This window comes from Bacteroides sp. 4_1_36 (assembly GCF_003466325.1).
Classification (GTDB): Bacteria; Bacteroidota; Bacteroidia; order Bacteroidales; family Bacteroidaceae; genus Bacteroides; species Bacteroides uniformis.
The window spans coordinates 35,470-93,140 of sequence record NZ_QSOX01000007.1 but is presented as its reverse complement, the minus strand read 5'-3'; the positions used below and the strand labels follow the sequence as shown (position 1 = coordinate 93,140).

The 57,671-nt window shown below is 48.2% G+C and carries 33 protein-coding genes (1 of these 33 running past the window's edge); 5 read left to right on the top strand and 28 right to left on the bottom strand.

The features are described from left to right. The 7 genes from DXD65_RS09015 to DXD65_RS08985 all read right to left on the bottom strand — a co-directional run. Positions 1–2,529: the 5' portion of a glycoside hydrolase family 2 TIM barrel-domain containing protein gene (locus DXD65_RS09015; RefSeq protein WP_229031903.1), read on the bottom strand. 1,197 nt of this gene lie to the left of the window's left edge; only the first 2,529 of its 3,726 coding nucleotides appear in the window; its start codon is at positions 2,527–2,529; the stop codon falls past the left edge of the window. Continuing rightward, positions 2,526–4,598, bottom strand: a complete 2,073-nt coding sequence (locus tag DXD65_RS09010) for a glycoside hydrolase family 97 protein (protein WP_005830289.1) — start codon at positions 4,596–4,598, stop codon at positions 2,526–2,528. Before DXD65_RS09010 ends, DXD65_RS09015 begins: the two co-directional genes overlap by 4 nt. A gap of 31 nt (positions 4,599–4,629) precedes the next feature. After that, positions 4,630–6,063: a cellulase family glycosylhydrolase gene (locus tag DXD65_RS09005; RefSeq protein ID WP_005830286.1), complete on the bottom strand. Its 1,434-nt coding sequence runs from the start codon at positions 6,061–6,063 to the stop codon at positions 4,630–4,632. Between the two features lie 130 nt (positions 6,064–6,193). Next, the gene (locus tag DXD65_RS09000) at positions 6,194–7,651 is read right to left on the bottom strand and encodes a glycan-binding surface protein (RefSeq protein ID WP_034525954.1); all 1,458 of its coding nucleotides are present in this window, start codon (positions 7,649–7,651) and stop codon (positions 6,194–6,196) included. A 40-nt stretch (positions 7,652–7,691) separates the two neighbouring features. After that, the gene (locus DXD65_RS08995; RefSeq protein ID WP_005830278.1) at positions 7,692–9,314 is read right to left on the bottom strand and encodes a RagB/SusD family nutrient uptake outer membrane protein; all 1,623 of its coding nucleotides are present in this window, start codon (positions 9,312–9,314) and stop codon (positions 7,692–7,694) included. A 43-nt stretch (positions 9,315–9,357) separates the two neighbouring features. Continuing rightward, positions 9,358–12,534: a SusC/RagA family TonB-linked outer membrane protein gene (locus DXD65_RS08990; protein ID WP_005830275.1), complete on the bottom strand. Its 3,177-nt coding sequence runs from the start codon at positions 12,532–12,534 to the stop codon at positions 9,358–9,360. Positions 12,535–12,653: 119 nt separating this feature from the next. After that, the gene (locus DXD65_RS08985; RefSeq protein WP_034532675.1) at positions 12,654–16,664 is read right to left on the bottom strand and encodes a hybrid sensor histidine kinase/response regulator transcription factor; all 4,011 of its coding nucleotides are present in this window, start codon (positions 16,662–16,664) and stop codon (positions 12,654–12,656) included. A gap of 244 nt (positions 16,665–16,908) precedes the next feature. On the opposite strand from DXD65_RS08985, the gene DXD65_RS08980 reads away from it, so the two are divergent. After that, positions 16,909–18,906, top strand: a complete 1,998-nt coding sequence (locus DXD65_RS08980) for a glycoside hydrolase family 2 protein (RefSeq protein WP_117887567.1) — start codon at positions 16,909–16,911, stop codon at positions 18,904–18,906. Positions 18,907–18,987: 81 nt separating this feature from the next. Here DXD65_RS08980 and DXD65_RS08975 read toward each other — a convergent pair whose 3' ends face one another. Beyond that, entirely contained in the window at positions 18,988–20,088 is a 1,101-nt protein-coding gene (locus DXD65_RS08975) for a glycoside hydrolase family 43 protein (protein ID WP_008662759.1), read from the bottom strand. A 138-nt stretch (positions 20,089–20,226) separates the two neighbouring features. Between DXD65_RS08975 and DXD65_RS08970 the strand changes: the two genes are divergently transcribed. The 3 genes from DXD65_RS08970 to DXD65_RS08960 all read left to right on the top strand — a co-directional run bounded on the left by DXD65_RS08970 (position 20,227) and on the right by DXD65_RS08960 (position 24,253). Further along, positions 20,227–21,753 (top strand): MutS-related protein, encoded by a 1,527-nt coding sequence (locus DXD65_RS08970; protein WP_008662761.1) that lies wholly within the window; start codon positions 20,227–20,229, stop codon positions 21,751–21,753. Between the two features lie 246 nt (positions 21,754–21,999). Next, entirely contained in the window at positions 22,000–23,541 is a 1,542-nt protein-coding gene (locus tag DXD65_RS08965; RefSeq protein ID WP_057253822.1) for a glycine--tRNA ligase, read from the top strand. Between the two features lie 67 nt (positions 23,542–23,608). Beyond that, complete coding sequence (locus tag DXD65_RS08960) at positions 23,609–24,253, top strand: FKBP-type peptidyl-prolyl cis-trans isomerase (protein ID WP_008662765.1); 645 nt, start codon at positions 23,609–23,611, stop codon at positions 24,251–24,253. Positions 24,254–24,406: 153 nt separating this feature from the next. Here the strand turns inward: DXD65_RS08960 and DXD65_RS08955 are convergent, their stop codons facing one another. From DXD65_RS08955 to DXD65_RS08880, 15 genes are all read right to left on the bottom strand, one after another. Further along, positions 24,407–26,263, bottom strand: coding sequence for a serine hydrolase (locus tag DXD65_RS08955; RefSeq protein WP_034532758.1), 1,857 nt, complete (start codon positions 26,261–26,263; stop codon positions 24,407–24,409). 28 nt (positions 26,264–26,291) lie between these two features. Continuing rightward, on the bottom strand, positions 26,292–27,101 hold the full coding sequence (gene murQ / locus DXD65_RS08950; RefSeq protein ID WP_005824981.1) for an N-acetylmuramic acid 6-phosphate etherase: 810 nt from the start codon (positions 27,099–27,101) through the stop codon (positions 26,292–26,294). A gap of 53 nt (positions 27,102–27,154) precedes the next feature. Continuing rightward, positions 27,155–27,994, bottom strand: coding sequence for a BadF/BadG/BcrA/BcrD ATPase family protein (locus DXD65_RS08945; protein ID WP_005824980.1), 840 nt, complete (start codon positions 27,992–27,994; stop codon positions 27,155–27,157). Positions 27,995–28,107: 113 nt separating this feature from the next. Beyond that, positions 28,108–29,292 carry an acyltransferase family protein gene (locus DXD65_RS08940; protein WP_117749223.1) on the bottom strand — a complete coding sequence of 395 codons (1,185 nt, stop codon included), beginning with the start codon at positions 29,290–29,292 and terminating at the stop codon, positions 28,108–28,110. Positions 29,293–29,325: 33 nt separating this feature from the next. Continuing rightward, complete coding sequence (locus DXD65_RS08935; protein ID WP_117887566.1) at positions 29,326–32,286, bottom strand: FAD-binding and (Fe-S)-binding domain-containing protein; 2,961 nt, start codon at positions 32,284–32,286, stop codon at positions 29,326–29,328. 176 nt (positions 32,287–32,462) lie between these two features. Continuing rightward, positions 32,463–33,704, bottom strand: a complete 1,242-nt coding sequence (locus tag DXD65_RS08930) for an exo-beta-N-acetylmuramidase NamZ domain-containing protein (RefSeq protein WP_005834674.1) — start codon at positions 33,702–33,704, stop codon at positions 32,463–32,465. A 48-nt stretch (positions 33,705–33,752) separates the two neighbouring features. Next, positions 33,753–35,075 carry an MFS transporter gene (locus tag DXD65_RS08925; RefSeq protein ID WP_005824972.1) on the bottom strand — a complete coding sequence of 441 codons (1,323 nt, stop codon included), beginning with the start codon at positions 35,073–35,075 and terminating at the stop codon, positions 33,753–33,755. 27 nt (positions 35,076–35,102) lie between these two features. Continuing rightward, positions 35,103–36,422, bottom strand: a complete 1,320-nt coding sequence (locus DXD65_RS08920; protein ID WP_005834675.1) for a SpoIID/LytB domain-containing protein — start codon at positions 36,420–36,422, stop codon at positions 35,103–35,105. Positions 36,423–36,463: 41 nt separating this feature from the next. Continuing rightward, complete coding sequence (locus DXD65_RS08915; RefSeq protein WP_005824968.1) at positions 36,464–37,396, bottom strand: DUF4922 domain-containing protein; 933 nt, start codon at positions 37,394–37,396, stop codon at positions 36,464–36,466. Position 37,397: 1 nt separating this feature from the next. After that, positions 37,398–38,858: a glycosyltransferase family 2 protein gene (locus DXD65_RS08910; RefSeq protein ID WP_009037755.1), complete on the bottom strand. Its 1,461-nt coding sequence runs from the start codon at positions 38,856–38,858 to the stop codon at positions 37,398–37,400. 24 nt (positions 38,859–38,882) lie between these two features. Next, positions 38,883–40,742 carry a PQQ-binding-like beta-propeller repeat protein gene (locus DXD65_RS08905; protein ID WP_117887565.1) on the bottom strand — a complete coding sequence of 620 codons (1,860 nt, stop codon included), beginning with the start codon at positions 40,740–40,742 and terminating at the stop codon, positions 38,883–38,885. A gap of 19 nt (positions 40,743–40,761) precedes the next feature. Continuing rightward, complete coding sequence (locus DXD65_RS08900; protein WP_117887564.1) at positions 40,762–43,752, bottom strand: xanthan lyase; 2,991 nt, start codon at positions 43,750–43,752, stop codon at positions 40,762–40,764. A gap of 15 nt (positions 43,753–43,767) precedes the next feature. Continuing rightward, complete coding sequence (locus DXD65_RS08895; protein ID WP_009037758.1) at positions 43,768–45,222, bottom strand: sodium:solute symporter; 1,455 nt, start codon at positions 45,220–45,222, stop codon at positions 43,768–43,770. Positions 45,223–45,366: 144 nt separating this feature from the next. Then, positions 45,367–46,533 (bottom strand): exo-beta-N-acetylmuramidase NamZ domain-containing protein, encoded by a 1,167-nt coding sequence (locus DXD65_RS08890; protein WP_034523026.1) that lies wholly within the window; start codon positions 46,531–46,533, stop codon positions 45,367–45,369. 230 nt (positions 46,534–46,763) lie between these two features. Continuing rightward, positions 46,764–48,857 (bottom strand): BT4734/BF3469 family protein, encoded by a 2,094-nt coding sequence (locus DXD65_RS08880; protein WP_117887563.1) that lies wholly within the window; start codon positions 48,855–48,857, stop codon positions 46,764–46,766. A gap of 371 nt (positions 48,858–49,228) precedes the next feature. Here DXD65_RS08880 and DXD65_RS08875 point away from each other — a divergent pair, with 371 nt between their 5' ends. Continuing rightward, a complete protein-coding gene (locus tag DXD65_RS08875; RefSeq protein WP_005834690.1) occupies positions 49,229–49,852 on the top strand; it encodes an HU family DNA-binding protein in 624 nt (207 codons plus the stop codon). Positions 49,853–50,000: 148 nt separating this feature from the next. On the opposite strand, the gene DXD65_RS08870 is transcribed toward DXD65_RS08875, so the two are convergent. The 5 genes from DXD65_RS08870 to DXD65_RS08850 form a co-directional block, all read right to left on the bottom strand. Next, positions 50,001–50,309 carry a nucleotidyltransferase domain-containing protein gene (locus DXD65_RS08870; RefSeq protein WP_117887562.1) on the bottom strand — a complete coding sequence of 103 codons (309 nt, stop codon included), beginning with the start codon at positions 50,307–50,309 and terminating at the stop codon, positions 50,001–50,003. 3 nt (positions 50,310–50,312) lie between these two features. Continuing rightward, on the bottom strand, positions 50,313–50,585 hold the full coding sequence (locus tag DXD65_RS08865) for an HI0074 family nucleotidyltransferase substrate-binding subunit (RefSeq protein ID WP_005824947.1): 273 nt from the start codon (positions 50,583–50,585) through the stop codon (positions 50,313–50,315). 90 nt (positions 50,586–50,675) lie between these two features. Further along, on the bottom strand, positions 50,676–52,229 hold the full coding sequence (locus DXD65_RS08860; protein ID WP_005824945.1) for a hypothetical protein: 1,554 nt from the start codon (positions 52,227–52,229) through the stop codon (positions 50,676–50,678). 208 nt (positions 52,230–52,437) lie between these two features. Then, positions 52,438–54,123, bottom strand: coding sequence for a RagB/SusD family nutrient uptake outer membrane protein (locus tag DXD65_RS08855; protein WP_005824940.1), 1,686 nt, complete (start codon positions 54,121–54,123; stop codon positions 52,438–52,440). Positions 54,124–54,145: 22 nt separating this feature from the next. Next, the gene (locus DXD65_RS08850; RefSeq protein WP_008662808.1) at positions 54,146–57,541 is read right to left on the bottom strand and encodes a SusC/RagA family TonB-linked outer membrane protein; all 3,396 of its coding nucleotides are present in this window, start codon (positions 57,539–57,541) and stop codon (positions 54,146–54,148) included. Between the last annotated feature and the right edge of the window lie 130 nt (positions 57,542–57,671).

Sequence of the window (57,671 nt, the reverse complement as noted above, 5' to 3'; positions counted from 1 at the left end):
TTCCCATCGTATGGCATATCGGGAAGCATTTGTATAATGATTGCGATTCCATAACTCAACGACTCCCTCTGTCACATCCGACATGGAAAAAGAGAGAGGTTGTCCGGTTTTCTTCATTTGCCACATTTCGGGCTGTACGCTACGGTCGGGCCAGATGCTGCCGTACGTACGTGCACCGATGCCGTAACTGTAGAATGTACCATTTTCCGTCTCTTGCTCAAAATCTAGCCACAGAGCGGCTTCTTCCGGGTGAAAAGAGGAAGTCAGTGCCTTGGCGAAAATGCCGACTTCGTCCATTTGAGCATCGCAGATGTAGACCGAAGTCTCTTGGCCGTGTGTTTCTGCATTCCGACCGATGTTGACGGGGTAGGGGAAGTTCCGGATATTGCCCGATGCTTGTGTGGAGGCCTTTTCTGCTCCGTCTATATAGATGGACATTTTCTGTCCGTCGTAGACGCACGTCACTTGATGCCAGTTGTATTCCCAGTCAGTAGGCAAGGAGGCGCATACGGAATGCTTTTTATCAGTATAGATATAAAATTCCAGTTTGTCTTTACCGCGTTGTTGCAGCCCGAACTGATAATTGCCTTTTGTGATGAATGAGCCGCAACTGCTTACCAGTTTCCGGGGGTAGATTCTGCAAGTGAGTGTCAGTTCATTACTGTTCAACTCCACATTGTCTGCACGATAGACCTCTACCCATTGGTCGTGACCGTTCAAGTCCAGCACCGTGTTCTTTCCTTCCTTCACCAAGCGGGCATTTCCCATCAGATGGGCGGGAGTATGGAAGGGCGAAAGGTCGTCCACTTGCCTTATCCGTTCGGTCAGTCCCGGACTTACAAAATCCCAGATGGCCCCTCCTATCAGGCGGGGATGTCGGTAGATGGCTTCCCAATAATCGTCCAGGGCACCGCCGGCATTGCCTGCAACCGATAAGTATTCATCCATAAACGATGGTCGGGAATCCTCTCCTATGCCTACCTGCATTTCCAGTTCCATAGGAGTAGGGTAACGGGGTCCGATAATATCTTCTGCCGGATGGGAGAATGCATTTCCGCCATACATCCAGAAGCGGGTGGGGTCCAGCGATTTCCCTTCTTCAATGGTGTGGGTAATGTTGATACCTTCACCGCTTTCGTTTCCTGCGCTCCAGAACAAGACGCAGGGATGGTTTCTGTCCCGTAACACCATTCTGCGGCATCGCTCGCGATACATCTCTTCGTATTCCGGGAGACTTGAAATCCATTCCGAGGCATGGGCTTCATCGCCCACCTCGTCTATGATATAAAGCCCGTATTCATTGGCCAGTTCCAAATACTTATTCACCGGAGGATAGTGAGAGGTACGTACGGCATTGAAATTAAACTGTTTCAACAATTCAAAATCCTTGCGTATGGTGGCTTCGTCCATGACATGTCCCTCTTCGGGATGCTGCATGTGCGAATTTTGTGCATTGACTTTCAGTGGGATACCGTTAAGATAAAAAACACCGTCTTTGATTTCCGTCTTTTTGAATCCGATGACCGTTTCTATCTTGTCTTTCTGCAGACCGGCCGGATTGGATAATTCCAGACCGAGCGTATAAAGCTCGGGTGTCTCGGCTGTCCATTTCCGGGGTTCTTGTACCAAGGTATGCAACTGTATTGTCTTTTCCGCAGCGTCCATTTCAAATGGAGCTGCGGAAAAGTTACAGATAATCTTGCCGTTTTTATCCTTTAAGTAAGCTTTCAATCCATAATTCTCATTTGGCTTCTTTTGGTAGTCCTTGATTTTTACCTGAATACTTAACTGCGAATCGGTATACGTATTATCAAACTCTGTGATTACTTGCCAGTCGAATATCCTGACAGCAGGTGTGGCGTACAACCATACGTCGTCAAAGATTCCGGCCAGTCGCCAATAATCTTGTCCTTCCAGGTAATAGCCGTCCGAATACTTTAGTACACAGACAGCCAGCGTGTTTTCGCCCGGCTTCAAATAAGGAGTGATGTTGTATTCGGCAGGTTCTTGTGCTCCTTCATTGTAGCCCACTTCATGACCGTTGACCCATACAAAAGAAGCGGATGCCACTTTCTCGAACCTTAAAAATATCTGGTCTTTTGCTGCCCAACTTGCAGGTACCTTGAATGTTCGCCGGTATAGTCCGGTAGGGTTATACTCTTTGGGAGCATGTGGTGGATTCACCCCGAAGGGAGCAGATACATTTCTGAACAGCTTGTCACCATAACCTTGCATTTCCCAGTTTGAGGGAACTTTGATGTCGCCCCATTGCTTATCCGGGAATTCGGGGTTAAAAAAGTGTGCAGGTATCCCTTCCGGTGTATCGCACCAGAAAAACTTCCATGTCCCATTCAGTAGCATGCTCTTTTCGGGCATATGCCAAGCGTGTCCTTCCTCTTGTCCTTTTTCAAATACAGAAGGGTTGTCTATATACCAGAGCATATCCTTAAGGAAGGATTTGTCTTGTGCATAGGATTGCAGGCACAAGGCTACTGAACACAATGGCAGAAACAGTTTTCTCAGATTCATTTTTTTGTAATTCGTGCTGTCCATCCACCGCCGGGTGCCAGTTGTACATTGAGTTTGTCTTTGGCAGTGACGATGCGTACTTCTTTTTTATAGTCGGTAGCTTCACGGTCGGCATTGATGCCGTCGGCAAAGATTTCGGCTTCGTAGTTGCCTTCGCTGAGGAAGGAGAGGTCGATGGTGCAGCTACGCGGAGTCCAGTTGGTCATGCTGCCTACAAACCAAGTGTTTCCTTTGCGGCGTGCTATCGTGATGTATTCGGCTATTTTACCATCAAGAGCAATGGTTTCGTCAAAGGTAGTGGGAACCTTGGCGATGAAGTCGGTGCATTCCTGTTCCTTCATGTATTTGCTAGGACTGTCGGCAAGCATCTGCAAGGGTGCTTCGAAGACGGTGTACATAGCCATCTGGTGTACACGTGTACCTTGACTCATGGGGTGGTCGTTGACGGAGCGGAACAGGGAACGGGTGGCATTTACCATAGCTCCCGGCGTATAGTCCATCGGACCGGCGAGTTGGCGCAGATAGGGGGCGGTAACGTCGTAGCGCGGGAAGTCATGCAAGGGTGCACCGTTCACGATGGGCTCCCACTTGCTGTTTTCCAGTCCTTTCACACCTTCAAAGTTGAGGATGTTGGGATAGGCGCGCTGGATGCCGAAGGGTTTCAGTCCGTGTAGGTCAAGCAACATGTGATGCTTGGCGGCACATGCTGCGAGTTGTTCGGTAGAAGAGATGGCGAGTTGGTCGTCGCGGTCGAAGAAATCAATTTTGAAACCTTTGATTCCCATTTGTGCATAGTGGCTGATAACTTGTTCCACGGCAGGGGAGATGTCGCCTCCTCCCGTAAGATTGCGCCAGCTTGCCCAGAGGATGATACCTACGCCTTTTTTGTTGCCATATGCCACCAGTTCTTCGAGATTGATTTCGGGACTGATGTCTTCCATTAATGATTCCTTTCCGCTCCAACCTTCGTCGATGATGATATACTCCAGCTGGTTTTCGGCGGCAAAGTCGATGTATTTCTTATAGGTGGGCGTATTCATGCCTGCCTTGAAGTCCACGCCGGTCAGGTTACAAGTATTCCACCAGTCCCATGCCACTTTTCCGGGTTTAATCCAGGATGTGTCAGCGATGCGGCATTCGGGTGCGAGGCGTTGCATCATGTCGTTGTTGGCGAGTTGTGTGTCGTGGGTAACAACAAGCACGGCACGCCAAGGATAGGTCTGTTTCCCTGTGGGACGCCCGTTGGGGCAGAAGTAGGGGGCATTGTTGGGCTTGCTGATAACGTCGGCACGTTTGGTAGGGACGAGGTTCAAGCGGTCATAGCCTCCGATGACTGTTTCCTGTGGATAGGGGGCGAATTCTGCCTTCACTCCGTGGGGCATCTGTGGGTTGGCAGTGAGGAACATGCCGGGATAGTTGGACAATCCGGCTTCCATAATGACGGCTTTCTTTCCGTTCTCCAGTTCTACCATCAGCGGAGTAATGGCAAGCGAGTCTTTGTACATGCGAGAGAGGGGGGCCTCATCGTAGTAGGACTCGAAGGAGTAGCAGTAACGCTCGCCGGCGCGATTGTCGTTAATATAGGGCACGAAAGCGTGGTAATCGCGGTCGAAGTTGAACTCGGCAATCTCGTTCTTCACGCAGAAAGGCTTGCGCAGTTCGGAAACAAAACGATAGGCGGCTCCGTCGTCGTAGGCACGGAACTGTATGCTGTAGCCGTTACGGCATTTCAGCGTGAGTTGGTTATAAGTGTCCTTCACACTCGCCTTTTTGTAGAAAGGAGTGGGGAAGGAAGTGTCGACGGAAGTACGGGTAGCTTTGGTCACCTTCACATCTTTGCCGAAGGTGAAAGCAATGGGCTTTCCCTCAGCTTCGGTGCATTGCATGGCAATGTCCGAAGGCAAAAGAACGCTGGTACCGTCGTGGGCAATCGCCCAGTTGAGGTTTTTCCCGGCTTCGATGTTGACAATTAGTTTTCCGTCCGGTGAATTCAGTTGATATTGCTGTGCTTGTGCCGTCAATGCACAAGAAAGCAATAGGCTGGCGAAACAAGTGCTGATTCTGTTCATTTTTATTTGATTATTGATTATGAATATTTGTTTAATTCCGTGGATATTTAACCGGAATAGCCATCATTTCTTCTAAGAAGAGAGGGTCGTCGAACTGGCAAGTCTGTCGGTTGTATTGTCCCCCCGGAGTGTCCCATAGCATTGGGCACATGCCGCGCGAGTAGATGGCTTCGGTTACGGAAACACAGAAGAGTCTTATCACTTCCTTTGTTCTGTTTCTGGAGTCGGCGCAATATTCGCCTATGATGACGGGGATTCCTTTGTCTACGCAATTCTTCTTCAGTAGGTCCATATTGTCGTTCAGTTCCTTGAAGTCAGCTTCCGTTCCCCAGCTTTCCCGGCCTACACCCCAATCGACAACCTCGCCTCCACCCAGTATGGCAAAGTTTGCGGGAGTATAGTAATGCACTGTAAGAGCAAGTCGGTTTGCGGGATCATTCGGCATCTTGAACAAGGGGTCGTAAGCATACTCCAAGTTGGTGTTGTAGATTTCCACCAACAGATGACGTTTGGCGTTGTTGCCGCCACTGTTTCTTACTATGTCGACAAAGAGCTGGTTGAGGTCGTTCACGTATCCCAGTGCCTTTGCCTTGTCGGCTTCACTACCGCCCCACGGAGTCCAAATCTCATCGTATCCGATTTCATTCATTGGCTCGAACAGTAAGTGGTCACCGTACTTTTCGAAGCGTTCACATATCTGTTTCCAGATGGAAGTGAATTTTTCTTTTGCTTTGCTGTCGGTGGGTACTTGTTTAATCCATTCGTTTTCGTGGTGGATATTGATGATAGCCACCATGCCACAGTCGAGGGTCCAGTTTAGGATTTTCTCTACGCGGTCCATCAGGTCAGGATGCACTTTGAAGTCGTCGGACAGCAGATTGCCCCAGCTGACCGGTATGCGCAGAGATGAGTAGCCCGCTTTGGCATATCCTTCAATGATTTCTTGTGTGATAATAGGGCTTCCCCATGCTTGTTCGTAATTGAGAATGTTGCTTGGGTCTATCCAGTCGCCCACGGCATCCAGCGTGTTGCCTAGGTTGATGCCCAGTCCCATTTCGTTAATCAGTTGGTGGGTTGTGAGATTCTCGCGTACAGTGTATTTTTCCGGTTCATCGCTTTGGATATAGGCCGCCTGCTCCACGTTGATTTCTTGTATATGCTCCTTTACGCTGACGGTGATGATGGCGTTGCGCACGTCGGGCGTAGTGTTGGGTTCTACGGTTATGTTATAGATTGCCTGTACGGGAGTGCTGCTTTCCGAGGTTACTTTGCACCATGCTTCCGAACTTTGGAAAGTGGCTGGTTCATTGGGGGTGATACCGAATTTCTTGCTACCACCCGTTTGTTCAAAATGGAAAGAAGTAGGCTCTACGATGATTTTCAGCTCCTTTTTATCGTCAGAGCAAGCTGTCATCAGAAATAGAACCAGGCTGGTTAATAAGGTTTTCTTGAAGATTTGTGTCATGGTATCGGTAAAATTTCGTTTTAATAATTTCGGTGTATTTATTTTTAGACGCTGATTCAATTGAATCAGCGTCTAAGAGTTTAAAAGAAGGTGTCACTTTGTGTAATCCTGTGCCAGAATTTAATTCAAATTATTGTATCTTGACAACTCGGAAATTATCAAAATACATTTCGATGTTGTATGGACCGTTTTCGCTGGGGTTTGTCATCTGGAGTGCCAACTCGTCACCGTCACGTTTTTGGAACTCGCCCCAAGTGGTTTCGTCTACCAGTTCGGAGAGCGGAATGCTGCACTGCATCCATTGGCCTACTTCGGTTTTTCCGGTGAAGTCGCTCACCGGACGATAGTTCGTGTAGTTGTGAGCCTCATTCCCTTTGAGGTAGATGCGGAATACAGGACCTTCGCCATATTCCACTGCCACGAAGCATTCGAACTGCAAAGCCAGTTCGGAAGTCGGTGTATCGGTAGGCAGGAAGGCTGTGTCAATGCCCCATACGGCACCGTTCTGCAATTGGCCCCACCAGTAATTCCATGCTGAAAGTTCCCCTGATATGCTGTAGCATTTACCATCCGAGAAGAAAGGAGCTGCTGTACCGTCGGCAGTGACGGGTACAGCTTGCCCGCCCCAGGAGAACCAACCGATGTTGTCATAGTTCAATACTATATTCTCCAAAGGATAGAAGCCCGGAACTTCGGCAGTACCGCCCATTGTGGTAATGGCGAGTGAGCAAGTGCCTTGCGGTGCACGCGGCATGGTAAAGGTAAGCATATCGTTAGCTTCGCTTACGGTAACAGTAGAGAGATCTACCGAGCGATTGCCCATTGTGATGGAGACGATATCCATAAAATTCTGTCCCAGTACGGTAACTGTGGTACCCGTGATAGGCATCATGGAGCTTACCTTGCTGATACTTGGTGGGAGGGCTGTGCGACGGAAGGGAGTAAATGCGGATGCGGTATAGCACTCCACTACCAGACTGCCTTCATCAATCAGGCCTGCGGGAGCATTGAATGATATTTCGTCAAAGTTCTTGTTTACCGTGTAGTCCGTTACTTCTACCGAAACAGGTGCATTGGTGATGTCGTCCACGGCAGTGGTGAAATAAACGCGCTGAATTTCGTAGAAGTTACCGCCCACGATGCGCAGAGGCGTGCCCGTCTCCACGGGGAAGGTTGTGGCTACACGGGTGATGTAGGGTGCGGGCGAGAGTACATGCATGGAGTACGTGGCAATGCCGTGCGAGGTCTCGATACGCAGTTCGCCTTTCAGTTCGGGGTTGGCACCCGTCAGTTGCAATTCGCCGGGGATAGTGAGGATGAGACTGGTGGAAGTGCCGTAGTTGCTATTGAACGAAACTTCTTGTTCGTTGATGAACACTTTCCGCACATCATTCAGATTTTCGCCGATGACTACAATCATGGTGCCCGGATTTACATCGGTGAACGTACTGTCGGCCTTCTCTGGGTCGACAAGACGGATGTGGTGGATTACGGGAACACCGCCGCCCTCGTCATCGTTGCAGGCGGTGAAAAGGTTGCATGCCAACAGGATGGTGAGCAACACAAAAGGAAAATGTATATATTTCATATTAAAGTCGTTATTTGAGATAATGAATGTATAACTTGGTTTATTCACTGAATTCGTATGCTACCGGTTCTTCGTTCAGTAGCGGATTCTGGATGACATCGCTTTCCGGATAAGGCATCAGGATGTTGCCGTGGTGGATTTCGATGTTCTCGCCCGGTTCCTGCCAATTTTCTATGCCTTCGAGGAAAGTGTCGCCTTCTTTCTTGCCGAAGTGGAGGTAACCGTCTTCGTCTTTCACGATGAGGTCTACTGTGTAGCCGCGGTGTTGGTTCTGGAAGTAATTCAGCATGTAGTCGGGTTTCCAGTGATACCACGATACCATGTCATACCAGTTACAATACTCCATCGAGAACTCTACGCGGCGTTCGCGAATGATGTCTTCGAAGGTTACGCGTTCCTTGCGGGGGATACGTGCACGGTCGCGCACTTGGTTCAATGCTTCCAGGCCGGGACCACCGGCCAGTTCTTCGCTGTTGCCCAGACAAGCTTCGGCATAGGTCAGGTAAACATCGGCAAGGCGTAGGATGTAGGTGTTGAGCGGAGAGTTCATGGACTGGATATAACCGTCGTTGTCGTCGTCCGGACCGCCCGGTACACCTTTTTTAATGCAAGAGGTGGCGCCGTCGTAAGTATAACCACCGTCGGCAATGCAGATGTATGAATAGTATGTACCCGGTGTGCAGAAGGTGGCGTTGCGGCGGATAGTGTCGCCCAACTCATATTGCTGGAGCATATCTATACTTGCCTGATAGCTGCTCCATACGTTTACACCGCCGGTCATCTTGCTGTTGCCGGCGAGGTCGGCAAGCAGAGTGTTGCATACGCCCCAATCACCCAGTGGCACCCACTGCATGGCAATGAGCGATTCGGGATTGTTGTTGTGCTTATACTTGAAGAGGTCTTCATAGTTTTCGTAAAGGCTGATGCCGCTGTTGTTTATCACGTCAGCGGCCAGTTCCTTGGCTTTCTCCAGGTCGGCGTTGTCGCGTGTGCCTCCTTTCCAGCCTGAGCGGGCGAGGTAGACTTTGGCAAGCATGCCTTTTGCACCCCATGCGTTGACACGTCCTTTGGCGGTTGCCACTTCAGGAAGATTCTCGACTGCATAAGTGAGGTCACGAATAACGAGTTCCAGCACATCTTCTTCGCGGTGGAGCGGTTGCATGGGATTGGCAACCACTTTGTCGTTGTCTTCGATGATGATAACCGGTCCCCAGAGGCGAACCATGTAGAAGTAGGCACAAGCACGCATCAGGCGGGCTTCGGCAATGGCTGTGCGCTTGGCACGTTCGCTTACGCTGTTGCTACATTTGGTCTGCACATCACTGATAACTGCATTGGCCATTGTAATGACCGAGTAGAAACCTGTCCATGCATTGGCAAGGTTTTCGCTCAGGGCTGTCACCTTGAAGTTGGTGAACTCGGGAGCTCCCCAGCGACTGAAGTTATCGTTGGCACGGTTACTGCCCAGCGGCACGATGGCGCGGGAGTTGAGGTCGAACCATGCACGGTTGTAAAGCGGTGCAGTGGCTTGTTCGAGTGCATCGTCGGAAGTGTAGTATGTCACATCTACGTAGTTTCCTTCGGGAGCACGTTCCAAAAATGAGTCGCTGCATGCCGTAAGCAGAAGGAGCGATGATATAAGGGTTAGAAATCTGTGTTTCATAACTATATTGAGATTTTAAATGATAAATGATTTGTCTGGCTCATTAGAAATTGAAGTTAAGGCCAAATGTATAGATACGTTGCGAAGGATAGCGCGCATCGTCCACACCACGTAGCAATACATTGTAGTTCAAAGCGCCTATTTCGGGATCGTAGCCTTTGTAGCCTGTGATGGTACAGAGGTTCTGGATGTTGACGTAGAGGCGCAGATGGTCTATCTGCAAACGGCGCAACCATTTCTGTGGGAAGGTGTACCCCAGCGAGATGTTTTTTATGCGGAGGTAGGAAGCGTCTTCAACAAAGCGGTCGGAGATACGGTTGTTGTCGTTGGCGCTACTGGTAGTGATGCGTTGTACTTTGGCTGCATCGGCGTTGGCCACGTAAACATTGGAAAGTACCTCGTCGCCCACTTCGGGGTCGTGCATGGCGATTTGGGCAATGCCGGTAGCTTCTTTCAGCAGGTTGCTGTTACGCATGGGATCGGTGAAGGTGCGGCGAATCAGGTTGATAGCCTTGTTGCCCACCGAGCCGTTCAGGAAGATGTTGAGGTCAAATCCTTTATAAGAAAGGTAGTTGTTGAAGCCGAACGTGAATTTGGGTGCCGGATTGCCGAGGAACGTGCGGTCTTTCTCATCAATTACACCGTTGTTGTCGCGGTCTTCATAGATGTAGTCACCTACCCAGATGCCCGATTTGCCGATGGTCTGGTCTTTCGGGATGGCTACTTGGATGCGGTTGCCCGTTTCGTCGAGCAGGAAGTTGCCGTCGGCACCTTTCTTGTAGAAATCTCCTTCTTCCTTGAACATACCGATTACTTTATAGCCGTAGAACTGCCCGACCGGTTCGCCCACCATGGTGTAGGTCAGTGTTTCCGAACCGTTGATTCCCGAAATAGCGGATGATTCGGAGTAGAGCTTCGTCACTTCGTTGTGGTTGATGGAGAAGGTGAGTCCTGAGGTCCAGGTGAAATCACGTGTCTGGATGTTGTGCGTGTTCAGGGTAAATTCTACACCTTTGTTGGTCATGGCACCGGCATTGACCCACGGTGCACGAATCAGACCGCTTACGTAGGTAGGAAGAGAAGCTTGCATCAGCAGATTGTCCGTTTTCTTGTAATAAGCATCGGCGATGAACTCTATGCGATTGTTGAAGAGGGCGAGGTCGAGTCCTACATTGAAGGAGTTTGTTTCTTCCCACTTCAGTTCACGATTAGGATAGTTGCCTGCATAGAAACCAGTACCCCAGATGGAGGCTGCCGAAGCCATGGTGACGCCGTAGGCATAGGAACCCGCCCATTGGTTACCTACTACACCCCAACCCAGGCGGAGTTTCAGTGAGTTGATGGCTTCCACATCTTTGAGGAAAGCTTCGTTGTTGACTTTCCAAGCCAATGCTACCGAAGGGAACCAACCCCAACGACTTTCTTTGGCAAACGAAGACGAACCGTCGGCACGGAGCGTAGCGGTCAGCAAGTAGCGGTCGTTGTAGTTGTAGTTCAGACGGCCGAAGTATGATTCGATGGCGGATGAACCACGGGAACTGTTGGCTTTTGCTGTTGTGGCATCACCCGCATCCAGTTCGTGTACGGAGTTGAAGAGGAAGTTGGTACGGCTGCCGCTCAGCGACTCGTACTTGTTTTCTTGCGCTTCGTGTCCCAGCATGGCAGAGAGGCCGTGTTTGCCGAAGGTATTATTATAAGTAAAGTAAGTTTTCAATGTCCAGTTGCTTCCGTTGCCGGCTCCACGGCTTGCTGACGACTGCTGCTTGAAGTGCTCGTAGTCGTAGGAGGGGGTAAACTTATAGTCGTTGCTGTAATTGAAGTTGGCGGCATATTCCGTGCGGAATACGAGTCCTTTCCACAGCTTGATGTCGGCAAAGGCGTTGACATAGACTTGTGTGTTGCGACTATAGTTTTCGTTTTGGATAAGGTCGGAGAGGGGGTTGGAGAAGTAAGTTCCATACATGTTCTCCGTCTGCATGCCGAAACTGCCGTCCGGGTTGCGGGCAGGCACTTCGGGGAGCTGGTTTAGGGCATTGTAGATGGCACCCGAACCGTCTACGTTGTTGGTCTGCTGTGTACGGGCTACGGAGGCGCGCAAGCCGGTGGTGAGCCACTTGTTGATGTCGTTGTCCATGTTGACGCGGAAAGAGAAACGCTCAAAGTCCGAACCGAATACAATACCGTCTTGCTGCATGTAGCCGCCGGAGAGCGAGTATTTCATGCTCTTCGAACCTCCGGAGATGTTTATCTGATGGTTGTGCATCGGGGCAGTGCGGAAGATTTCATTCTGCCAGTCGGTACCGCGGCTGAGGAGTGAGGGGTCTTTGAACTCTTCGCGTGCACCGAAGCCGATGGTGGCGGCGCGGAGGTTCTGGTAAACTGCATATTCGGGGAGTGTCAGTGTTTCCAGTTTCTTGGGAAGCTGTTGCAAGGCATAGTAACCTTCGTAGGAGACCTTCGTTTTGCCCTCTTCGCCCTGACGGGTGGTGATGAGTACTACACCGTTGGAGGCGCGGCTACCATAGATGGCTGTGGCCGATGCATCTTTCAATACTTCCATGGAAACGATGTCTGCAGGGTTGATGGAACTGAGCACGCTGCTGTTGCTGGTGTTGTTGCCTGAGATGGCTACACCGTCGATAACGTAGAGCGGTTCGTTGCCGTTCAAGGAGTTGATACCACGGATGCTGACCGAGATACCGCCACCCGGAGTTCCGGAATTCTGGGTCACCTGCACACCGGCGGCACGTCCTTGCAAAGCTTGGTCGAGCGAGGTGACTACGGACTTTTTCAGTTCGTCACCCGTCACGCTGACTACGGAACCGGTCAGGTCACTGCGTTTCATCGTACCGTATCCCACTACTACTACTTCGTCCAGCATCTCATTGTCTTCTTGCAGCAGTATGTCGATGCGGATGGTGCGCTCTACTTTCACCTCTTTGGTGCGGTAGCCGATGTAAGAGACTATCAATGTTTGTCCCAGATTTGCCTGGATGGTGTAACGGCCGTCGATGTCGGTAATGCCGCCCGTATTGGTTTCTTTCACTTTGACGGTGGCTCCTACAAGTGGCTCACCGCCCGATTCTGATTTAACGATACCGGATACTGTTTTGGTTTGTCCATACGTGGAAACAATACCCAAACCTAGTAACACGATAACAAGCAATTGTCTCAATTTTGTCCATTCCCATTGAGAGCATACATTTGCGTGTAACTTCATAATACTTTAATTTAAGATTTAAAAATAACTGTTATTAAAAGCTACTGCAAATATGGAAAGTTATCATAATAGCATAGGTCTATCATGTCTCAAATAACATACCTTTATGTTTCAAGTTATCATTTTAGACTGCGGATGTAATCAGATGGTGATATTCCAAATTCATTCTTGAAGTTTACAGTGAACCTTTTTGGAGAACTGAATCCCACCTCATAGGCAATTTCTGCAATTTGTTTCTGGCTTTCCTTTAGAAGTTGCTTACTGCGCTTCAAACGGATAATCCGGATGAATTCTGCCGGACCTTTACCGGTGATACACATCAGCTTTTTGTAGAGATGGCTACGACTCAACCCCAATTCTGCTCCTAACATTTCCACAGAGAAGTCGGAATCACTCATGCGCTCTTCTACTATTTTGATAGCTTTTTCAATAAATTGTTCGTCTAGTGGAGTGATTGTTATTTCATTAGGTGTCACTTCTATTTTCTGACTGAATTTACGATGGCTTTTTTCTGTCCATTCAATAAATTTCCTGATGCGCAGCTTTAGTAATTTGAAGTCAAAAGGCTTTACGATATAGTCATCGGCTCCTTGCTCAAATCCTTCACTTTTGTATTCTTCTGCCATACGGGCTGTAAGCAATATAACGGGAATGTGGGACCATTGCATGTTTGTTTTGATTTGCCGACATAGCTCTGTTCCATTCATCACTGGCATCATGATGTCGCTTATTACAATATTGACACTGTTTTTTTCTAATATCTTCAATGCCTCTGCTCCATTGTAGGCAACCTGTATGGCGTATTCATCGGACAGGTATTCAGACATGAAACTACAGAAATCCTTGTTGTCGTCCACCAACAAGATGGTATACCGCAATTCTTCCGCATTTGGAACGGGAAGTTCATTCGGAGCTTTGTCATTGTTTAGCAGTTCCGGAAGTAATTCCTCCTTTTCACTGGCATATGTGACGATAGGCAATTTAACGGTAAATACGGAACCTTTAGGAAAATTGTCTGTAACGGAGATTGTTCCTTTGTGTAGATGTACATATTCGTTTGCAATATGCAGGCCGATTCCACTGCCGGTTTTTTCCGAAGTTTGTTGCACCTGATAAAAACGTTCGAAGATATGTTTCTTGTCTTTGTCTATGATACCTTGTCCGTTGTCTGCCACACAGATGCATACATTGTCATCTTCGCGATAAAGATGTACATTGATTTCTCCTTTATCAGGAGTGTATTTGAAGGCATTGGACAACAAGTTGTTCATTACTTTTTTTATTTTAACCGGATCGAAGGACATGTTCAGGTTTTCTACTTCGCACATGAAACAGAAGCTGATGGTATGGTCAAGAGCATACTCTTGAAAAGTACTGCAAATCTCGCGGATAAAGTTGACAATATCTCCCGATTTGTAATGAGCTGTCTCGGCTCCTACATCCAGTTTCCGGAAATCAAGCAGAGAGTTTATCGATGTAAGTAATTGTTGTGCATTTTTATTGATTGTATTTAGTTTTTTGCGTATTCCGTCATCCAGGGTTTCTGACAATAACATTTGTAACGGGCTAATGATAAGCGTCAGTGGTGTACGTAAATCATGGCTTATATTTGTAAAGAACTTTAGCTTCATCTCATTCAGGAGCAACTTTTGTTCTTGCTCCAGTTTTGCTCGTTGTTGCTCCAGTCTTATGTTGTGATGCTTTTTGAATCGGTATATTACATAGGATATTATACCAATGGCAAACAATATGTATAAGATGATAGCAACATTACATAAATATATTGGAGATGAAACGGTTATATTCAACTCACTAGCTTCGTCATTCCATATACCGTCACTGTTACAAGCTTTAATCAATAGTTTGTAATTGCCAGGAGGAAGGGTGGTGAAAGCTATTTTGTTCTCGTTTGTATAGTACCATTGGGTATTTAATCCTTCCAGTTTATAGGCATATCTTATTTTATCAGCATTCAGCAAATCGCCTGCGGCAAATTCGATGGAGATTAAATAATCGTCATATCTGACAGACAATGATGGGGTTCTGCCAAGTACAGTTGTTAATAGTTTACGCCCTTCATATATTGAGTCTACTTCTATATGTTGATTGCCAATGGTCAGATTTGTAAAATACACCTTTGCCAGCGGTCGGCTCTTTTCGGTCAGCTTGTTCGGATTTATAGATGTATAGCCACTGGTGCCTCCCAGCAGTAAATCTCCGCTGGACAATTTACAAGCGGAATGGGAGTTGAAATGATTTTCTGGCAATCCGTCTCTGGTAGAAAGATTCTTGAAAGAAAAGTCTACTCCTTCCTGGGTGTCTGGGGTTACTTCCAATATAGACAATCCGTTACTTGTTGCAAGCCACATGTTACCATGATTGTCTTGGGTTATACTGTTAATGAGATTGTCACACAATCCGTTGTTTACGTCGAACCAGTGTAGTGAATCATTTTTTAAGTCCCAGGCAGTCAATCCTTGTTTATGGGCTAACCACAATATATCTCTGTCGTCCTTGAATACAGTGGAAATGAAGAGCTGCTTGAATGGCTGTGTCTCTTTTCGATTGGCATAAATCATTTCGGGTTTTCTCGTCACGATGTCCATTACACAGAGTCCGTATGTAGTCCCAATATACATTTTGTCTCCATAGTCATAACAGATATTGAGTACATTGATATTATTCCCATCAGGTAGTAGATAACTTGTCGCAGTATTTGCGTCCGGATTAAAACAAACCAAAGTTTCCAGTACATAACCTATCCATAAGTTTCCATATCGGTCTTCCTTCATACTCCATACGCCACTGTATGGCAGTTGGCTGTTCTCTGGAGTAAAATGGCGAATACTGTTGTTCTCATAGCAGAACAATCCGTCTTGATAACTTCCTGCCCAAATCCGTCCTTTATGGTCTTCGAGAAGACTGATGATGGCTATGTCGGGGATGGATAGTTTGCGAATGGCAAATCCTTTTTGCTTTTCTTTTACATAAAGTCCGTTCCCATCTGTTCCCAGCCAAATGTTTCCGGCCTTATCCTCTAAAATGGAGGCTATATCACCACATTCTTTATGCTGGGTATCAATAAATTCATGGAAGCTTTCGTGATAATAAGAAACTCCTTTTTTGAAATTTCCTAACCAAATGACGCCTGAATCATCACGGTAGATTGTATTTATTCTGTTGGAAGCAAGGGATGTGGAAGACATAGGGGTATTCAGGAGGTTGACAAGGTTATCATTTACGTAGTCATAAATGAATACTCCTTTATGGTCCGTTCCTATCCAGACATGTCCGTTCGAGTCATCCAGTATGCTCCTTACCGCATTACTTTTTGTCTCTATTTTAGAATGGAGATTGATTTGGTTCCATTCCGATTTTATGTTTTTCTTATAGAATATTTGTTCATCGGTATATGAATATAGCCAGATGCCTCCATGATAATCAATGTATATGTGCTTTTCGATAATAGAGTTGGAGGGTAAGCTGATGTTATCTACCCGTTTACATTTCTTTGCGTTGTTCTCTAGTTTCAATAAGGTCGAATTCCAAAGAAGATATAGGTTTTCACCATCATCGCTGATACTCAGTTCCGGAGTTTCTTCTGGAAAGTTTTCTATTTTGAATGTTTTAAGGGTTTTATGAGAAAAATTGAAGTAAAAAGCATTTTGGCCTTGCAGTACCCATAAATTGTGTCTTTTGTCAACATGTACTTTGTAGGTACCATTTATCTGGATGCCTATTTTAAGGAGGTATGAGGGAATATCGGTAATGAAGTTGTCTTTGTCTCGGTCGTATATACAATATCTTGCCTCGCTTCCAATCCACAAATTGCCCAAACCGTCTTCCTGTAAGTTCCAGATGTCGTTAGACAATAAAGAATGGATGTCTTTTTCTTTGGGTTGATACACTTTAAAGCTATATCCGTCGTATCGGTTCAATCCATTGGCGGTCCCTATCCATAAAAAGCCTTCACAGTCTTTCAATATGGTTTTTACGTTATTGTTTGAAAGCCCGTTTTCTACTTTCAGATGGCGAAATACATACGGAGTTTGTCCTGCTAACGGCAGATAAGCCAGTAACAGAATAATGAGGGGGAACACTAATTTGTGTAAATAGTTTGTAAAAGACATACTATATAATCTGAAATTGAATTCTCAAAGATAGCAATATCTTATTTAAATAAACGTAAATATGTTGCATTAATAGGTCTGTAATGTTGCATCGCGGTCGTATAAGTCTTAAACATGTCATCCGTTTGTTGTCTTGCGTGTCTTGAAGTGTTTTTCTCATTTATTATTCAACATTTATTTCATACCTTTGCAGGGAAGGACTGGTTCCTGCCAATATGATTAACCTTCTAATACTTTATCGAAAATGAACAGATTCATCATTTTATTTTTATTCTCTTTGGGAATATTGTCAACATGTGTATTTGCCGTAGAGGTGATTCCACTGAATGAAGGATGGAATTTCCACCGGGGTTTTCAGGCACCTGCTTCGGAAATAGTGAAGGTTACTTTGCCTCACACTTGGAATGCGGGCGATGGCATGTTTGGCAATGCCGATTATTATAGGGGATTATGCAATTACAGTCGTAAGTTGTCTGTTCCTGCCCATTATCGGGGCAAACGTTTTTTCTTGAAAGTGATGGCTGCACAGACGGTTGCCGACATTTTTATCGACCATTATTTTGTGATGCAACATAAAGGTGGTTATACGGCATTTGTAGCAGAACTGACTGATTTCTTGGTTCCGGGAAAAGAAAGTGTATTGGAAATTCGTGTCAGCAATGCTCAGACTATGGATATCGCTCCCATTTGCGGTGACTTCAATATGTTTGGCGGGTTGTATCGGGGAGTGGAGCTGCTGGTAACGGAGGATGTCTGCATAGAACCTGCTTATTATGCCTCTTCAGGTGTATTCTTCACTCAGTCCGATGTATCGGAGAAAAAGGCCCATTTGAAAATTGAAGCACTGCTTTCGGCAAGGGAAACTACTGTGACCGGTTGCGAGGTGGAGTTTCAACTATATGACAAGGAAAAGTTGCTTTGCCGTGTTGCCAGTGCAGAGGTGGGTGAGGATAAAAAGGTGGTGATGGACATGGTGCTTGAAAGGCCTCATTTGTGGGATGGAGTGAAGGACCCCTATTTATATAAAGGAGTGGTGATATTGCGTAAGGATGGGAAAGAGATAGACCGCCGCGAAGAAGAGATAGGTTTCCGCTACTTTCATGCCGATGCGGAAAAAGGTTTCTTTCTGAATGGAAAGCCTTATCGTTTGAATGGCGTGAACCGGCATCAGGACAGGGCGGAACGCGCTTCGGCATTTTATCCGCAAGACCATGACGAAGATTTGGACTTGATGCAGGAAATGGGATGCAATGCCGTGCGTCTTTGCCACTATCCGCAAGCCAAATACATGCATCAACAGATGGACAAGCGGGGACTGGTGGCATGGGTTGAGATTCCTTTTGTCAATGTTTATGTGAATAATCCTGCTTATGATGAAAACTTGCGCCTGCAATTGAAGGAACTGATTTTACAGAACTACAATCACCCCTGCATTTTGTTCTGGGGGCTGTTCAATGAGATAAATTCCGGTTGGCTGGACCGTCCTTCGCGTATGGCGGCAGAGCTTCATGCTTTGGCCCGTCAGTTGGACCCGAGCCGTCCCACTATGGGAGCCAGTAATCAGGATGACGACTTCAACGGATTCACCGACCTGATTGCTTTCAACAAGTATTTCGGCTGGTATGGCGACAACATGGATGACATGGGGCGCTGGATAGACCGCGAGCATGCAGCACATCCGGAGCGGAAGATGGGCATCAGCGAGTATGGTGCCGGGGCATGCGTATTCCAGCAGGAGGACTCGCTGAGGCATCCGGAACCGTGGGGGCAATGGCATCCCGAAAACTGGCAGACTTATTATCATGTGGAGAATTGGAAACAGCTTCAGGAACGCGAATTCTTGTGGTGCAACTTCATCTGGTGCATGTTCGACTTTTCGGCGGCAGGCCGTAGGGAGGGATCCATTATGGGACGCAACGATAAGGGGCTGGTGACTTACGACCGGAAAATAAAGAAAGATGCCTTTTACTTTTATAAGGCAAACTGGAATCAAGAAGATAAGTTTGTATATATCGCAGGAAAACGATTGGTAAACAGAACCCGCAAAATCGTTGATGTGCAAGTATTCAGCAATAGCGGAGCTGCCAAATTGTATATCAATGGCAAAGCATATGGGACTGCAAAACCTGATTCCGTAAATGTACTGGAATGGAAAGGCATTGTATTGGATACCGGTGAAAATAGAATTGAAGTCAGGAACAAATATGGAGCGGATTGTTGTGTATGGATATGTCCTTTTTAATTTTCATCAGGCGCGGAATGTATAGGAGAGCCACAGGGAATAATGAACCGTGAAATGCTGTACAGTCTGCGCCTGATAGCTTTAATATGTGATTTTCTGTAAATCCGTATTCGGTCCGTAGACCACCAGTTTCCCGTCTGGTTGGATGTCTATGAGGTCGATGAATACCATTCGTTCGTCACCAGTGGTTTCGGTGCGTCCATGATAGACACAGTAGAGGCGGTTGTGAATATCGATGAGCATACAATGTCCGGTTCCGGTCACGATGCCGCCTTGCTCTGTATCCTTTTGCAGCACTGGATTGTTGGCAGCTTTTGTGAATGGTCCTAAGGGGTTCTGGGAGGTAGCATAACCCACCGCATAATTTTTCCCTCCGAAAAAGTTTGCAGAGTACAGCATATAGTAAAGATTTTTGTGCTTCACGATATACGAACCTTCTGTCCAGCGTCTGTTGACTTCATGTGAAGTCACCGAGCGGTTCTCCCATTCCGCTTGAGGGTCGTCCATTGTCTGGGGCGGGCAAAGCAGTGCTACCGGTTCTCCGATGATACCAGAGAAATCTGGTTTCAGTTCCACGCCGTAAATCCAACTTTCCTCAATCTCGTCAAACCAGCCCTTTTCTTTAGCCCATGCTGAAACTTCGCTTTCAACGGCATGTTTGTAGCAGCAGCGGGAGTAGTAGAGGTAGGTCTTTCCGGAAGCATCGTCAAAGAGTATGTTTGCGTCGATGATAGGATAGCCGGGGTCGAATACCGGTTGGTTGAACAGGTCTTTGAAAGGGCCGGTAGGCTTATCGGCTACGGCTACACCGATACGGAAGTTCTCTTGCTCCTTAGTGGGATTTTCCTTCCAGTTGGCGCTGAACCATAGGTAGTATTTGCCGTCCCGTTCATACACTTCGGGTGCCCAGAAACAGTCGGTGGTCCATGAGTCGGAGGTGCCGCCTTGATAGATGGGACCCTCGTCTGTCCATGTCACCAGGTCATCGGAGGAGTATACTTTAAAACCGTTCGATACTCCGCCCGTTCCGTACATATAGTATTTGCCGTCGGAGGCTTTCAGTAGGAACGGGTCTCCGAAGGCCATGGGCAGGGGATTCTGATATGCTACTTTCTTGTTTCCGCATGATGTTGACAGTAAGGCCAGTAAAAACAGTGTCAATGTGAAAAAAGTGTGTTTCATCTTGTTATAATTTTAATGGTGAAGTAATGAAAAGTGTTTGTATTCGCAAAGTAAACATAATATAGGGAAAGCAGCAAGGAAATTAGATAGAATGCAATCTTTTCATTATTTTTGTGCATCATTCCAAATAATTCTTTGATGGAACAGTCATTTTCGGATATATCGCTATACCACGAGTACCGGTCGGCGAGGGAGACAGAACATTTGGTGTCGCAGAAAACCTGGGATGACCTCAATCTGGATGATTTTTTCGAATGGGCTGACCGTACCTCTTCTTGTGTGGGCCGACAGTACCTCTACGACGTGTTGCATTACAACCGTCTTTCGGAGATTTCGGAACAAGAGGAAGTGATTCGTAAGCTTTCTGCTGACAAGGAGTTGCGTGCAGAAATCCGGTCGGAGTTGCGGAAACTGGATACGCCGGATGCTTATACCATTGCATCGCTATTCTCCATTTCCCATCCCGTGTATTCCCGCCGCTTTTACCGTTTGCTGACTATCTTGCAATTCGCGCCTTTTGTTTTGTTGGGAATAGTTTACATTACGTCTTCGCTTTATGTTCTGGGGATTTTGTGCACATCGGTATTGGTGAACATGGTACTGCACTATCGCAGCAAGGCGCGGATTCAGGGCTATTTCTTTTCCATTCCTCAGTTATGGCAGTTGCTCAGGCAAGCGGAGAAGTTGGCACAGATTCCGTTGTGTGCATCCGTGCATCGGGATATCCAAAAGACTTTGCAGGCATTGCATCCGTTGCGAAAGAAACTTTCCACTTTCCGTTTCAGTATCAGACTGGAGAGCGACATCGCCATTTTCGCTTATTTCTTCACCGAGATAGTGAATGTGTTTTTTCTGCGGGAAGTTATTCCGGTTTCCAAGGCTTTCTTTCTATTGCGGGGTAGACAGGAACAGATTGAAGAGGTTTTCCGCTATTTCGGATTGGTGGATGTGCTTTGCTCTGTTTCCGAACTCCGGGATGGGCTGCCTTATTATGTTTTACCGGAAGCTTGCAGCGAGGGTGAAACGTTTCATGCAGAAGGGCTTTATCATCCGCTTATAGAACGTTGTATCCCTAATGACATTACACTCTGTGGCAAATCTGTCCTTGTTGCCGGCTCCAATATGTCCGGTAAGACAACTTTTATCCGTGCCATCGGACTTAACCTGCTTTCCGCACAAGTGCTCCATACTTGTTTTGCCCGCAGTTTCCGTTTTCCTATGGATACTGCATTATATTCTGCTATCCATCTGGAGGATAGTCTGATGGAAGGAAAAAGTTTCTTTCTGCAGGAGGTGCAAATTGTTCGAGAGATGCTGGAAGCCGGAAAGGAGTGTTGGCGGTTTTTCCTGCTGGACGAGTTGTTCAAGGGGACGAATACGGTGGAACGGATAGCTATAGCCAAAGCTGTGCTGTCTGCTTTGGCGCACAAGAACAGTATTGTGTTTGCTTCCACTCACGATGTCGAACTGGCTTCCTTACTTGAGGACGAATATGAATTGTTTCATTTTTGTGAGTGTGTTGCCGACAATACATTGTCTTTTGATTATAAGTTGAAGCCGGGACCGGTGACGGAACGTAATGCCATCCGGATTATCGAGATGTGCGGCTATCCGCAGGAAGTGGTCAGGGAAGCATATCGGCTGGTTGGAAAGGGTAAAATGTAATATTTAATGTCTTCTTGTAGGTGGAAGTAATGAGGGTAAGTATTTATGCTTGTATCTATTTTCAAGTGTAGAAACGTTCGTATCCTACCGATAGGGAATTGTAATTTTTATGCTTCGGTGCGTCCGTTCAAAAGGTGGAATAAGATAAATTAATACCCTCCGTGTCCTACTTACGATATAAATCCCTATCTTTGTGGCGCTTTTTAGCTGAAAATAAGATTCAAATTAATTTAGATACAACAGAAAATGGCACAAGAAGACGTTTTTAAGAAACTCGTATCACACTGTAAGGAATATGGTTTTGTGTTCCCTTCCAGCGAGATTTATGATGGACTGGGAGCTGTGTATGACTATGGTCAGATGGGTGTGGAACTGAAAAATAACATCAAGCAATACTGGTGGCAGAGTATGGTACTGCTGCACGAAAATATTGTCGGCATCGACTCGGCTATCTTTATGCACCCCACTATCTGGAAAGCCAGCGGACACGTGGACGCTTTCAATGACCCTTTGATTGACAACCGCGATTCCAAGAAACGTTATCGTGCCGATGTGTTGATAGAGGACCAGCTTGCCAAGTACGATGACAAGATAAACAAAGAAGTGGCCAAAGCTGCCAAGCGTTTTGGTGAGGCTTTCGATGAGGCTCAGTTCCGCAGTACCAACGGTCGTGTGCTGGAACACCAGGCCAAGCGTGATGCCCTGCATGAACGCTTTTCCAAGGCTTTGAACGATAATAATCTGGACGAACTCCGTCAGATTATCCTTGACGAAGAAATCGTTTGTCCTATCAGTGGTACAAAGAACTGGACAGAGGTGCGCCAGTTCAACCTGATGTTCTCAACAGAGATGGGTTCCACTGCCGATGGTGCCATGAAGATATACCTTCGCCCGGAAACGGCACAAGGTATCTTCGTAAATTACCTGAATGTACAGAAAACCGGTCGTATGAAGATTCCTTTCGGTATCGCCCAGATTGGTAAGGCTTTCCGTAACGAAATCGTAGCTCGTCAGTTCATCTTCCGTATGCGCGAGTTCGAGCAGATGGAAATGCAGTTCTTCGTGAAGCCGGGTACGGAACTCGACTGGTTCAAGACCTGGAAGGCTACCCGTCTGAAATGGCACAAGGCGCTGGGCTTCGGCGACGACCATTACCGCTACCACGACCACGACAAGCTGGCTCACTACGCCAATGCGGCTACGGACATCGAGTTCCTGATGCCCTTCGGCTTCAAGGAAGTGGAAGGCATCCACAGCCGTACGAATTTCGACTTGTCCCAACATGAGAAGTTCTCCGGCAAGAACATCAAGTATTTCGACCCTGAAACCAACGAAAGCTATACCCCGTACGTCATCGAGACCTCGATTGGTGTAGACCGCATGTTCCTCAGCATCATGTCTGCTTCCTATTGTGAAGAGAAGCTGGAGAATGGTGAAACGCGCGTAGTATTGAAACTTCCCGCTGCCCTGGCTCCGGTGAAGCTGGCTGTGATGCCGTTGGTAAAGAAAGACGGACTGCCCGAAAAGGCACGCGAAATCATCGACAACCTGAAGTTCCACTTCCATTGCCAGTACGACGAGAAAGACTCCATCGGCAAGCGTTACCGCCGTCAGGATGCCATTGGTACTCCGTACTGCGTAACTGTAGACCATCAGACTTTGGAAGACAACTGCGTGACTTTGCGTAACCGTGATACCATGCAGCAAGAACGCGTGGCTATCTCCGAACTGAACAATATCATTGCAGACCGCGTAAGCATCACATCGCTGCTGAAAACGTTGCAATAAATCGGTTATGGAATGGACTGGTGCGTGAACAAACTGAAATAGTAAATAGTAAATAATAAAATAGTAAATGAAAAAGTCCCTTTTGTTTTTGCCTTTCCTGCTGTTGCTGGTGGGTGCTTTTATCTCTTGTGAAGAAGTGGAAGAGGCTGGAAAGTATGATAACTGGAGAGAGCGCGGCGAGGCTTTTGTTGACTCGATAAGAAGGCTGACCGGCGATAACTATGTCGCCACAGCAGAGCAGGCCGATGCTATGGAACTCGGGAAACTGTATGCCATACAGACGACTGCAAGCACTTCTGAAGGCGCTCAGTATGTCTATTGCAAAAAGCTTGTGAAGAATGAGACGGGTGAACGTCCGTTGTATACGGGTTATCATTCAAAGGTGAATGCTTATTATTATGGGACTTATGTGAACGGCGAAGAATTCGACGGTTGCTTTGACGGTTATAGTGCTATTGACCGTGATATACCTATTCCTCCGGTAAAAGAACCTACGGCTTTTGATTCATTCGTGGATTTTGAAGTTTCGGGTGTCGTTGCCGGTTGGACAGCTGCTTTGCAGCTTATGCGGACGGGTGAGCGGTGGATGTTGTATATCCCTTATCAAAGCGGATATGGTATAAATGATTATACTGCTCCTTATTCTACAAATACAATCCCCGGAGGATCTCTGCTGACGTTTGACTTGCAACTGGTTAGCTTTGCCGAATGAAATAAAAGATAAAAGAGGGTGTGTGCCGAAACGCCCCATTAAGCAAATTCCCCCTGCCATAGACATCTATGGCAGGGGGAATTTGCTTAATGGGGGTTGGGTATGTCTTCTTCTGCCTGCTGGTGGTGGCAGACGCTCGGATGCCGGTTCGTTCTATATTTTCTTCTTGATGGCCTTTACCCAAATCCTGTATCCATCCTCGTTCAAATGTAGTCCGTCGCCGGTCAGTTCACTACGCAGTACATTCGTTCCCTTCTCTGTAAACAAGGGGAAGAGGTTGATATAGGCAATGTCTTTTTCTTTGGCAAGTGCTTCTAAGCGGGCATTGACTTCGGGCACCATATCGGTTTTTCCGGTCAGGCTTTTGTACCGGCCGAAACTTTCGTTGAAAGGAAGCAGGCTTTGTAGGTAGAGTTTCGTATCGGGAGATTCTTTCCGAATACGTTCTATTGTCATACGAATCATACTTACAATGCTATCCGACGTCAGATTGTGGGAAATGTCGTTGACTCCGATAAGCAGGAACAGCTTGGCGGGATGTCCGGGGAGTATCTGGTGCAGACGGTCATAGATACCCATCACTTCGTCACCGATAATGCCGCGGTTGCGTACGTTCTTCTTGCCGAGGCGTGCCGACCAGTCACCGCCGCCTTCAGTCAGGCTGTTGCCAAGCATGACGATGTCTTTGCTTGTAATGGCAGGCTCATCCATAAACTGTAGGAAGCGTTTGTAATAGTGGTCTGTATAGGCGTGTGGAACGGGACAGATAGAAGCGGCTACAGCGTTGGCAACCAATGAACGCAGACGAACCACGCTATGCCCGTCTTCCGGATGCACGGCATTGATAAGCAGTATGACGGAAGTGTCATTGTCCGGGTCGATAACGATGGAAGTACCCGTATATCCGGTATGGCTATAGGTGTTCGGGCCGAACAAGTCCCCGTTGTTGGAGGCATATGCTGTGAAGCAGTCCCAGCCGAGAGTGCGTCCCAGGCTGGCAGTGGCGCGTGGCACGGTACGCATGGCTTTTACGCCCAGCGGGCTCAGGATGCGGCGGCCGTTCCATTCGCCTCCGTTCTGCAGGGTTGCGCAGAGCACGGCAATATCTTCGGCACAGGAGAATACTCCGGCGTTGCCGCTGATGCCTCCGTTCATGATACGTGCCAGCGGGTCGTGTACTTGTCCGTAGAGGACTTGCCCGTCAGGTTGTTTTTCGGTTGGCGCGATGGCATTGTGCCAGTCTCCTTTGGTGATACCTGCCCAGTTTGCGTCCGCTGTATTTATCCATTTGCCATTCTTGTCACGTTGGCAGGGCAGATAGTCGGTATGCTCCATGCCGAGTACATCGAATATGTTTTCACGGGCAAAGTCACGCAGGCTCTGGCCGCTTATTGTCTCGATGATATGTTGCAGGGTGATGAAGTTGAGGCAACTGTATTGGAAATCTGTCTGTGGCTTGAAGTCGCGTTTGCAAGTAGCGATATACTCTATGAGACCATCGGGATTGGGAGAACCGTACTGCTTTTCTAGCTCGGCTACCGGTGCATAGGGAGGAAGACCGGAAGTGTGTGTCATCAAATCGGCAATGCGGATTACCTTTTTCTCTTTGCCGTCTTCGCTTTCCCAATTCTTGAAATGGGGTATGTAGAGGCTGACGGGGTCCAGCATACGGAGCTTGCCGCGTTCTGCCAGTATCATCGTACATACGGCGGTCGACATGGATTTGCTGCAAGATGCCATATCAAAGATAGTATTGGCAGTCATAGGCTCCACATTGGGATAAATACGCTTGTTGCCGTAAGCTTTCAGATAGGCCATCTTGCCGTTACGTACTACAGCAAGTACGGCACCGGGAATATCCTTGTTGGAGATGGCTGTTTCAATCGCTTCGTCAGCATACATCAACTTGCGTGAGTCCATTCCCACTTGTTCAGGGGCTACGCGTTGCAAGGGTTGCGCGGTGGCAGCTTGCAGACAAAGAGAAAAGAGAAAAAAATATATTGCTTTCATAATAAAGGAATTTAAGAGTGAGTAATAGCTAAATCCGGTACGCATCCACTGCCTTTTTCACCGAACCGTGCATCAACAGCAGCGCCTTGGCTTTGCCATAGTCCAGTCCGAGTTCCTCTACAATCATACGGGTACCACGGTCCACAAGCTTTTTGTTACTGAGTTGCATATTCACCATTTTGTTGCCTTTCACGCGTCCCAACTGTATCATGACGGAAGTGGTAATCATATTCAGTATCATTTTCTGTCCTGTTCCCGATTTCATGCGTGAGCTTCCCGTCACATATTCAGGCCCTACAATCATTTCGATGGCTACATCTGCCTCTGCTGCCATTGGAGAGTCCGGGTTGCTGGTGATACAGCCGGTCAGTATGCCGTGTTCGCGTGCCTCGTGCATGGCACCAATCACGTAGGGGGTGGTACCGGATGCAGCAATACCGATGACCGTATCCTTATCTGTAATATTGCGTTCCGTCAACTCTTCCCAACCGCGGTGAATGTCATCTTCGGCATTCTCTACCGGATTTCTCAATGCAGTGTCACCACCGGCAATCAAGCCGATAACCAGCGTGGGGGGCATACCGAAAGTCGGTGGAATTTCCGAAGCGTCGAGTACGCCCAGACGTCCACTGGTACCCGCACCCATGTAGAAGATGCGTCCGCCTTGTTTCATGCGGGGTACAATCTGGGTTACCAACTTTTCTATTTGAGGGATTGCCCTCTGTACGGCAAGCGCCACTTTCTGGTCTTCGGTATTGATGTCTTCCAGAATTTCACGGACTGATTTCTTTTCCAAGTCATTGTAGAGCGATGGTTGCTCTGAGATTTTTACGAACATAAGGCTATTTACTATTTGACGATTTACTATTTACTATTTACGATTTGTCACTTTCAGTTGTGATATTTGATGAGTCCTTCCATGGGGCTCTTGATGATTGCACCCAGTTGGATACCCATTTCTTTGGCAGCTTCTGCCAGAACTTCCTTGTAATAGAAGGCTACGGAACCGATGAAATGTACTTTTTGATGCTGATAGTCTTCATATTGCATGACATTGCGTTTAAGGAATGCCTTAAAGCTGTTCAGTACCAGAGCGCGTACACAAGGTTCACCCAGATTCTGTGCAAGAAATGGTGACAAGCTTGCCAGGAAACGGTTGGGGAAAGGTTTACGGTAGACACGGTCGATGATATCAGCAGGTGTCAGGTCGAACTGTTTGAGGAATTTCTCTTTCAGCTCGGGTGTCATCTGATTTTTCAAGATATCGCCTACCAACAGTTTGCCCAAGCAGGCTCCGCTGCCTTCGTCTCCCAAGATGAATCCCAGAGGAGATACATTGGTGACAATGCTTTTTCCGTCATAATAACATGAGTTGGAGCCGGTCCCCATGATGCAGGCAATGCCTGAGTCATGTCCGCAGAGGCCACGTGCGGCAGCCAGCATATCGGTATTGACTTCCACTTCATTTTTCACACTGAGGTGTTTGGTTATGGCACGGTGCACCATACTTATCTTGTCGGGAAATCCGCATCCTGCACCATAAAAGTATACGGCATCCAGTTCACTTGTTTTCAGCTGAGGTAATAGCGCTGTTGCTATTTCATTACTGATCTCCTCTTCCGACTGAAAGAAAGGGTTCGTACCTTTCGTGAATATCTGTTGGAGAAGTACTCCATTCTCTACAACACACCAATCGGTTTTTGTAGAGCCACTGTCTGCTATTAGAATCATATAAAATAGTTTTTAAGGATTAAGGATTAGGGATGATGGATTAAGGATTAGGGTGTTGCATATAATAAAGGTGGTATCATTAAACATTAATCCTTCATCCTTCATCCTTATTCTCATATCTTGATATATATTTTTCGTTTGTACAACTGGTAGCCGATACACCAGTTAATGGCGATAAACAGCAGGGCAAAGGCAAGGGAACCGGCGGTTTCACCGAAAACGGGCATGAGGACTATATTGTATAAGAATCCGTGTATGCTGATGCTGCCGTCTCCCCACGGGAAACTGATACTACCGAAAAGTATGCTAAGTACGCCGCCCAATACATACATGAACAGCGGATTCACACCGAATGCCTCGAAAAACATGCTCCACTTCTTATAGCCTTTCACATCAATAATCCAGATAAGCAATGCCAGAAAACTGGATGCCAGTCCGCAAGTGACGAGTACGTAGGTAGGAGACCATATTTTCTTGTTGATGGGGCAGCCGTAGCTTAGCAGGAAACCGGAGAAAGTAAGGATAACACCTACCAGAAACAGTGTGATAAGCTGCGAATTGAGAAATGAGGCACGGTCTTCCGACTTGTTGCCATCCAGCATCAGCCGCCCTACACAGAAGCCCAGCAACACATGTGCAATGGCAGGAATGGTGCTTAACAAACCTTCGGGATCTATGCCGTTATCCTTGTACATGTGTGCAGGGGTCAGGATGGCACGGTCTACCACGGAAAGAATGTTTGTTTCATTATAGGCGAAACCGTTGCCGCACATCAACAGTATGAAGTAGCCTGTCAATAGGCCGGCTATCAGATAAGGTATATGTTTATGCTTCATGGTTAGTGCAATGATGGAGGCTGCTCCGTAGCAAAGGGCCAGCCGTTGCATGACACCCAGAATACGGATACGGTCGAATGTCCAGACGGAAGCCCATAGCTTCTCTCCGAAACTGAGGTCGTCCGGAGCGGAGGCCCAGTAATAGCAGAAACGCGAGAACCAGCCGATAGCCATGCCTATAAGGAAAATGACGATGGTGCGTTTCAGTATCTTCATGCCGGCGGCGTGGCTGAACTCGAAGTTGTATTTCTTCAGGGAAATGTATGTGGAAATTCCCATGATAAACATGAAGAAGGGAAAGACGAGGTCGGTGGGGGTCAGACCGTTCCACTCTGCATGCCGCAAGGGGGCATAGATATGTCCCCACGAACCGGGGTTGTTTACCATAATCATACCTGCGATGGTGACACCACGGAGAATGTCGAGTGCAAGGATGCGTTTACTTACTTTTGTACTGTTCATTGTAATATTTGTGTGTTAAGTTAATTATCAATCCTAATTATCAGCTGCCTTTGTACATTCGTCTACCAGATAGGCAATGGATACATAGGGGATACCTGAGTTTGTTGTCAATCCGATTTCACAAGTACGGCTGTTAGAGTAGCCTATATTCACTCCGGACGCTTCTATTTGCGGGCGGAGTTTGCGTAGGGCGTACGAGTTCAGCTCAGGATAGGTGAATCCCCGGTCTCCGGCAAAACCGCAGCAACCTACTTCTTCCGGCACGATGACTTTACTGGAGCAAAGGCGTGCAAGGGCTATAATGGTATCTGCCAGTCCCATTTTCCGCATGGAGCAGGTGATGTGGATTGCTACGGGGCGGTTAATAGGTGTGAAAATCAGCTTCTCACGTAAGAATGTATAGATGAATTCTGCAGGTTCATACAGTTTCATCTTCTTGATACATTCGCGCATGCGGTGCAGACAAGGGCTTTGGTCACAGAGGACGGGGTATTTGCCTTGTTCGCTGGCTTCCCAAAGTGCGGCCTCCAGTTCGGCTGTCTTGCGATCGGCAATGTCCAGCATCCCTTTACTTTCCCAAATGGTGCCACAGCAAAGCTTGTCCATATCTTTCGGGAAGATGATTTCGTAACCGGCTTTTTGCAACAAGGACACCATTTTATTTACCAATGACTGCTCTACGGGAGACTTCTTTGCCAGACCCATAGTCTGGTTGATGCAGCTGGGGAAGTAGACGACTTTGTAGTTACGAGTTACAGAGCTACGAGCTACAAGTGCTGCGCTATTATGCTGCATAGTGCTTGTAGCTTGTAACTCCGTAGCTTGTAACTGATAACTTTTCGGCATAGCCGGCGTCCATAGAGGTATGCCTAATGCATTGTGCAGCCCCTTGGTAATGCCGCTCATCGCCTTTGTCCCTAATAGTGAATGTCCGAAGTTGGCTAAGGACAATACGGGACGCAGTGCACTCTTGACACCAGCGAAATGATTGGCGACAAAGTCTCCGGCTCTGTATCCCAGACTGCCTTTGGGTAATGCTTCCTGGCGGATTATATGGGTAAGGTCGCCCGTATTGATACCCATCGGGCACGACATGGAGCAGAGGCCGTCTCCGGCACAAGTCTGGTTGCCGGGATAGCGGTATTGTTTTTCGAGCAGTGCAAGGCGTGTCGGGTCCTCGCCGCTTTGTTTCAGCCGGGATATTTCGCGCTGCAACACGATACGCTGGCGCGAGGAAAGGGTAAAGCCGCAGGAGAGACAGTTGACTTCGCAGAAACCGCACTCGATGCATTTGTCAGCTACGAGTGACGTAGCTTGTCTCTTGTCACTCATCACTAATAAAGGCAGCGGCTTGAAGTTCTTGATATGGCATTGCGGGTCATCATTGAAAATGACACCGGGGTTTAGCAATCCTTGTGGGTCAAACAGCTCTTTGACGGCTTTCATGGCTTTGTAGGCGTCATCTCCCCATTCATGGCAGACAAAGGGAGCCATATTCCGGCCCGTGCCATGCTCGGCTTTTAGGGAACCGTCATATTTATCTACTACTAAGGTCTTGATGTCATTCATCAAGTCTTCGTAGCGTTTCACTTCCGCTTGGGTACTGAAGGACTGGTTGATGATGAAGTGGTAGTTGCCTTCGAGAGCATGGCCGTAGATGCAGGCGTCATTATATCCGTGGCGGGCTATGAGCTGTTGCAGTTCTGCCGTTGCCTCCGGAAGGTCTTCAATGTGGAAGGCGATGTCTTCGATGAGGCAAGTGGTTCCCGGCTGGCGCGTACCTCCCACAGAGGGGAAGATGCCGGAACGGATGGCCCAGTATTTGGAATATTCCTCCGGACGGTCGGTGAAGCGTACCGGAATATAGGTGGTGAAGGCTTGCAGGCAAGCTTCAATGGCAGATATGTTCTGTTGCAGTTCTTCCGGGGTACGGGCTTTGGTTTCGGTCAGCACTGCTGTCAACCCGGTTTCGTCGCCGGGCTCCACGCCGGGGAGGGCAGAGGAGGCAACTTCGCCTTTGTATTTTAGGAATACGGGGTCGTTGACGGAAGAAAGGCTTTTATAGTCTAGCATTTCAGCCCCTTTTACTGTCCATTCGCCGGTTTCGTCGACCAGCTTCTTCATGGCTACCACAGCGCGGCTCGCTTCTTTGATGGTCTTGAAGTAGAGCATAGCGCTGGCCTTGTAGGGATAATCATATTCAGTCTTCATCGTCACTTCCGAAAGGAACGCCAGTGTACCTTCGGAACCTACCATGAGGTGGGCAATGATTTCGAATGGGTCGTCGAAACGGACGAAGGGCAACAGATTGAGCCCGGTTACATTTTTGATGGAATATTTGTAACGGATGCGTTCGGCCAGTTTTTCGTTGGTACGTATTTCATCGCGCAGTTCGCAGATGCGGCGAATGAAGTCACGGTGACTCACTTCGAAGGAGGCGCGGCTGACGGGATTTCCGGTATCCAGCAGGGTACCGTCCATTAGGATGATACGGGCGGAAACAAGCACCTTGTCGCTATTGGCGTGCGTACCGCAGTTCATGCCGGAAGCATTGTTCATGACAATACCGCCTACCATGGCGCTTTTCACCGAGGCGGGGTCCGGTGCAAACTTACGGCCGTAGGGAGCCAACAGTTCGTTCACACGTTGTCCGATGATGCCCGGTTGGAGGGTTATCTGTTCGTAGTCGGCGGATATGCTGTATTTTTCCCAATTCTTACCGGCTACGATGAGGATGGAGTCACTAATGGCTTGGCCCGACAAACTGGTCCCTGCCGCTCGGAAGGTGACGGGCAGCCCGTGGCGGCTCGCCAGTTTCAACAGTTGTGAAACTTCATCTTCGTCTTTCGAACGGATTACAATCTGGGGAATCAGTCGGTAAAAACCGGCATCCGTACCCCAGGCCAGCCGGCGAAGTTCGTCGGTGTAAATCCTTTCCTGCGGAATGAATTGTTTTGCTTCCTGCAGGAAAGCCATGTAACTATGCTCTTTCATGTTCACTTTTTTTTATTGCATCACTTCGCTTCAAAGTGCTCTGTAAACGTGTCTTACGAGGGGGTACATTCAGTCGTATACTGAATATATTTAAGTATACGACTGAATGTGGTTCTGTATACGACTGAAATAGTCTCCGTATCAGGCTCTTTTCCCTTCCTTATTTATCTGTAAATTTATTTATATAAATAATACTTTTTCGACAACTTACGGAAGTCTTCGGCATCTTTATACCAGTAGTCGCGTATGTCCTCCCAACGGTTCCGTTTCGAGAAGCGCTCGCGTATCTGCCGCGAACCGCTTACTTTGTCGAACATGTTGAAACGTCCCTTGTCGGCATGGTCAAACACGGCACGGTCAGGATAGAGGGCGGCGACTTCCTGCATGACCAGGAATTGCAGGTCGCTCAACGGTGCTTTGCCGAAATCCATGATGTGCACTTGCACACCTTGCAGCAACTCGCCTTTGCCTACACTATAGAACGGCTTTAGGTACATCGGTCTGAAGATGACCCCCGGTACGTTCAGACGGTTCAGGTTTCCGGCCAGCTTTTCCGCTTCCATCCATGGTGCGGCAAACATCTGGAACGGAATGGTATACCCCACGCCGATAGACATATATCCTAGTTCGCCCAGAATGCCGCTGACGGGGTAGAAGAATGCAGAATGAGGATGTGGAATGTGTGGAGAGGAGGGAACCCATTGCAGTCCGGTTTGGGTATAATCCATCTTGCGTTTCCAGCCTTTCATCTTCACTATGTGGAGATTACATTGTTCCCCATCCTTCAACATCTTCTCGCCATTGAGCATCAGTGCCAGCTCACCGCAAGTGAGGGCGTAAAGGTACGGAATTTTAAACTGGCTTACAAAAGAAATGCAATCATCTTCAACCAAGTTGCCTTCAATCTTCAATCCGCCTACGGGATTGGGCCGGTCCAGCACAATGAATTCCTTGCCGTTTTCGGCAGCGGCTTCCATGGCCAGTCCCATGGTGCTGATGTAGGTAAAGGAACGGCAACCGATGTCTTGGATATCATACACTAATACATCCACATCTTTCAGCATGTCCGGCGTGGCCTTGCGGGTCTTTCCGTAAAGCGAATAGACGGGCAGTCCGGTAGTCGCGTCTTTGATGTCCGTCACATGGTCGCCTGCGTGCACATCGCCGCGCACGCCGTGTTCGGGGCCGTAGAGTGCCACAAGGTTCACGTTGGGCGCCTCGTGCAGGATGTCAATGGTGGACCTCATCCGGTTGTCCACCCCCGTCGGGTTGGTAATCAATCCTACACGCTTACCTTCCAGGCATCGGAAATTCTGTTCTTTCAGTACCTCGATACCGGTCTTTATTCTGATCTTCTGTGCTTGCATCGCACCTCCGCAAAGGAGGCAGAGCAAGGATATAATAATAGTCCTCTTCATAACCAATCACTAAATATTACTCACAAAACATTAATCATTAACCATTAATCATTTTTTTCCATATTCCGGGTCTATCCTTCTGTCTGCAAAAATGGTGACAACAACCGTGGCGAAACAGCATATCATTACCAACCAGAAGAAGTCCGTATATCCGATAGCCTCCTGGATATATCCCGCAAACATACCTGGTATCATCATGCTTAGTGCCATGAATGCGGTACAGATGGCATAGTGGGATGTTTTGAATTCACCTTCGGAGAAGTACATCATGTAGAGCATGTAGGCCGTGAAACCGAAGCCGTAGCCAAATTGCTCGATGGCGATGGCGGTTGAGATAGCAAACAGATTGTCGGGCTGGGCAATGGCAAGATAGACAAACGTCAGGCATGGCAGAGTCATGCATCCTGCCATCCACCAGATGGATTTTTTCAAGCCAATGCGTGATGCGAACAATCCTCCGAGGATACCGCCCAGGGTGAGGAATATGACTCCGATGGTGCCGTATACGATACCTACTTCTGCTGTCGATAGTTCCAGACCTCCCGATTCTTTGGAGGCAACCAGGAAAGGCATACACATTTTGATGAGGAATGCTTCAGGCAGGCGGTACAGCAACATGAACACGATGGCCAGCAATGCGCCCGGTTTGGTAAAATAGGTGGCGAATGTTCGTCCGAATTCTCTGAATATAGCTCCTGCAGTGGCGGCATCGGCAGCCAGTGTTGACTTATCTGAGGTGGGTTTGGGGACTGCAAAGAGGTGATAGAACGTCACCAGGCTGAACAGAACGGCTGTAACCAGCATCGTGATGGTCCATGACAGCGGAATGTTTTCGGTTCTCAGTTCGATGGCGCCGGCAATGGCTACGAGCACGCCTTGTCCGAAGATAGAGGCGAGCCGGTAAAACGTGCTTCGGATGCCAACGAAGGCTGCCTGGTCACTCTGTTTCAGTGCCAGCATGTAGAAGCCGTCGGCGGCAATGTCGTGTGTGGCAGAGGCAAAAGCCGTGATGATGAACAGCATCAGCGTGATGCTGAACATGCTGATGGGGGTTGTTCCGGCCGCCATAGTCGCCTCGTCCGGCCGTGGAATGGACAGCGTCAGCAGGATGAATGCCACAGACATCAGAATCTGCATGGAAAGGGTCCACCATCTTTTGGTCTTGATGATGTCGACAAACGGGCTCCAGAAGGGTTTGATAGTCCATGGCAGATAGAGCAGGCTTGTGAACAAGGCCATTTCTCCGTTCGGTACGCCCATTTTGGTAAACATCATCACGGAGATGTTGTTTACGATAAAATATGGAATGCCTTGTGCAAAGTACAAGGTGGGTACCCATGCCCATGGCGATATGTTTTTTGTATGGTTCATGATATTGATTTATTGTGTTCTATTCGATTATTCATACAGCTTGTCAATGCTGGCACCTATATAGTAGTGCAACAGTATTGCATCATACTTATACCCTTGCTCGCCCATCACGGCTGCACCTATTTGGCAAAGTCCCACACCATGCCCCCAACCGGCACCGGTGAGGATGAAGCGTCCGGGAATGCCTTCGGCGGACAACTCCTCTTTGTCTACCACGAAGGCAGAGCTGTAGAGGTGTGAAGTGGAGAGCGTGCGGCGGATTTCCAGTTCCTTGCCGATGGTGAGTGTGCGTTTGGTTCCCACAATCTTCAGTTTCCAGAGGCGTCCGCTGGTTCCGCGGGCTATGGGGATAAGGTCGATGATTTGTCCGTAGTCAATGCCTGAACGTTTCAGAATGAGGGCTGAAAGCTCTTCCTGGGTATATTCCACTTTCCAGCGATAGAAGTCCGTAGTCTCCTGGTCATAGTTATTGAGTACCTGCGAGAGGATTTTCTTGTCGGTGGTGTTGCAGAATGCTTCGGGGGAGGTACGAATCCAGCGGTCCGCTTCGACTTCCTGCGTCAAATCGGGCAGTGTGGCGTGCGTTTTGCTGTCTCGTTGTTGGGCAAGATAGGGGTATTTGATGTCTTCCCAGCAGTATTGGAACTCCTCGAAAGCACCGCCGCAGCATTTGGAGAAACGGGCGTCGCAAATCTTACCATCAGATGTCAGTACCTGGCCGCGGGTAGCGGAGATGGCTTGTTTCACAATATCGGTAGAGGCACGTGTAATGCCCTGGTAGCGTTGACAATGGTCGTCGGCGCATACATCGAAACGTGTGTGGTCTTCTCGGTCGTACCAGCGAATCAGCTCTTCGTCGGTCTGCGTAAAGGCCGAGTAGTTAGCTTGGGCTTCGGTGATTTCCTTATTCTTTTGTATTTGTGCCAGTAGCCAGCTTCGGGAGATGACAGCGTGTGCCTTGAGCAGCTCTAGAGAAGCGGTGGCACTCATCTCGGAGGAGATGACGCTGGTCAGATAATCTTCTACATGGATGACGTTGATGCCGGTGAGCTTTCCATTCTCAACGATGATTTTGAGAGCACCCAGAAAACGCTGGTCTTCCTTGCGCTCCCAATGGAAATTGATGCCGATGGTAACGTCCAATAGTTCGAAGGCATCGGTCTGCTCGTGTTGCGGTTCAAACAGCAGTTCGTCATACCGGCGTCCATTCCAGAGAATCTTGCCTTCGTCGTAGGTCACTACCTGCTTGCCGCTGACTTCCGTTCCGTCCATGCGATACGGATTCAGCAAAACGAATTCTATCTGCGGTTCAAACAGAATGCCTACTTGTACTTTGGGCTCTTTCATAATGGTATTTCTTTAAAATTAGAGTTCTTGGATTTCAGAAGTCATATTTTTTCCCTGATACGCTGCCGTACCTTGTGGAAATCTGTGGCAGAGAGGCATACTTCACTTAATATCTGCGCCACGTCTTCCGCAGTGATTTTCAAGAAATCCTTTTCTACGGGGGTGATAAAGACACCTCCCAAGTCGACGGATGCCGGGCTGCTCAACAGATTGGCTTCTCCTTCGGCAGTATAGCAGGCGGGGCGGTGTTTCTCGCGCGGGAAGACAAAGACCACCCAACGGTCGGCCTCGTATAGGACCAGTACGTTCATCATCGGCTCGTCTTCTTCGGGTTTCACGTCCAGAGAACGGTAAATGATGTCGAACAAGTCTGCCGCGTCCTCTTTGGAGGTGGATTCAATCACAAGTGTGGCACGGGGAGCGTCGTCAAGATACCACAGTGCTGCTTTCCTATAATCGGCTATTTTCCCGGCAGTCTGTCCGCGCCAGTCCTTTTCAATAGGCATGAACCCTTTGTTTCCTGCCTGGAAATGAGCATGGTCGGGGGCGGAAGCACCACATTTGGGACCGTTGTAGAAGATGGTGTAATCCGTCAGCGCCTCGGCCAGCTCCAGCATGTCGGTGAAGCGGGTGGCTATGCGTTGAGGGGTATGTGCCAGTTCCGGTACTGTCAGGTGGCGGGGGAAGATGGGGAACGGATTCACCAGAATATTGTAGTGTCCTCCGAACGGGATACCTTTCTGTACCGGCGGCAAATTGGCCGGGCACAGAAAGCATTTCCGTTCCAGGATGGACTTGGCATCCACTTTGGCACCGGAGGAAACGATGCGTGCGGGGTTGAACTGTACCTTATAAAGTATCCCGTTTACATTCAGCTCTTTCACCCGCACACCGGAGAGGGCGGCATAGTTGTTGCGTGCCGTCTCCCAGGATGCCAATTGTCCAGTCAGAAGATGGTGTATCGTTTGATTCATATCACTTGTTTTTGTTCATCGCTATGCGTGCCTGAAGTTCCCAGGTACGGATGCGGTCTTTGTAGAGGTTGTGTCCGTTCATTTTCACGATGTCCAGTGAGGCATCGGAGTTGTCGTCCCAGCGGCGGCAGAGGTAGACCACGTCGTACACGCGTCCTATCTGGTACTGGCGGGAGAAGTTCAGTCCCAGTGCATAGTCTTCGCCATAGCTGGTATTGGGTACTTTCACTTCGCGCAGTACCGGGGTATAGAAGGCGCGCGGGGCACCCAGACCGTTGATGCGGAGGGCGTTGTTGCGTCCGTTTGCCGGAGTCCATTCCTTGTGGTCGATGATGCCCGGAGCAATCATGTTCATGTTGAAGTCCGTCATCATATAGGTGCCTACCACCATGGCGCAGTTCTGTTCGTAGAAGGCGCGTACCATGATGGCGAGTGTGTTTTCGTCTTTGTATACGTCATCGCTGTCCAGCTGCACGGCAAACTTGCCACACTTGGGGTGGTGTACACCTACATTCCAGCAACCGCCGATACCGAGGTCGTTGCGTTCGGGGACGATATGGATGAGGCGTTCGTCGTCCTTGAATTCGTCGATGGCCTCCGTTGTGCCGTCTGTGGAGTGGTTGTCGATGATGATAAGATTATATTTGAAGTCTGTCTTCTGCATCAGTACCGACTTGATGGCATCGCGGATGGTACGGATACGGTTGCGCACCGGAATGATGACGGAGGCCTCATATTCGAAGTTACCGGCAGAGAACTCAATCTTCTTGAACTCCGGTGCCAGATATCCCCCGATTTCTTTCAGATGTTCGGTACATGCCTGCTCCATCTCAATCTGGCGGTCACGGTTTTTGGGGTCTACATAGTCGAAAATCTTTTCGCCGCTCTTGCGGGTATCGTTTTCCACCTCGCTGTATAAGTATTCGTTGATATGTACCAAGTCTGAATGTTGGCTCAATTTCAAGCGCAGGTCGTAAAGTCCGGCGAAGTTGTAGTCAGACTTCATGTGTCCGGCGGCTTCCTTTAGTTTTTCGGTGTTGAAAAGGAGCAGGGAGCCAAAGTTGAAGTCATCCCTCAAGGAACCGAATTGGTAGTCGATTACCGGAGCGTTGCTCTGCTTGCCGTCTGCTATTTGGTAGTGGTCGGCATATACCATACCGGCGCTTGAATCTTCAAGGATGTGTATCATACGTTCCAGTGCAAACATACCCATTTCGAGCGTAGTCTCTTTGGTATAAAGCAATGTGTATTCTCCCTTGGCTGCATTAGCAATAGCTTTGAGAGTTGCACTGCTGTAGGGCATGTCAACAAACAATATTTCGCAGTCCGGGAGCGATTCCAGAGTGGCATCGGTCGTGATTAACCGGATTTCTTCTATAAGTCCTGTCGCCTGTAGGCTATTCACTGTTTTTTCTACTTGTTCTTTTCCTGCGTAGGGAAGAAAGCAACTGATTTTATTCATGATATATCTTTTAATTTTTAATTCTCAATTTTTAATTCTCAGAAGTCCCACTTCCCCGCTGGTTGCCGTGAATAGAACTTCGTGGCCGTTCAACGGAACTACGGTACTGATGAGTGAATTTCCTATTTTATGTTTCCACAGTACTTTGCCTGTTTTTCCTTCCAGTGCGAAGATAAGTCCTTCTTTGGTACTGCCAAACATTACCCCCTCTTTTTCCACTTGCATGGAGGGGGCATGCTCATAACCGAAACCTACATTGGTTGCCCACAACTCCCGCGGAGTATCTCCTTGAGCTGCATAGCAAACAATGCTGTCGTTCATCGTTTTGCTATAGATACGTTCACCGTCTTCGGAAAGTCCGATGGTCTCGCGCACCATGGACTGGAAGGTGCGCCACACGGTATTGCCCGTATGGATGTCTATAGCGGTCATGGCGCGTTGCGGGTCGGTAATGAATACTTTACCGTCGGCAGCTACCGGCCATACGGCGGCAGGAGAGAAGTGCATGCGGGTCAGTCCGCCCGTCCATTTCCACAACTCACGTCCGTCAGTCTTGTTCAAGGCATACAGTGTATTGTCCCATGCGCCGAAGATGACCTTGTCTTCCGTCACCAACGGCTTGGTTTCGATGTAGCCCTTCACGCCGGTGTAGGTCCAGATTACTTTTCCTGTATGGATGTCTGTGGCGCGGAAAGTGGCATCACTGGCACCGATGTAGGCGGTACCGTCTGCGATGGTCACGGCTCCGAGTACCGGTTCGGCAGCTCTTACCGTCCAGAGCAGGTTGCCGTCTTTGGCATTCAATCCGTAGATGTGGCGGTCGGCAGACCCGAATACAACGATACCTTCGCTTACGGCCGGAGTACCGACAATACGTTTGCCGGATTCAAAGCTCCATAGCTTTTTGCCGTTTTTCAGGGCGTAGGCTGTCAGCCGTCCCATATCGTCTCCTACGAACACTTTATCTTTTTCTACGGCGGGCGAGCAGTAAATGCCTGCACCCGTCTGTACCATCCATTGTTCCTTTACTTTCAGATATTCCTTGTTGACCGAGAAGTCGGGATATTTCTCCGCTTTTCCATTGCGGTCGTAATATTGCCCGGCCAGCGAGAAGGCAGCCCATTGCTTCTTAGGCTCGCCGATACGTTGCGTGTATACACGGATGGAGTCTTTGGTTACTTCGTAAATGCCATAACCCGGTTTTCCTTCTTTGTCGCGCAGGTTGCTGCGCATCAGTACGCCCGGAATGCCGTCATAACGTAAATCCCGGTTGCTGTGATAATGCCCGCCGATAAACAGGCGCACGTTGTAAGGGCGGACGGCATCCGTCACCTCATACCAGTTGTCCACATCCCCGTCCATTAGCGGGTAGTGGGTGACAAGTATCACCGGTTTGTCTTTGCCATTTTTCTCCATTTCCTCCGTCATCCAACGGATATCTTGCGGCACTACATGCCCGTAGGCCATACGCATCAGCGGACCGGAGTTGAAGCCGAGGAAAAGGAATCCCTTATGCTCGAACTCGAAGCGTTCGCCGCCAAAGATTTCTCCGAAAGCGGTGCAGCCGGAGTCGCTCCATTTCGTTTCATGGTTGCCAAGGGCTACGTGGTAGGGTACTTTCAGCAAGTCAAGGCACGATTTCACTTTTTCCATGGTGGCACGGTCGCCTTCTTCGGTCAGGTCGCCCGTCACCAGGACAAAGTCGATACTGTCGGTGGCATTAATCTGTGCCACGGAACGCAGCAGGTCCTCTGTGGGATTCGGATTGTTCGGGGTCAGATGAATGTCCGTCAGTTGGGCAAAACGGAATGTCCCTTGCTGTGCCTGCATCCCCAGGGGGAGCAGGCAAGCCATCAGGACGATTATTAACAGTCTTCTGTTCATAGATGATGATTGGTTGATATTACTTGTTGTCGTTGAAGAATGTCAGTACAGCATTCATGAATGCCTCTCTTTCAGAATCAGTACGTATGGATTCAAAAGGGAATCCCAATACAACAGTCTTGTAGTCGCCTTGGTAGGCCACACCGGTACTCAGGTTGTTTTCAGAATACCGCATCACAGTGTGCGCATCTTTGGTTGCCGGTTCAATGGCGTCCGGTGATTCCACCACATACGAATCGGCATTCAGCTCATTGTGATAGGTATAGTTTCCTGAAAGGGCGGGGAACGGAGAAGCTACGCTTTTCACCTTACCCATTGTAGCCGCTTGTCCCACACGCCACTTATATTTCAGTACTTCCATCGCAAATTTCTTGTCGGCTTCGTCGGCGGTTGCAAGGCGGTTGTCCCATAAATCCGTTCCTACAAAAGCGCCCGAAACAAAGATATTTCCACCTTGCTTACAATAAGCCGCAATAGCCTCCTGCATCGGTTTGCTGAAAGTCTTGAACTCCAACGGTTTTACGCCTCCCCGTCCCATCTTGGTCTGGCATTGCTTCCCAAGTATCAAGTCCACATACCTATACTCCCTCATATCCACCGGAATATTCTTCTCTCCCTTTCCTACGGGGGAGAGACTTTCATTACTAACCGATACAAACGAATATCCCGCTTTCAGGATAGCGGCACCATGTATGGCAGGATAATCGAACGTATTTCCTGCGATGACTTGGGTCTCGTAATTTCCATAACTGTCGCCGAAACCGGAGGCGTTGTCGTCCATCCAGGGAATGGAACGGCGGTATTCCTTCATCTTGCCAATGTAGCTGATGTCATGGATATAGGGGACCCCGTGGTCCTGCTCATCCAGAAATCCGGCAAGGAGGGTGTCGGCGGGGGCGGGGGCCGTAAAGTCGGCAGGGGCACTGATGCGGTCGAATCCGTTTATCACCAATACGGTACCTTTGGAATTGAACGCCCGTCCGGCGGAAAGAATTTCGGAAGGGAAACTCTCGCCGCCCTTGTTGACAGCGGTAACCTTGTAGCTGCATACCATGCCGGCGGGGAGCGTGGTTCGGTAACTGTTGCCGTCCACCAATACTCCGTTGTCGAAATCCCCGTCGCCGATACGGGTATAAACAATGTATTTCTCTGCTACGGCAGTTGGTTCCAACGCATCCGCTACGGGTTGCCAGGTCAGTTCCACTTCGTTCTCGCTGGTCATGCGCAAGGCCATGTGGTCTACCGGTAACGGTTGCACTACATAATCCATGTTGTATTGTGAGCAGAGGAACTGAAGCATACCTTTGTAGATGGCGCGGCTTACGGTGAAACGGAAACGCGGGTCCAGTCCGTAGCGCATGTCTGCAAAGTTTTGATGGGAAAGTAGTTCGAGTAGCATGGTAGGTACGCGGGGTACACGGGCCTCATAGTAGGATTGGTTCCATTTGCCCCGGCGTGTCCATTGGGGTTCGTAGAGGGTACGCACGTCACGCACGATGTTGGACTGAATCAAGTCTGTCAGGTCGTGGCTCAAGTAGCGGGATGCTCCGTTGGCGAATTTCTCATTGTAGGCGTTGGTATAGTAGATGCCGAGTGTCCCGATGATGGAATCGTTCAGTGTAGTTCCTGCATCGGAGTGGAAGGCAAAGGCCATGTTGACAGGGATGTTCAGCCCTTTTTCCGTCGGGTTCACGGCAGAGCCTCCGGAAAGGTAGTTCACCCAGATACCACGGCATTTATAGTCGTCGGTATAGTCATTCTTGCCGTTGCTTTCTGAATATACGCTGTCCGGTATGCCTGCCCATTGCAGCCAGTAGCGGGCGGCTTCGCAGAAACGGGGATAACCGCTGACTTCTCCCCGAGCTATGTTCCCCATGCCGCCGCCTATCTTCACGGCGTCGGCAGTGATGATTCTTCCTACTTTGGAGGAAAGGTTGCTCAGAACGACTTTGCATTCATTGTTCCGGCCGGCATTGAAGCCGAAGGTGCCGAGGTAAATCCAGGTGCCGCCTCCCATTTGCTGGTTTACCTTGAACTGCGTGGTGCCGCCTTTGTGATAGACGGTGTAAAGGGCATCGTCCGCGCTGTTTGGCAAGGTTTGGTAAGAGACGTATACGGCGTATTGTCCGGTCGAAGGGATTTCGGGAATCCATTCGGCGGTGCTTGCGTTTCCTTTCTTGATGGTTTCTATGGCGCGGTAGGTGCCTTCCTTGAAAGGATTCTCAAAGTCTATGTATTGGGGGCGCAGGTGGGCGAAGCCTTGTCCTTCTCCCTGACTCCAGAGCTTGTCACCGGAATTTTCTGTATAGACGGAACGGCCGGTCAGGCAACCGTCATTGTCTACGATGACTTCTGCCGTCTGGCAATCGCGTTCGCGGGGAAGCAGCACATTGGCACCGGCATTTTCCAACATCGGTACGAGGAAGGGCAATACGTAGCTCTGGGTGTAGAGGTCTTCCACTGTCTGGAAGATACGCGCACGCTGCCATTCCCAGCGGTCGAGTTTTGATTCGTAGTACCAGCCGTGGCTTTGCCATAGGGCGATATGCCGGTTATGCAAGCCGTTGGTGGGGGTGTAGGGGGAGGAAACTTCGGTAACCAGAGGCTTGGAAGTGACGGGGCTGAATGTCTTCGTCTTTTTGTCTTTTTTACTGCGCAGGGCTTGGGGAACCAGTTCTTCGATACTGCGCTTGTTGGTACGGATTTGCAGCTTGTATTTGGCAAACTCCGCCGGCAGCAGGGCGCTTACGCCTTGGTAGATTTCGGCCACATTGTCCTCACGGAAAGGAATATAGGCACAGTTCATGTTGGCAAACAGTTGCAGTGTATTTCCTTCCACAGCCACTGAGTCGATGCTGATACGTCCTACGGAAACTTCTTTTCGTGCGGTGGTATCCAAGAATTTCCCGATTGCCTGGCGGACATCCGTCGGAAGTCCTTGCGCGCCTCCCGCGTGGGGGAAGAGGGAGGCGGCAAGCAGACTAAGTAAAAACTGACGTCTTACATTCATAGATGATGTATTAAGTTAATTGTTCTTTTTATCTTTCTTAATCAATAGACAGAGACCGATGAAAGTGAACAGTGCATTGAAAATCAGCAATTCGTAGCTGAATTGATAACCTCCGAACCAGGCTTCGGAATTCTTCTGCAGAATGAAGCAGAGAACCGGGGAGGCGATGGCAACTAACGGGATGTACTTGTCACGCACTTGTTGTTTCATGAAAATGCCGAAAGCAAACAGACCCAGGATAGGACCGTAGGTATAGCTTGCCAGGATATATACAGCATCGATGACACTGGTGTTGTTCAGAAGATTGAATACGAAAATGGTGATTCCCATGACAACCGCCATGCCGATGTGCACTTTCTTGCGCATCTTCACAACCGTCTCTTCCGATTTGCCTTTCGTTCCCAGAATGTCTACGGTGAAGGAAGTGGTCAGCGCGGTGAGTGCCGAGCCTGCGGCTGAATAGGCAGAAGAAATCAGGCCGATGATGAACAGTATGCCCACAATGGCAGGGAAATAGTTGCCGGTGGCAATCAGCGGGAACAGTTCGTCACTCTTCTCCACCGCAATCTGCTGGTTGGCGGCAAAGATGTAGAGCAGCACGCCCAGCATCAGGAAAAGCAGGATGACGAAGAACTGCGAAATGACACTGGTAATCATGTTCTTCTGTGAGTCCTTGAAGTTCTTGCAGCTCAGGTTGCGCTGCATCATGTCTTGATCCAGCCCGGTCATGGCAATCATGGTGAAGGCACCGGCGAGGAACTGCTTGAAGAAGTACTGCTTGCTGTTCACATCGTCGAAGAAGAAGATGCGGGACATGTCACTGTCGGCAATGGTGCTTACCATACCGGTAAATGACAGATTGAGGTCGGAAGCGATATACCAGATGCAGAGTACGACCGACACCACCAAGCAGAATGTCTTCAGAGAGTCTGTCCAGATAAGAGACTTTACGCCACCCTGGAAAGTGTACAACCAGACCAGTGCCACCGTGATGGCCACGTTCAGTAGGAAAGGCAGTCCGAAAGGTTCGAATACCAGCAGTTGCAACGTCAGGCATACGAGGAACAGACGGACAGCGGCACCGAGCATTTTGGAGATGAAGAAGAACCAGGCACCCGTGCGGTAGGAAGACATGCCGAAACGGTTCTCCAGATATTCGTAGATGGATACCAGGTTCATTTTGTAGAATAGCGGTACCAGCAGATAGGCTATGATGAGCTGTCCGGCAATGAAGCCCAACACCATTTGCAGATAGCCGAAGCTGCTGGCGGCAACCATGCCGGGTACGGATACATAGGTCACACCTGAAATGGCGGAACCGACCATGGCGAACGCCACGACATACCAGGATGACTTGCGGTTACCCACAAAGAAGCCGGCGTTGTCTGCCTTCCTTCCTGCAATATAGGATACCGTGAACAGTATCGCGAAGTAGGCGGCTATGGTGATGATTACGGATAGTGGAGTCATAATGTTTATTTACAATTTGTTCATTTACAATTTACAATTTGCCATGCGGCGTTTCTTTAGTATAAACTGTTTTATCTTCCCATTTACTTCTGAATTGTACATTTCCTGAAATTGTACATTGTAAATAGTGAATTGTACATCCCTTTATTCTTCGTAGAGCAGATAGGGCTTGCGCTGTACCTTGAATTTCTCCACGTCGTCTTTCCATCTTGCCTTGATTTCTTCGGCGCTCTTTCCTTCCTTTATCATTTTGCGCACGTAGTCGGTGCCTATCAACAGCTCGAAGAAGGAACGGAAGAAATGGTCGTCCATGTTCAGATTCCGGTAAGCGTCTATCACGTAACTCAAGTCAATACCGCGTTTCCAGATTTCCTCGTCGCTCATGTTGCTCAGGTTCACGCCGTGGCAAAGCTTGCCCAGCTGGGGCGGATTCTTGGCTCCGGGAACACTGCGCGGGGTGAAGCTGTAGCTGTAGCCCGTCATGTTGGGATGCCCGTAGACCTGGAAGGGGAGGTCGGTTCCTCTTCCCAGACTGACCGGAGTGGCCTCGAAATAGCAGGTCGAGGGGTACAGATAGATGGACTTCATGTTCGGCAGATTGGGGGACGGGGGAATCGGCAGCTTGTATAGGGTCCGGTGCGTATAGTTCTTGCAGGGAATGACGGTCAGGTCGCAAGTGCGTGACGCCGGCAACCAGCGTTCGCCGTTTACCATCAGGCCCAGTTCGCCCAGCGTCATGCCGTGCACCACGGGAATCGGCAGCCAACCTACACCGGATTTATATTTCATGTCCAGTATCGGGCCGTCCACGTAGTGTCCGTTCGGATTGGGGCGGTCCAGTATCAGCACCTTGCGGTTGTATTCTGCACAAGCGTCCATCAGCCGGCACATAGAGGCATAATAAGTATAGAATCTCAGGCCTACATCCTGGATGTCTACCACAAGGATATCGAACTTGCGCATGGATGCTTCGCTTGGTTTTCCGGATTTCCCGTCGTACAGCGAGAGGATAGGTACTCCGGTCTTCTTGTCTACCGAGCTGGACACGTGTTCGCCTGCGTCGGCATCTCCTCTGAAACCGTGTTCAGGGGAGAAAATGGCTACTACATTGAACTTGTTTTCCAGCAGAATGTCCAGCAGATGCTTGTCTCCTATCATTCCAGTATGATTGGAGAATATGGCAATTCGTTTATCTTTTAGGATTGGAAAATACTCGGAAGTCTGTTCATCACCTAAAATAACTCGTTCTTCTTGTGCCCGGCACAGTAAAGAACTACATAGCACAAAGGCTAAAAGCAGCAGTTTCTTCATAATAGTATTATTAAGGAGGACGTTGTTTGCAACAAAGATACGTTTTATTTTAATATCAAAAACACTTATTTGGGTATTTTTAGTATTATCAATCATAATTTGCAAATAGTCAACTGTTCACCTTATTAAATAATGGTTGAACTGCATCAGCTGCGTACGGAAATACTTTTTATAAAAAGAGTGAGGGCCAAGTTTGCCCTCACTTTGGTACAATCGGTGGGAGTGCCGGTTCATTCTTCTATTCTTACCAGATGATAAAGTGTTCCCCGGTTCGATTTCTTGTTGAGGATGTCCAGCTTGCGGAGCGTGCGCCCGAAAGCTGCTATCCGGTTGATGGCCAACTTATCCCTCGTTTTCTGTTGCAGGTCGTTGAAAATCTGCATGGCTGTGAGCCATTCGCCTTCTTCGCTCTCCTCCGCGCCACGGAAATGGCAAAGGAAAAGTTCTTCCAATGGGTCTACCCGCTCGAATTCCCGGTTGTACTCCTTTACGATTGCTTCGTCAGTGTCGTCCAGCCAGTAGCGTTCACCCTTCATGATGTCGTGCATGGCTTGGGCATAGAGCTGGCGATAATTGATAGTGACGTTTGTCTGGATAGGGCCGGTCACTTCGATGCAAATGAAACGGCGGCTTCCCGACGGGTCGGTCAGCAGGTCTTTCAGATTGCTGGTCCCGATGAAGGAGGCATAGCGGCGCATTTCCTGAATAGTGGTACCGTAGGGCTTTCGCAGGTTGGCAACCGGTTTTTGCAGGAGGTGCTTCAAGAAGCCTTGCTGATTGGCGTTTATCTGGTCGAATTCGTCGATGTTAATCAGAAAAAAGCGGCCAAGGCTGCGCTCCGCTTCCTGCTTGCTCTTGAAGTCGATACTGTCGGTGTAGCCGAAACGCAGTTCCGGTGGCAATAGGATACGGCAGAAAGTACTTTTGCGGTAACCTTGCGGACCTACGAGCAGGGGCGAGGTATTGTTGCCGTGCTGTTTGTCGATTCCCCGCCAATGTGCCACCATGCCAAGAAACCACCGGTAGAACAGTTCCCTCCAGTGGGGATTGTGGCAGGGCACGAGGTCGGCCAATGCGCGGATGCGGTCTTTGCCGTCCCAGCGTCCGGTGTTATAGAGATATTCTTCGATGGGGTTGTATAGCGGCACGTAGTCCGAAGACAGGAAGCGGGTGATGTCGCGGTCCCACACACGTACTCCCTCTTTCAGTGCCTTCATGGCGATGCTGCTGCGTACGCGCTGGTCGGCAGGTTGGAAGTAGAAGTGGATGGAGTCGCGCTGCCGGTATTCCAAGTCGCCAAGCACGGTGTTGTAGCGGAATTCGTAGCGGCGTTTCATGAACTCCTCCAGCCGGAAAGCAGTTTCCTGGTCTTTGTTCAGGCTGCTGCGGGTGCCGAAGCCTTTCAATTCCCCGTAAAGGTTATGCAGCGTCAGGCGTACAAGGGGTTCGTCTGCCTCCCGGTAGTAGTGCATCAGTGTCTGGCGCACCGCTTCTTCTTCAGGAATGCCGGCTTTGAAGCAATGTTCGGCAAGGCGGGACAGCAGCGGGCGCAGGTCGTCGCCCCGTCGCCAGTTGTCCAAATCGCGGAAGGCGCGGTCGAGGGCGGCCTCGAAGAGCAGGTTGCATGTGTCCGCCACTTCGTAGCCGGGAGTCATTCTCAGCAACGGATTGCTTTCCTGCTGTTTCCGTTGGCGGTAGTTGTCTTCCGAGGGCAGGGCGCAGGGCTGTTCCAGGCAGAAGGCCACGGCGGTGGGGCTATAATAGGGCTGTTCGTCCACGGTCATCCGGCAGCTTTGTAGGAGTGAAGGAGCCTGGAGGGTGATGGGGAAAGGGAGAAGGGGTTGGTAGCACTTCACTGCCAGGCGGTAGGCGTGGGCGTGGAATAAGGCGATATCGTCTTCATTCTTTGGAAGCCCTCCGTCGGGCAGGGTGAAGCGTACCCATATTTTGGCGCTTCGTCCGCTGGAGCCACAGAAGGCGGCAAAGGTTTGCGGCAGCAGGGCGGCTTGTTGTTTCACCAGTTCGGCTTCGGCCACCCCGGCCAGATTGTTTACTTCCAGTAGTACCAGCCCGTTGTAGGTCTTTATCCGGTGTTCTCCTGCTTTGGTGCGGGTCATTTCTACGGCGGGATAGAGACGCGGCAGTCTGTCGATATGCTCATATCGGGCGTTGGTCCCTTTCAAATGCGGGATGATGCTACGCAGCTCCGTAATGTATCCGGTCTTGTTCTCTGTTTTCAGCTTTTCCATCAACATGTCCGTTTCTTGTGTGCTGACGGCCTCTTTTCCGCTTTCGCGTTCCTCTCTGATCAGTGTGATTTTCATTCTTTATCGTGTATGTAATATTCTTGTAAAGATACGCCGGGAAAGGGGGGGATACAAGCTTTTCAAGGATTATTTTCCGATTGGCTTCTTTTTTGGGATGGAATGTCTATATGTTTCTTTTATAAAAGGTGTTCGTTTCTTTGCTTATCCCCATAGTTTTGTCTACTTTTACACCAGAGTTTATGAACAGTCCACTAAAATGGTCTTTCTTGTTCATATTAGTGAACGGAGCAGCTCACTACAGTGAACGGTTCTGCTCACGGGCTGGGCTGTGATATAACCTTTGTACTTCAACAGACTGCGTACGTACTTCGCACGTGTTCCGTGCAGTGCTTTATCGTATAATGTAACCCTTTAACGCAGTTTGAACTATGGCTATTTTGTTTGATTGGTACGAGAATCCGGACTCGTACGACAAATCTCCGGAAGATAAAATCCTTCATCCCCGTCTCCGCCTAAATGGGAGCAGGTCTACCGATGAATTGCGGCGGGACATCCAGGCACGTTGCTCATTGACAGAAACCGATGTGACGGCTGTGCTCGATGCTGTGTCGCACGTCATGGGCAGGGAACTTGCCGAAGGAAGGCAGGTGCATCTCGACGGCATCGGCTACTTTCGCGTGTCGCTCACCACGACCGAACGGGTAGTGGCTGCTACCAAGCGTAAGTTGACGAAGGTGAAGATGGCGGGTGTGAAATTTCGTGCCGACCAGAAACTGAAAAATGAAATTGGTACCATCAAGGCAAAGGCTTTGAAGGCAAACGAGCATTCGGCTAAACTGACGGATAAAGAGATAGACCGTCGGCTGACCAACTATTTCGCCACTCGCCCTTTTATGACACGGAATGACTTTCAAAGCGTTTGCGGCATGATGCGTACTACTGCCATGCGGCATATCCGTCGGCTGCGCACCGAAGGAAAGTTGAAGAATGAGGGAACAATGCTGCAACCGATTTATGTACCCGTTTCAGGATATTACGGTAAGAATGAGTGACTTATAACTTTGAACGAAGAAATCTTGTGGTGAGGGCAAATTTTGCCCTCACTTTTTAAATTTGCTCTCACCCACCTCTTGAATGCCGATGAATAGGGCGATGCGTGCGAAAGGTGAGGGTGGTGAGGGTGGATGTGTGAAATTTAGTTTAGTTTGATGGGCGGCTGAATATGGGTATTCCCATACGGTGTATATGTTCCAAAAGGTCGGCATTCTTTAATTTGCCATAGATGGAAAGGTCTACGCTGTAAGGCAAAAGCAGGTCGTCTATTTCATCGGAAAGGCTGCTTAAAGTATTATACGTAAGTCTGTCTCCCATCAGCGTGATGTCTATGTCGGAAAAAGGCTTGAAATTTCCTTTGGCTCGTGAGCCGTACGAAACAGCCTGCTCTATTTCTTCATGTTTCCGGAAGAGATTGCATAGCTTTTCCAGTTCATTGTCGGTCAATCCGTACATAGCTCAATCGAATAAGGATGGTGTATTCAAGGATTGCATTTTCTCTTCAGAGACTACATCGTTGTCATGATTGTGCGATGTCAGATTTCGGGCTTCTATAGTCTCCGTCCATTGCTTGTCATCAATCAATCCCATTTCAAGGGCTTTGCGTATGGCATCACGGGAGCTGCGGATGTCGGTATACCCCTGATATTCTGCATAGTCCTTCATCACTTTCCAGGCCAGTTCGTGGGTATATTCAAAACGCTGTATCCATCGTATGTCTTGCTGTACCATGATAGCTGTCTGTTTTTAAGTAAGCAAATATAAGCTTCTTTTGTGTAACGAGCAAATGGATGGGGGCTTTTTCGTGAAAGCTGTCTGGGGCTATTTTGGAGAAAGGCTGTTTTTAGGTGTGGAATAAGTTCCTGAATTTGTTGAGCCGATGTCGAAATAGTTATATATGTATGTTCTGGTTCCACATGCATTTATGAAATCAACCGTTACGCAAACTCGTTCAATTTCATGACTGTTCCGACTGCTGAAAGTAGTGAAATAATATCCTTGCATGTCTACCTCCCAATCGCAGTCAACACTCCAATGAAAATCATGCGCACCTTCAGGAATAGGATTCAATCCGCATTCACCTCCGCTTTGTGACAGATAGCCATATATAATGTCATGGTCATTTTCTTGTATTCCTGATACATTGAAAGTAATTGGTTTGGAAAACTGAACAGTGTATTCCTTTGTGTGTACTATTGCGGTTAAGGTCGTATAAATGGAACTGCCTCCGGGTGTCCCTAAATTATTCAGGGTGATAGCAGGTGATGCCTGATTTAATTGCGAATATAAATCGTTGCCAACAATCCAATCCACTGTTGCTTTTGTGGGAAAATTCTTGATACTGAATGTCCCGTTGTCACAGATTACGTCAGGGCCAATCAGTTGCATTGATGTCTTAGATACACTCAAAGGTAGCTCATTGGTAAAATTATCGGTTTGATTTTTATATTTGTAGCTCACTTTGACACTTGCGTTACCGGGTTGTGTCGGTACGATTGTTACCGTAGAGCTGTTCTGACCACTTACTATCTTAATATTCTTCCCGGTCCAATAAAATGTATGTGCCTTGCTGTCATTGATGGAATATATGTATTCTTTATATTGTTCAATATTTCTGTAGCCATCTATTTGAGGACCCATATTGGGAAAACTGATATTGCTTTTCCGAGCCATGAAATACTCTTTTGCTCCGATAGAATTTATGTAGAAATCATGGACTTCTACTCCGACATCGCTGTTCTTGAAGGCTTGCTTTGATTTCAAATTTATTTGGAATCTACTTTGTGTGACAGATGCACTTTGAGAGACTTCAGCGAATAGATTTTTATCGTAAGTCCACTTTATGCCCGTATCTTTGTTTATGGAATAATTGCACCAAAGTGTTATCGTATCTCCCAATTCAAATGTTGAAGGGGCATTGATTGGCATAGGTTTCATTTTGACATTGATGTTTCTTAGATCTGCGGTAAGTTCGATTGTACTTTTTTCAGGACGTACCATCAGGGTAGAATTACTACCTGCTTTAGTCCATAATACATTTATTGGAAAATGGTTTTTTCCTGCTGGAATTTGGGTTACCCATGTACTCTCGAATCGTTCTTGGTAGTTTGTTTTGAATCGTGCTTCTCCACCGACTGCTGAAATTCTTATACCTACAGATTGTTTTTGTATAGGAATACTTAAATCATAAGTGTAGTAACCATCACTAACATAGGGGTTCATTTCGCCCGTAATAGTACCGCTTATGTAGGAAGCACGTGTTGTGACATCAGAATAGAAATCCTTATCTTGTAACTCGTCTGTTTGTTCTTCTTTGTTGCAACTACTATTGATGAAGCAGATTAGTAGTACGAAAAATATGTTCTTCTTTTTCATGATATGTTTCTTGTTAGTATGTTATGAACGAAGGGAAAGTATATGATATTGATTTATGGTTCCTTTTAGAAGGTGCTATTCGTGTTTCTATACACCTTTTAAAGGGAATAACAAAAGCGTCCATACATTTGTATTTAGATACATGGAATGTATGAACGCTTTAATTAAATCCAAACGAGGTACAGCGCGATATGCTGTTTTTAGTTGATTACCAACCCGGATTCTGCTTCATGTTTTTATTCAGGGTCAACTGTGTAGTTGGAATCGGGTAGAAATAATGTTTGGCTTCATAAGTACGGATTTGTGCATCGGAGGCATCTATATATCCGTTCTTGGTCGCTTCTTCACAGTCAGGCACATTGCTTACGTTGGCGCCCAACATGGTGTTCGGGTACTTGGTTGAATCCAATTTGTCGAGCTGGTGCCAACGGATTAAATCCCAATATCGGTACCAGTTATCCATAATCAGTTCGCAACGGCGACAGCGGCGTATCTCCCAAATCAGATTGCTTACTCCCATATTATTGGCAGGATCGGCATCTGGAGTAGTTGTCATAGCCGGCAGGCCGGCACGAGCTTGAAGCTTGTTTATGGAGTTGTTGAGATCGTCTTGTGTGAGAGAACCCATTTCGGCTTTGGCTTCTGCAAAGTTCAGATAAATAACTGAAATCCAATAGAGCGGGCAGTCGGTGTATTGGTAGCCGATGTTGTTTCGGTCGCTTACACTCAATTCTTCGGGGTTATCATACTTGGCGATGCCATAACCGGTCGATGTGGTGAAGGCTGCTACACCGGCACGGCTGTAGGCGTGGCCTCTGAAAGAAAGTACCGGGTCAAGAATTTCGGACAGGCGCTTGTCGCGTACGGCCAAAACCTCTCTTATAGAGTAATTTTTGTCTGCATCCAATACGGCTGCATCGTCCTTGTTTTTCGAGGTTGTTGCCAACGGTTTTCCATCAAGGAAAAGGAAACTGTCGAATGCGTCCTTTGAAATGCCGTGCGTACCACTTGTGTTGATTGTGTAGTCAATGGTGGAGTGCCTTAGCGAACTTTGTGCATAAGGCTTGTAGAAAATCATTTCCGGATTGCTTGCCAGGCTGACAGAATTATAGTTGGCTTTGTAACTGTTACTTAGAGAGTAGTTTTTGGCCATAAGATATTCGCAGGCTGATACACATTCTTGCAAGTATTTGTTGGCGCGGCTCTCATCAGCGGCTTTGCCATTCTCGGCTTGAGTGCGATATTTGCAGTATGTACCTTCATATAAGGTGATGTCTGCTTTCATGGCATATGCCATGTCGGTGCTGAAACGTTGCCGATTGCTGTTTGCGGTAATGTGTTCGCACGCATAATTGATGTCTGCCAGCACATGGTCCATCACTTCATCCCGGTCGGTGCGTGGTCCGTAGAGGGCTTCGTTGTCGGCTGGGTCGATAACTTTGTCTATCCATTGCACATCGCCGTACATACGGACCAACTGATAGTATTCCCACGCACGGTTCATGCGTGCAAGACCTTCATAGTGGGCCTTTGTTGCTTCATCAAGAGAGGAAGACTGTACACCGGCAATGATATAGTTGGCGCGTCGGATTTCTGTGAAAGGGGCTGACCAGTTTGTGGAAGATGCGACCACGTTAGTGTAAGTCCAGTTATGGCTTTCTGCATCTACCTGGTCATCGCTTATTGTTTTGAAGTAGAACCATCCTCCACTGGCTCCGTTGCCAAAGCCGGTAAAGTTGTTATAAAAAGTATTGCACTGATTATCCAAATTATCGGTGTTGCTCCAGTATGCCGGAGTATTCGTGAAGGTATCCAAGGGGGATTTGTCCAGCAAATCGTTGCAACCGGTTAACATCGCCAGCGCTGTGACCCCATATATAAATAATTTCTTCATTGTTCTTAAGTTTTTGAGGTTGTTATAATGTTACCTGGACTCCAAATGAGAATGTGCGTGTAATAGGAGCTATACGTCCCCATCCACCGGCTGTAAGTCCATTGCCTGTACTGATTTCGGGGTCGACTGGAAGGTCATTCCCTTTGTGGAGCAGAAAGAGGTTGCTGCCACTGAAGTAGATACGTGCTTTCTCAATGTAGGCTTTGCGTGTCCACTCTTTCGGAAGGGTATATCCCACAGTTACGTTCTTCAGACGAAGATAGGACATGTCTGTCAAATAGCGGGATTGGGGATAGTAGTTGTTGCAGCCGTTAGCTATACCGGATACGGTACCTCCACTATTATTTGTACCACGATAAAGACGTGGATAACGGTTGCCTTGATTTACCTCATAACCGGTAATGGCGGTATAGTCTGAATTCCAAAGCACTTTGTTATAGCTTGTTTGGTGGGAATAGATGGCTACGTCGGCATGTACCATGGCGGGAAGGTTTAGGGAAGAAGTCGTCCAGTCCTCACGTTTGCCTACACCTTGGAAGTAGAGGTCAAGGTCGATACCTTTCCACGCTCCGCCTAAATGGAAGCTGTATTCGTAGCGTGGCATAGAGTTTCCGATGACTTTCAAATCGCCGTGGTCGTCTGCTGTGCCTTTTCCACCGTCAATCTTGCCATTGCCGTCCAAATCCTTGAACTTGACGTCTCCCGGGCCGTAATGGAAATTACCGGATTCCAGTCCTGCCTGGCTTGCAATGCCGTTTGCATAATTCCATGAGCCGTCTGCATTTTGGCTGGTGAAGTCTTTTTCCTCGAAGTAACGGTCGGTTTCAAAACCGAAAATGTCACCGTAGGTTTTACCGGTGTAATAGGTGCTGAGCAGTTTGGAATCATTGTCCCACTTTGTTACTTTAGTCTTGGAGTCACCGATGTTGAAGTTGGCATATACGTCGAAGTCGCCGAAGGTATGGCGCCAGTTCAAGTTCAACTCCCATCCACGTGTACGTAAGGTACCGGCATTTTCATAAGGAGCAGAAGCACCCAGAGTGTTCGGCAATACTTGTGCCGGTGCCAGCATGTCACGATTCTCACGTTGGAACCAGTCGAAACCTATAGTCAGTTCGTCATTCAAGAGACCCAGGTCAAGACCTATATTGAGGGTGCGGATACGCTCCCAGGTCAAAGTACTTGATACCAAATCCGGCATGTTATACATGGTCAGGAGATTAGCGTTGGCATTATTGTTTTCAATCCAATAGATATAGCCGGTACTTTTATTGTTCAACCGTTGGCTTATTAATTGTTCGAACATGTAGTCGCCCACAGCCTCGTTGCCGATTTCGCCAAAAGAAGCACGCAACTTACCATTGCTGACAATATGTTTCAGTGGGGCGAAGTAGGCTTCTTCGGAGAAGCGGTAGCCGATGGATGCAGAAGGGAAGAAGGCCCACTGGTCGGTATGGGGGAAACGGGAAGAACCGTCGTAACGTCCGTTCAGTTCCAATAAATAAATGCCTTTGTAGTCATAATTGATACGGCCGAAATAACCGGCAGAAGCGCGGGATGTATGATTCCAACTCAAATCTTGTCCATCCTTGCCAGCCATATTCAGTTCGGGGTATCCCTCTTGATCGTACATCACATTGCGGGTACCATACAGATATTTGTATTCCTCTTCTTCTGCGTTGACACCTGCCATTACATTCAGGTTGTGTTTTTTGGCAAATGTTTTGGTATAGTTTACGTATGCGTTGGCCGTCCATGTGTTCTGTTTGGAAAAGTCTCTCCAGATACCGCTATTGCCTTTAGTGACGATGTAAGAGGGTACCGGTTTCCCGCTCCAATTGATGCCGTAAACGGAGTTGTCCTGCGAACCGCTGTTCATATTCTGAATGGCATATGTAAAGTCTGCATTAAGGGTCAGTCCTTTAACGATTTCAGCTTTCAAGAAGGTGTTCATACGGGTTAGGTCTGTTGTCACTTCACGATCGGCAGCTTGCTTCTGCATGGCCATGACGCGTGTGTCATAGCCGTCGATTGTGCCCGAAGGAATGAAATAAGAACCCCAACGCCACAAATATTGGTAGGTGTTGGCCCATGTGTCCGGGCGTTTATAGTTCTTACGACTATAGTTGATGCGTGCACCCACCTGTAGCCAGTCGTAAACATTAGTGGTGACATTGACTGAGGCATTGTACTTTTTTAGTTCGTCCGGGTGAATCTTCATCTGTCCTTGCTTTTCGTTGTAGCCGAAAGATAGGTAGTAATTGGTCTTACCAGATGTTCCTTGTATAGAAACATTGTGGCTCATGGAAGGAGCAGCTTTGTTGAAGTAGATGTCCTGTACATCCCAGTCAGCATAATAAAAAGGAGTGCCGTCCAATACGATATAGTCACCCACGTTACTATCGCTTTGGTAGAGGTTCATAGGACGGTAGCCGGTCTTGCCGCCGTTCTGTTGCTGCCACTTTTCGGCGTAAGGTAACAATTTGTCGAAATACATACCGAACAATTCAGGCATACCGGCACCACCGTTCATACTGGCTTCGATACCCATCTTTAATTGTGTGGGTACATCGGGATAGTCCGGCAGGTAAGTAGCTTGATCCCATGCAAAATTGTTGCTGTAATTGATGGTAACCTTTTCGCTAGGCTTTGCGCTTTTGGTATTGATTAGAATCACACCGAAAGCGGCGCGCGTTCCATAAATGGAGGAAGCGGAAGCGTCCTTCAGTACGGAAATATTTTCGATGTCTTGCGTATCGAGGAAAGAAATGTCATCCATCGGAACGCCGTCCACTACAATGAGTGGATTGCTGACTTCTCCATTACTCAATGTCCCCAAACCACGTATACGCATGGAGGCTGTCTCGTCGATGGCACCACTTGTGGTGAGAATGCTTAGTCCCGGAACAGCCCCTTGCAATGCTTTGGCTACATCTTGTTGTGGACGACCTGCCATTGTCTTGTTTAAGTCCACTGTAGAAACTGCTCCTGTCAAGTTAGCCTTCTTTTGTACACCGTAGCCTACTACTACTACTTCATCCAGCATCTCGGTATCTTCTTTCAGAGTTATTCTCATCGTTTTGGCTGCCTTCACTTCTTGTGTCTGATAGCCCACAAATGATATTTTTAGTGTTGCTCCCGGTGTTACGGTCAATGTAAACTTACCGTTTAGGTCGGTAATTCCGCCGTTGGTAGTCCCTTTCTCAATGACATTGGCGCCAATAATAGGTTCACCTTTTGTATCTACAACTGTGACAGTCACAGAGATAGATTGCATCTGTTCTTGTACTCCTTGTGAGTCGTTGGATGCTGTTTGGGCAGCCATCACGTTGCCGCTACTTAATAACAGTGAGCTGATTGCCACTGCTGTGAGGAGTTTGCTATGTGTTAGTCCTCGTTTTTTGTGATCTTCATTCATAAATGATTGATGATTTGTTGTTAATTAAATACTTCTTAAATTTAGGGTAAGGGTAATAAGGGCCGAATAGTGAGACTATTCAACTTGCAGGATTGTTTCTTTTTCCATAGGCATTTTCTCTTTTTAAAGG

Coding starts and splice junctions, on each gene's coding strand:
- DXD65_RS09010 (WP_005830289.1), bottom strand. CDS start 4,598: ATGAACAGAATCAGCACTTGTTTCGCCAGCCTATTGCTTTCTTGTGCA.
- DXD65_RS09005 (WP_005830286.1), bottom strand. CDS start 6,063: ATGACACAAATCTTCAAGAAAACCTTATTAACCAGCCTGGTTCTATTT.
- DXD65_RS09000 (WP_034525954.1), bottom strand. CDS start 7,651: ATGAAATATATACATTTTCCTTTTGTGTTGCTCACCATCCTGTTGGCA.
- DXD65_RS08995 (WP_005830278.1), bottom strand. CDS start 9,314: ATGAAACACAGATTTCTAACCCTTATATCATCGCTCCTTCTGCTTACG.
- DXD65_RS08990 (WP_005830275.1), bottom strand. CDS start 12,534: ATGAAGTTACACGCAAATGTATGCTCTCAATGGGAATGGACAAAATTG.
- DXD65_RS08985 (WP_034532675.1), bottom strand. CDS start 16,664: ATGTCTTTTACAAACTATTTACACAAATTAGTGTTCCCCCTCATTATT.
- DXD65_RS08980 (WP_117887567.1), top strand. CDS start 16,909: ATGAACAGATTCATCATTTTATTTTTATTCTCTTTGGGAATATTGTCA.
- DXD65_RS08975 (WP_008662759.1), bottom strand. CDS start 20,088: ATGAAACACACTTTTTTCACATTGACACTGTTTTTACTGGCCTTACTG.
- DXD65_RS08970 (WP_008662761.1), top strand. CDS start 20,227: ATGGAACAGTCATTTTCGGATATATCGCTATACCACGAGTACCGGTCG.
- DXD65_RS08965 (WP_057253822.1), top strand. CDS start 22,000: ATGGCACAAGAAGACGTTTTTAAGAAACTCGTATCACACTGTAAGGAA.
- DXD65_RS08960 (WP_008662765.1), top strand. CDS start 23,609: ATGAAAAAGTCCCTTTTGTTTTTGCCTTTCCTGCTGTTGCTGGTGGGT.
- DXD65_RS08955 (WP_034532758.1), bottom strand. CDS start 26,263: ATGAAAGCAATATATTTTTTTCTCTTTTCTCTTTGTCTGCAAGCTGCC.
- murQ (WP_005824981.1), bottom strand. CDS start 27,101: ATGTTCGTAAAAATCTCAGAGCAACCATCGCTCTACAATGACTTGGAA.
- DXD65_RS08945 (WP_005824980.1), bottom strand. CDS start 27,994: ATGATTCTAATAGCAGACAGTGGCTCTACAAAAACCGATTGGTGTGTT.
- DXD65_RS08940 (WP_117749223.1), bottom strand. CDS start 29,292: ATGAACAGTACAAAAGTAAGTAAACGCATCCTTGCACTCGACATTCTC.
- DXD65_RS08935 (WP_117887566.1), bottom strand. CDS start 32,286: ATGAAAGAGCATAGTTACATGGCTTTCCTGCAGGAAGCAAAACAATTC.
- DXD65_RS08930 (WP_005834674.1), bottom strand. CDS start 33,704: ATGAAGAGGACTATTATTATATCCTTGCTCTGCCTCCTTTGCGGAGGT.
- DXD65_RS08925 (WP_005824972.1), bottom strand. CDS start 35,075: ATGAACCATACAAAAAACATATCGCCATGGGCATGGGTACCCACCTTG.
- DXD65_RS08920 (WP_005834675.1), bottom strand. CDS start 36,422: ATGAAAGAGCCCAAAGTACAAGTAGGCATTCTGTTTGAACCGCAGATA.
- DXD65_RS08915 (WP_005824968.1), bottom strand. CDS start 37,396: ATGAATCAAACGATACACCATCTTCTGACTGGACAATTGGCATCCTGG.
- DXD65_RS08910 (WP_009037755.1), bottom strand. CDS start 38,858: ATGAATAAAATCAGTTGCTTTCTTCCCTACGCAGGAAAAGAACAAGTA.
- DXD65_RS08905 (WP_117887565.1), bottom strand. CDS start 40,742: ATGAACAGAAGACTGTTAATAATCGTCCTGATGGCTTGCCTGCTCCCC.
- DXD65_RS08900 (WP_117887564.1), bottom strand. CDS start 43,752: ATGAATGTAAGACGTCAGTTTTTACTTAGTCTGCTTGCCGCCTCCCTC.
- DXD65_RS08895 (WP_009037758.1), bottom strand. CDS start 45,222: ATGACTCCACTATCCGTAATCATCACCATAGCCGCCTACTTCGCGATA.
- DXD65_RS08890 (WP_034523026.1), bottom strand. CDS start 46,533: ATGAAGAAACTGCTGCTTTTAGCCTTTGTGCTATGTAGTTCTTTACTG.
- DXD65_RS08880 (WP_117887563.1), bottom strand. CDS start 48,857: ATGAAAATCACACTGATCAGAGAGGAACGCGAAAGCGGAAAAGAGGCC.
- DXD65_RS08875 (WP_005834690.1), top strand. CDS start 49,229: ATGGCTATTTTGTTTGATTGGTACGAGAATCCGGACTCGTACGACAAA.
- DXD65_RS08870 (WP_117887562.1), bottom strand. CDS start 50,309: ATGTACGGATTGACCGACAATGAACTGGAAAAGCTATGCAATCTCTTC.
- DXD65_RS08865 (WP_005824947.1), bottom strand. CDS start 50,585: ATGGTACAGCAAGACATACGATGGATACAGCGTTTTGAATATACCCAC.
- DXD65_RS08860 (WP_005824945.1), bottom strand. CDS start 52,229: ATGAAAAAGAAGAACATATTTTTCGTACTACTAATCTGCTTCATCAAT.
- DXD65_RS08855 (WP_005824940.1), bottom strand. CDS start 54,123: ATGAAGAAATTATTTATATATGGGGTCACAGCGCTGGCGATGTTAACC.
- DXD65_RS08850 (WP_008662808.1), bottom strand. CDS start 57,541: ATGAATGAAGATCACAAAAAACGAGGACTAACACATAGCAAACTCCTC.